This window comes from Georgenia ruanii, from assembly GCF_009193175.1.
In the GTDB taxonomy this organism is placed as follows: domain Bacteria; phylum Actinomycetota; class Actinomycetes; order Actinomycetales; family Actinomycetaceae; genus Georgenia; species Georgenia ruanii.
Genome location: NZ_VUKE01000023.1, coordinates 1 through 56,884 on the forward strand (window position 1 = coordinate 1; position 56,884 = coordinate 56,884).

The 56,884-nt window shown below is 74.1% G+C and carries 47 protein-coding genes (1 of these 47 cut by a window edge); 13 read left to right on the forward strand and 34 right to left on the reverse strand.

The annotated features are described in order from the left end of the window. The first annotated feature begins 158 nt into the window (after window positions 1-158). Complete coding sequence (locus GD880_RS17840; RefSeq protein ID WP_152232963.1) at window positions 159-1,325, forward strand: MalY/PatB family protein; 1,167 nt, start codon at window positions 159-161, stop codon at window positions 1,323-1,325. A 104-nt stretch (window positions 1,326-1,429) separates the two neighbouring features. On the opposite strand, the gene GD880_RS17845 is transcribed toward GD880_RS17840, so the two are convergent. Next, window positions 1,430-2,203 (reverse strand): fumarylacetoacetate hydrolase family protein, encoded by a 774-nt coding sequence (locus tag GD880_RS17845; RefSeq protein ID WP_152232964.1) that lies wholly within the window; start codon window positions 2,201-2,203, stop codon window positions 1,430-1,432. Between the two features lie 38 nt (window positions 2,204-2,241). Further along, window positions 2,242-3,045, reverse strand: coding sequence for a methyltransferase domain-containing protein (locus GD880_RS17850; protein WP_152232965.1), 804 nt, complete (start codon window positions 3,043-3,045; stop codon window positions 2,242-2,244). 39 nt (window positions 3,046-3,084) lie between these two features. Between GD880_RS17850 and GD880_RS17855 the strand changes: the two genes are divergently transcribed. Beyond that, complete coding sequence (locus tag GD880_RS17855; protein ID WP_152232966.1) at window positions 3,085-3,981, forward strand: 3-methyladenine DNA glycosylase; 897 nt, start codon at window positions 3,085-3,087, stop codon at window positions 3,979-3,981. 350 nt (window positions 3,982-4,331) lie between these two features. Then, the gene (locus GD880_RS17860) at window positions 4,332-6,839 is read left to right on the forward strand and encodes a PKD domain-containing protein (protein ID WP_152232967.1); all 2,508 of its coding nucleotides are present in this window, start codon (window positions 4,332-4,334) and stop codon (window positions 6,837-6,839) included. A gap of 10 nt (window positions 6,840-6,849) precedes the next feature. Here GD880_RS17860 and GD880_RS17865 read toward each other — a convergent pair whose 3' ends face one another. The 4 genes from GD880_RS17865 to GD880_RS17880 form a co-directional block, all read right to left on the reverse strand. Then, complete coding sequence (locus tag GD880_RS17865; protein ID WP_152232968.1) at window positions 6,850-8,979, reverse strand: acyltransferase family protein; 2,130 nt, start codon at window positions 8,977-8,979, stop codon at window positions 6,850-6,852. A gap of 13 nt (window positions 8,980-8,992) precedes the next feature. Then, complete coding sequence (locus GD880_RS17870; RefSeq protein ID WP_152233007.1) at window positions 8,993-10,441, reverse strand: UDP-glucose dehydrogenase family protein; 1,449 nt, start codon at window positions 10,439-10,441, stop codon at window positions 8,993-8,995. Between the two features lie 74 nt (window positions 10,442-10,515). After that, window positions 10,516-12,714 carry a glycosyl hydrolase gene (locus tag GD880_RS17875; RefSeq protein ID WP_152232969.1) on the reverse strand — a complete coding sequence of 733 codons (2,199 nt, stop codon included), beginning with the start codon at window positions 12,712-12,714 and terminating at the stop codon, window positions 10,516-10,518. Then, window positions 12,707-14,266, reverse strand: coding sequence for a glycosyltransferase (locus GD880_RS17880; RefSeq protein WP_152232970.1), 1,560 nt, complete (start codon window positions 14,264-14,266; stop codon window positions 12,707-12,709). Before GD880_RS17880 ends, GD880_RS17875 begins: the two co-directional genes overlap by 8 nt. 1,168 nt (window positions 14,267-15,434) lie before the next feature. Between GD880_RS17880 and GD880_RS17885 the strand changes: the two genes are divergently transcribed. Beyond that, a complete protein-coding gene (locus GD880_RS17885) occupies window positions 15,435-16,706 on the forward strand; it encodes an APC family permease (RefSeq protein ID WP_152232971.1) in 1,272 nt (423 codons plus the stop codon). Beyond that, the gene (locus GD880_RS17890) at window positions 16,703-17,929 is read left to right on the forward strand and encodes a heparan-alpha-glucosaminide N-acetyltransferase domain-containing protein (RefSeq protein WP_152232972.1); all 1,227 of its coding nucleotides are present in this window, start codon (window positions 16,703-16,705) and stop codon (window positions 17,927-17,929) included. The genes GD880_RS17885 and GD880_RS17890 overlap by 4 nt, the downstream gene beginning before the upstream one ends. Window positions 17,930-17,970: 41 nt before the next feature. On the opposite strand, the gene GD880_RS17895 is transcribed toward GD880_RS17890, so the two are convergent. Next, a complete protein-coding gene (locus tag GD880_RS17895; RefSeq protein ID WP_152232973.1) occupies window positions 17,971-19,428 on the reverse strand; it encodes an alanine/glycine:cation symporter family protein in 1,458 nt (485 codons plus the stop codon). Window positions 19,429-19,537: 109 nt separating this feature from the next. Further along, window positions 19,538-20,938, reverse strand: coding sequence for an APC family permease (locus GD880_RS17900; protein WP_152232974.1), 1,401 nt, complete (start codon window positions 20,936-20,938; stop codon window positions 19,538-19,540). A gap of 248 nt (window positions 20,939-21,186) precedes the next feature. Here GD880_RS17900 and GD880_RS17905 point away from each other — a divergent pair, with 248 nt between their 5' ends. After that, entirely contained in the window at window positions 21,187-23,850 is a 2,664-nt protein-coding gene (locus GD880_RS17905; protein ID WP_152232975.1) for a DEAD/DEAH box helicase, read from the forward strand. Window positions 23,851-24,145: 295 nt separating this feature from the next. Then, window positions 24,146-24,640: a Cys-tRNA(Pro) deacylase gene (ybaK, locus tag GD880_RS17910; RefSeq protein WP_152232976.1), complete on the forward strand. Its 495-nt coding sequence runs from the start codon at window positions 24,146-24,148 to the stop codon at window positions 24,638-24,640. Window positions 24,641-24,724: 84 nt separating this feature from the next. Here the strand turns inward: ybaK and GD880_RS21200 are convergent, their stop codons facing one another. Then, window positions 24,725-24,961 carry an acetyl-coenzyme A synthetase N-terminal domain-containing protein gene (locus tag GD880_RS21200; RefSeq protein WP_152232977.1) on the reverse strand — a complete coding sequence of 79 codons (237 nt, stop codon included), beginning with the start codon at window positions 24,959-24,961 and terminating at the stop codon, window positions 24,725-24,727. A 162-nt stretch (window positions 24,962-25,123) separates the two neighbouring features. Between GD880_RS21200 and GD880_RS17920 the strand changes: the two genes are divergently transcribed. Continuing rightward, a complete protein-coding gene (locus GD880_RS17920; protein ID WP_152233008.1) occupies window positions 25,124-25,720 on the forward strand; it encodes an acetate uptake transporter in 597 nt (198 codons plus the stop codon). A gap of 154 nt (window positions 25,721-25,874) precedes the next feature. On the opposite strand, the gene GD880_RS17925 is transcribed toward GD880_RS17920, so the two are convergent. Next, window positions 25,875-26,456, reverse strand: a complete 582-nt coding sequence (locus GD880_RS17925; protein WP_152232978.1) for an HhH-GPD-type base excision DNA repair protein — start codon at window positions 26,454-26,456, stop codon at window positions 25,875-25,877. A 26-nt stretch (window positions 26,457-26,482) separates the two neighbouring features. Further along, entirely contained in the window at window positions 26,483-27,121 is a 639-nt protein-coding gene (locus GD880_RS17930; protein ID WP_193314595.1) for a nucleotidyltransferase family protein, read from the reverse strand. Between the two features lie 88 nt (window positions 27,122-27,209). On the opposite strand from GD880_RS17930, the gene GD880_RS17935 reads away from it, so the two are divergent. Both GD880_RS17935 and GD880_RS17940 read left to right on the forward strand, forming a co-directional pair. Further along, complete coding sequence (locus GD880_RS17935) at window positions 27,210-27,983, forward strand: endonuclease/exonuclease/phosphatase family protein (protein WP_152232979.1); 774 nt, start codon at window positions 27,210-27,212, stop codon at window positions 27,981-27,983. Between the two features lie 63 nt (window positions 27,984-28,046). Beyond that, the gene (locus tag GD880_RS17940; RefSeq protein ID WP_152232980.1) at window positions 28,047-29,672 is read left to right on the forward strand and encodes an MFS transporter; all 1,626 of its coding nucleotides are present in this window, start codon (window positions 28,047-28,049) and stop codon (window positions 29,670-29,672) included. A gap of 14 nt (window positions 29,673-29,686) precedes the next feature. On the opposite strand, the gene GD880_RS17945 is transcribed toward GD880_RS17940, so the two are convergent. Beyond that, entirely contained in the window at window positions 29,687-30,637 is a 951-nt protein-coding gene (locus tag GD880_RS17945) for a pseudouridine-5'-phosphate glycosidase (RefSeq protein ID WP_152232981.1), read from the reverse strand. Between the two features lie 120 nt (window positions 30,638-30,757). Here GD880_RS17945 and GD880_RS17950 point away from each other — a divergent pair, with 120 nt between their 5' ends. Next, window positions 30,758-31,486, forward strand: a complete 729-nt coding sequence (locus GD880_RS17950; protein WP_319593276.1) for a YggS family pyridoxal phosphate-dependent enzyme — start codon at window positions 30,758-30,760, stop codon at window positions 31,484-31,486. Between the two features lie 63 nt (window positions 31,487-31,549). Here the strand turns inward: GD880_RS17950 and GD880_RS17955 are convergent, their stop codons facing one another. From GD880_RS17955 to GD880_RS18005, 11 genes are all read right to left on the reverse strand, one after another. After that, the gene (locus tag GD880_RS17955) at window positions 31,550-32,599 is read right to left on the reverse strand and encodes a lipoate--protein ligase family protein (protein ID WP_152232983.1); all 1,050 of its coding nucleotides are present in this window, start codon (window positions 32,597-32,599) and stop codon (window positions 31,550-31,552) included. Between the two features lie 92 nt (window positions 32,600-32,691). Next, complete coding sequence (dmpG, locus tag GD880_RS17960; protein ID WP_152232984.1) at window positions 32,692-33,717, reverse strand: 4-hydroxy-2-oxovalerate aldolase; 1,026 nt, start codon at window positions 33,715-33,717, stop codon at window positions 32,692-32,694. Beyond that, the gene (locus GD880_RS17965) at window positions 33,714-34,652 is read right to left on the reverse strand and encodes an acetaldehyde dehydrogenase (acetylating) (RefSeq protein ID WP_152232985.1); all 939 of its coding nucleotides are present in this window, start codon (window positions 34,650-34,652) and stop codon (window positions 33,714-33,716) included. The genes dmpG and GD880_RS17965 overlap by 4 nt, the downstream gene beginning before the upstream one ends. Before the next feature lie 14 nt (window positions 34,653-34,666). After that, window positions 34,667-36,070, reverse strand: coding sequence for an aldehyde dehydrogenase (locus GD880_RS17970; protein ID WP_452176754.1), 1,404 nt, complete (start codon window positions 36,068-36,070; stop codon window positions 34,667-34,669). Between the two features lie 94 nt (window positions 36,071-36,164). Beyond that, window positions 36,165-36,428 carry a tautomerase family protein gene (locus GD880_RS17975; RefSeq protein ID WP_152232987.1) on the reverse strand — a complete coding sequence of 88 codons (264 nt, stop codon included), beginning with the start codon at window positions 36,426-36,428 and terminating at the stop codon, window positions 36,165-36,167. 3 nt (window positions 36,429-36,431) lie between these two features. Then, a complete protein-coding gene (locus GD880_RS17980) occupies window positions 36,432-37,244 on the reverse strand; it encodes a 2-keto-4-pentenoate hydratase (protein ID WP_152232988.1) in 813 nt (270 codons plus the stop codon). Further along, window positions 37,241-38,032: a 2-keto-4-pentenoate hydratase gene (locus GD880_RS17985; protein WP_152232989.1), complete on the reverse strand. Its 792-nt coding sequence runs from the start codon at window positions 38,030-38,032 to the stop codon at window positions 37,241-37,243. Before GD880_RS17985 ends, GD880_RS17980 begins: the two co-directional genes overlap by 4 nt. A gap of 9 nt (window positions 38,033-38,041) precedes the next feature. Then, window positions 38,042-39,049 (reverse strand): ABC transporter substrate-binding protein, encoded by a 1,008-nt coding sequence (locus tag GD880_RS17990; RefSeq protein WP_152232990.1) that lies wholly within the window; start codon window positions 39,047-39,049, stop codon window positions 38,042-38,044. 126 nt (window positions 39,050-39,175) lie between these two features. Continuing rightward, a complete protein-coding gene (locus GD880_RS17995) occupies window positions 39,176-39,673 on the reverse strand; it encodes a DinB family protein (protein ID WP_152232991.1) in 498 nt (165 codons plus the stop codon). A 107-nt stretch (window positions 39,674-39,780) separates the two neighbouring features. Then, window positions 39,781-40,515, reverse strand: a complete 735-nt coding sequence (locus GD880_RS18000) for a FadR/GntR family transcriptional regulator (RefSeq protein WP_152232992.1) — start codon at window positions 40,513-40,515, stop codon at window positions 39,781-39,783. Window positions 40,516-40,600: 85 nt separating this feature from the next. After that, entirely contained in the window at window positions 40,601-41,251 is a 651-nt protein-coding gene (locus GD880_RS18005; RefSeq protein ID WP_226909794.1) for a helix-turn-helix transcriptional regulator, read from the reverse strand. Window positions 41,252-41,354: 103 nt separating this feature from the next. On the opposite strand from GD880_RS18005, the gene GD880_RS18010 reads away from it, so the two are divergent. Together GD880_RS18010 and GD880_RS18015 are read left to right on the forward strand one after the other, a co-directional pair. Then, on the forward strand, window positions 41,355-42,113 hold the full coding sequence (locus GD880_RS18010) for a class II aldolase/adducin family protein (RefSeq protein ID WP_226909795.1): 759 nt from the start codon (window positions 41,355-41,357) through the stop codon (window positions 42,111-42,113). Beyond that, on the forward strand, window positions 42,110-43,081 hold the full coding sequence (locus tag GD880_RS18015; protein WP_152232993.1) for a VOC family protein: 972 nt from the start codon (window positions 42,110-42,112) through the stop codon (window positions 43,079-43,081). The genes GD880_RS18010 and GD880_RS18015 overlap by 4 nt, the downstream gene beginning before the upstream one ends. Before the next feature lie 18 nt (window positions 43,082-43,099). On the opposite strand, the gene cimA is transcribed toward GD880_RS18015, so the two are convergent. The 11 genes from cimA to ilvD all read right to left on the reverse strand — a co-directional run. Continuing rightward, complete coding sequence (gene cimA, locus GD880_RS18020; RefSeq protein WP_405002763.1) at window positions 43,100-44,629, reverse strand: citramalate synthase; 1,530 nt, start codon at window positions 44,627-44,629, stop codon at window positions 43,100-43,102. A gap of 564 nt (window positions 44,630-45,193) precedes the next feature. Further along, on the reverse strand, window positions 45,194-46,348 hold the full coding sequence (locus GD880_RS18025; protein ID WP_152232995.1) for a branched-chain amino acid aminotransferase: 1,155 nt from the start codon (window positions 46,346-46,348) through the stop codon (window positions 45,194-45,196). 117 nt (window positions 46,349-46,465) lie between these two features. Next, entirely contained in the window at window positions 46,466-47,521 is a 1,056-nt protein-coding gene (locus GD880_RS18030; protein ID WP_152232996.1) for a 3-isopropylmalate dehydrogenase, read from the reverse strand. A 142-nt stretch (window positions 47,522-47,663) separates the two neighbouring features. Further along, entirely contained in the window at window positions 47,664-48,692 is a 1,029-nt protein-coding gene (gene ilvC, locus GD880_RS18035; RefSeq protein WP_152232997.1) for a ketol-acid reductoisomerase, read from the reverse strand. A 95-nt stretch (window positions 48,693-48,787) separates the two neighbouring features. Then, complete coding sequence (gene ilvN, locus GD880_RS18040; protein WP_152232998.1) at window positions 48,788-49,321, reverse strand: acetolactate synthase small subunit; 534 nt, start codon at window positions 49,319-49,321, stop codon at window positions 48,788-48,790. 13 nt (window positions 49,322-49,334) lie between these two features. Further along, window positions 49,335-51,200 (reverse strand): acetolactate synthase large subunit, encoded by a 1,866-nt coding sequence (locus GD880_RS18045; protein WP_152232999.1) that lies wholly within the window; start codon window positions 51,198-51,200, stop codon window positions 49,335-49,337. Between the two features lie 222 nt (window positions 51,201-51,422). After that, entirely contained in the window at window positions 51,423-52,187 is a 765-nt protein-coding gene (locus GD880_RS18050) for a 4a-hydroxytetrahydrobiopterin dehydratase (protein ID WP_152233000.1), read from the reverse strand. Between the two features lie 108 nt (window positions 52,188-52,295). Further along, a complete protein-coding gene (locus GD880_RS18055; RefSeq protein ID WP_152233001.1) occupies window positions 52,296-52,499 on the reverse strand; it encodes a DUF4177 domain-containing protein in 204 nt (67 codons plus the stop codon). A 16-nt stretch (window positions 52,500-52,515) separates the two neighbouring features. Continuing rightward, complete coding sequence (locus GD880_RS18060) at window positions 52,516-52,731, reverse strand: YbdD/YjiX family protein (protein ID WP_152233002.1); 216 nt, start codon at window positions 52,729-52,731, stop codon at window positions 52,516-52,518. Next, complete coding sequence (locus GD880_RS18065) at window positions 52,728-55,034, reverse strand: carbon starvation CstA family protein (protein ID WP_152233003.1); 2,307 nt, start codon at window positions 55,032-55,034, stop codon at window positions 52,728-52,730. The genes GD880_RS18060 and GD880_RS18065 overlap by 4 nt, the downstream gene beginning before the upstream one ends. Window positions 55,035-55,240: 206 nt before the next feature. Beyond that, a protein-coding gene (gene ilvD / locus GD880_RS18070) for a dihydroxy-acid dehydratase (RefSeq protein ID WP_152233004.1) crosses the window boundary here: on the reverse strand, window positions 55,241-56,884 show its 3' portion. 66 nt of this gene lie beyond the right edge of the window; 1,644 of the gene's 1,710 nt are visible here — the last part of the coding sequence; the start codon falls outside the window, past its right edge; it ends in the stop codon at window positions 55,241-55,243.

A 56,884-nucleotide genomic window follows, 5' to 3' on the forward strand; every position in this document is an offset into this window, starting at 1 on the left:
CCGGGTGCGGGCCGGGCCGCCGCCGGGCGCGAGCCGGGCCGCCGGCGCGCACGGGCCCGGCCCGCCCCGGGCCGCCGGTCTCGGTGCCGGGCGGTAGCGTCGCGGTGCCGGCGCGGCACCGCGTCGCGCATCACCGGCGACGGCGAGCGAGGGCGGGTATGCGGGCGGACTTCGACCACATCACCATCGAGCAGCTGCGGGCGGCCGGCGGGGTCAAGTGGACCACCTACCCGGGGACCATCGGCATGTTCGTCGCGGAGATGGACTTCGGGGTGCCCCCACAGGTCACGGCGGTGCTTGAGCGCGCCGCGGCCGACGGCGCCCTGGGCTACCTGACCGATCGCGACGTGCGGGCGCTGCGCGAGGCGACGGCCGGCTGGCTGGCCCGGACCACCGGCTGGGCGGTCCCGGCCGAGCGGGTGCACCCGCTGCCCGACGTGCTCACCGCCCTGCGGCAGACGATCCGGCACTTCACCCCCGAGGGCTCCGCGGTCATCGTCCCCACCCCGGCGTACATGCCGTTCCTCACGGTGCCGGTGGCGGCCGGGCGGGAGGTGATCCAGGTGCCGAGCCGGGTGGACGCCGGTCGCTACAGCCTCGACCTGGAGGGGATCGACGCGGCCTTCGCGGCCGGCGCACGCCTGCTGGTGCTGTGCAACCCGTGGAACCCGGTGGGCCGGGTGCTCGGCCGCGAGGAGCTGCTCGAGGTCGCCGAGGTGGTCGAGCGGCACGGCGGGCGGGTCTTCGCCGACGAGATCCACGCCCCGCTCGTCCTGGACGAGCGGCCCCACCTGCCCTACGCCGCGCTCGACGACCGCACCGCGGCGCACACCGTCACCGCCGTCGCCGCCTCGAAGGGCTGGAACATCCCGGGGCTGAAGTGTGGGCAGATGGTGCTGTCCAACGACGCCGACGCCGCCCGGTTCGCGCCCTACGCCGAGGACGCCGGCAACCCGCTCGGGCTGCTCGGCGCGCGCGCCGCCACGGCGGTCTACACCGACGACGGCGGCTGGCTGGCCGGCGTCGTCGACTACCTGCGCGCCGGCCGCGGGCTGCTCGAGGAGCTGGTGGCCGAGCACCTGCCCGGGGCGGTGCTCAGCCACCTCGAGGGCACCTACATCGCCTGGCTCGACTGCGCCGGGCTGGGCCTCGACGAGCCGGCGGCTGCGTTCTTCCGGCGCGAGGCCGGGGTCGCCCTCACCGACGGCGTCGCGTGCGGGGACGCCGGTGAGGGCTGTGTCCGCCTGGTCATGGCCACGCCCCGGCCGATCCTGCGCCGCGCGCTGGAGCAGATGGGGGCCGCGCTGGCGCGCCGGGGCGCCTGACCGGGCCGGAGCACCTGACCGCGCCGGGGCGCCCGCCTCGCCCTGGCCTGGCCTGGCCTGGCCCTGGCCTGGCCTGGCCTGGCCTGGCCTGGCCTGGCCTGGGGTCAGTCTCGGCGGACCACCGGGTTCGCCAGCGTGCCGATCCCCTCGACCTCGACCTCGACGCGCTGGCCGGCGTCGATCGGCCCCACGCCGGCCGGGGTGCCGGTGAGGATGACGTCGCCGGGCAGGAGCGTGAAGATCGACGAGACGTACGCGACGAGCTCGGGCACCGAGCGCACGAGCTGGCCGGTGCGCCCGTCCTGGCGCAGCTCGCCGTCGACCCGGGCGCGCACGGCGACGTCGGAGACGTCGACGTCCACGGCGAGGTACGGGCCCAGCGGGCAGGACGTGTCGAAGGCCTTGGCCCGGGTCCACTGCACGTCCGAGCGCTGCTTGTCCCGGGCGGTGACGTCGTTGGCGGCGGTGTAGCCGAAGATGACGTCGTCGGCCTTCTCCACCGGCACGTACTTGCACATCCGGGAGATGACGACGGCGAGCTCGGCCTCGTGGTGCACCTCGCGGGAGTACGGCGGCAGCACGATGGGGTCGCCCGGGCCGATGACGGAGGTGTTGGGCTTGAGGAAGACCACCGGCTCGTCGGGGACCTCGTTGCCCATCTCCGCCGCGTGGGCGGCGTAGTTGCGGCCGATCCCGATGATCTTCGAGCGCGGGATGACGGGCGAGAGCAGGCGGACCTCGTCCACCTTCACCCGCTCGCCGGTGGTGGACAGGTCGCCGTAGATGGGGTCGTCCTTGAGCACGACGAGCTCGTCGGACTCCTCGTCGAGGACGCCGTAACGCGGGTTCTCCCCCGCCGTGAACCGTGCGATGAGCATGCGCCCACCCTAGTTCGCGGCGCCGGACCGCCCGTGCGCTACCCGCGCCGCGCGAGCACCTGGCCGTGGAGGACGACGAACCAGCCGTCCTCGGCGGCGGCCCACCGCAACCACGCTTCGGCCAGCCGCTCGAGGTCCGCCGGCTCGGCGAGGCCCTGGGCCACGGCCTGTTCCCCCAGCGCCGACTGGCGCACCCGCTCGGCCCACTGCCCCGCCCACCAGGCGCGCTCGTGCACGGTGGTGAAGCACCAGGTGCCGGCCGAGGCGGCGACGTCGGTGAACCCGGCCGCCCGCACCCACGCGTGCAGGCGCCGCCCGGCGTCCGGCTCGCCGCCGTTGTGGCGGGCGACGCGGTGGTAGAGGTCGTTCCACCCGGTCAGGTCGGCGTCCTCGGGGTACCACGTCATGGCGGCGTAGTCGGCGTCGCGCACCGCGAGCAGCCCGCCGGGGCGGAGCACCCGGTGCAGCTCGCGCAGCGCGGCCACCGGGTCGCCGAGATGCTGGAGCACCTGGTGGGCGTGCACGACGTCCACGCTCGCCGTCGCGACCGGCAGGGCGTACACGTCGCCGACGGCGTAGCGGAGGTTGGCCCGCGCGGCGCCGCTCCGGGTCCGGCGCAGCACGCCCGCGTCGCGGTCCAGGCCGACGACCGGGCCGGGGGCCACCCGGTCGGCCAGGCCCACGGTGATGGTGCCCGGCCCGCACCCGACGTCGAGCACGCTCATGCCCGGGCGCAGGTGCTCGAGGAGGTAGGCCGCGGAGTTCTCGGCGGTGCGGACCGCGTGCGCGGCCACGACGCTGTCGTGGTGGCCGTGGGTGTAGGTCTCCTCGCGCCGGGGCATGAGCGCACGCTAACCCCGCCGCCGCCTACCCTGGACGCCATGACCACGCCCGCTCTCGACGTCGCGGTGCTGCCCGCGACCGAGTGGCGGGCCCGGGCCGAGGCCCACGCCGCCCGCGCCGACGCGCTCACGGCGGCGCACCGCGAGCGCCGCTCGCGCCGCCTCACGCACCCGATCGAGGACTTCCTCTACGAGTACTACGGCGTCCGGCCCGCCCGGCTGCGCCGCTGGCACCCCGGCGTCGGCGTCGCCCTGGCCGGCACCGCGGACCAGCTCGGTGAGCGCGCGACCTGGCGCTGGACGCACGCGACCGTGGGCGGCGCCGTCGTCCTCGACGTCCCGGCGTACCTGGCGGACCGGGGCGACGGCGTGCGCTGGCTGCACGGGCTCCTCGCGCGCACCGCAGGCCGCCCCGCCCACCTGGGGTGCCTGGGGCTGCACGAGTGGGCGATGGTCTACCGCCAGGGGGCGCACCGCCACCCCCTGGCGCTGCGGCTGGGCCAGGCGGGCACCGACGCCGTCGTGGAGTCCCATCCGGTGCGGTGCACCCACTACGACGCCTTCCGGTTCTTCACCGCGCCGGCCCGCCCGCTCAACCGGATCCAGCCGGAGCGGGCCACCCAGCTCGACCTCGAGCAGCCCGGGTGCCTGCACGCCAACATGGACCTGCTCAAGACGGCCCTGAAGCTCGGGCCGGCCTGCCCGGGCGAGCTGCTCCTCGACTGCTTCGAGCTCGCCCGCGACATCCGGGTGCTCGACATGCGCGCCTCGCCCTACGACGTGACAAGCCTCGGGCACACCCCGGTGGCGATCGAGACCGCCGCGGGCCGGGCGGAGTACGTGGCGCAGCAGCGGGCCTTCGCCGGCCGCGCCGAGCCGCTGCGCGCCCGCCTGCTCGCGGTGACGACGGCGCTGCTCGGCGACGCCGCGGCCTGACTCCTTCCGCAGAAACTGCCGCCAAGGCCACACCCGGTCCGCATGGCGGCGACATCGTCCGAGCCCTAGCCTGATATCGGCCGAAGCGGGAACGTAAACGCGTCCCGGGAGCGCGCAGTCGCTCGACCACCTGCCCGTCTCGCTGCCGGTTCTCACCGCTCGCCGGCGCCTCCCGCGCGCCCGGTGTCACACCTTCCGCTCCTCATCGCCTGCCTGCATCGGCCGATAGGGGTTTCCGCACCCGACCGTTCGGCCGTGCCTCTCCCTGCCCTGCCTGCCGCGCTCCCCTGCCGTGCCTCTCCCTGCTCTGTCTCTCCCTGCCGCGCCTCTCCCTGCCTGGAGCCCTGGTCATGTTCCCCTCGCGCACGCCTTCGCACCGCTCCGCCCGTCCCCAACTCACGCCCCTCCTGGCCGCCATCGCCGCGCTCGCCGCGGTGCTCGCCGCCACCGCCGTGCCGTCCGCCCCGGCGCGGGCCGCCGCCACCGAGCAGGCCACCGAGGCGCCCGGTCCGGCGGAGGCCTCCGCCGCCTCGCTGATCCCCGCCGCCGGACGCCTGTTCGGCGCCTACGTCGCGCCCAGCGGCTCCCCCGCCATGCCGAACGCCGGGGACAGCCAGGACGCCGCGGCGGCATTCGAGAACGCGATCGGGCGCAAGATCGACCTGCACCGGCTGTTCCTGCGCTGGGACGATGACCTCGCCCAGGCCACCGTCCGCGCCGACGTCGCCCGGGGCCGCACGCCGATCCTCTCCGTCCGGCCCGAGCGGCGCGACGGTACGAAGATCTCCTGGGCCCAGGTCGCCTCCGGGACGGTCGACGCCGACATCGCCGCCCAGGCCCGGGCGGTGGCGTCCCTCGGCGCACCGGTCTTCCTCACCTTCCACCACGAGCCGGACATCGAGACGGCGTTCGGCACGCCGGCGGAGTACGTCGCCGCCTGGCGCCACTACGTCGCCGTCTTCCGCGTCGAAGGCGTCACCAACGCCGCCTTCACGTGGATCATGACGCCCTCCAGCTTCGGGTCGGCCTACGTGGGCGCCGGGGCCGCGGCGTACTACCCCGGCGACGACGCCGTCGACTGGCTGGGCCTGGACGCCTACAACTGGTACGGCTGCTCCCCCGGCAAGCCGGCCGCGTGGCGGCCGCTGGCCACCGTCGTCTCCCCCTTCCGCACCTTCGGCAAGGCCCACGGCAAGCCGCTCATGCTCGCCGAGTACGGCTCCGCCGAGGACCCGGCCGAGCCGCAGCGCAAGGCCCAGTGGCTGCGCGAGGCGGCCGCCGCCCTGGACGGCATGCCCGAGATCAAGGCCGTGTCCTACTTCCACACCCACGGCAACTGCCCCTGGTGGCTCGACTCGAGCCCGGCGTCTCTCCAGGCCTTCACCGACGTCGCCGCGCTCCCCGCCGCGCACGGGCGCACCACCGCGTCCCTGCTCACCGACGTCGTCCACGGTCCCGGGCCGCTGACGGTGACCTTCGACGGCGCCGCCTCCGCCGCCGCGGGTCACGCCTCCGGCGCCGGGATCGCCGAGTGGCGGCTGGACTTCGGCGACGGCACGCCGGCCGCGACCGGGACCAGCACCCCGCCGGCCGTGCTGCGGCACACCTACGACTCCGGCCAGCACGACGCCCGCCTCACCGTCACCGCGTCCGACGGCTCCACCGCCACCGACACCCGCACCATCGCCGCCGCGCCGGCTCCCACGCTCAGCGCCGACGGCACCACCGACGGCGACACCGGCGTGACGCTGAAGGCGTGGGTCAACACCCGCGGCCTGCCCGGCTCGCTCACCTTCTCCTGGGGCACCGCCAGCGCCGACGAGCACAGCACCACGATCGACGTCCCCGCCAAGGACTGGACCCAGGAGGTCCGCGCGCCGCTCACCGGGCTGAGCCCCGCCACCCGGTACTCCTTCCGGGTCACCGCGACCACCGCCGCAGGCACCACCGAGGTCACCAACCGGTACGTCGACACCACCGGCGCTCCCGCCGTGCTCCTCGACGCCCCGACGGCGGTGACGGCCACCTCGGCCACCCTCAACGCCCGCGTCCACCCGCAGTCCCTGGACACCACGCTCGGCCTCGAGCTGGTGCCCACCGGCGGCGGCAAGCCGGTCCGGCTCGCCCCGGTCGCCGTCCCCGCCCACACCGGCTACCGGTGGCTCAGCGTGCCGGCCACCGGCCTGAGCCCGGGCACCACCTACGACGTCCGCGCCCGTGCGACCAACGACGCCGGCGCCGGCACCGCCACCCGGCCGCTGACCACCGCTGCCGGCGCGAAACCGACGCTCAGCGCCGACGGCACCGCCGACGGCGACACCGGGGCGACGCTGAAGGCATGGGTCAACACCCAGGGCCTGCCCGGCACGGTGACCTTCTCCTGGGGCGTCAGCGCCCCGGACGAGCAGCAGCGCACGCTCGAGGTCCCCGCGAAGGACGGGACGCAGGAGGTCCGCGCAACGCTGACGGGCCTGGCCCCCGGCACCCGGTACTCCTTCCAGGTGACCGCCACCACGGCGGCCGGCACCGGGGAGGTGGCCAACCGGTACGTCGACACCACCGGGGCGCCGACGGTGCTGCTGGACGCCCCCGGCAGCGTCACCCCGACCGCGGCGACGGTCAACGCCCGGGTGCACCCGCACTCCCGCGACACCACCCTGGCGGTCGAGCTCGTCCCCGCCGGCGGCGGCGCCCCGGTCCGGCTGGCGCCGGTGCCCGTCGCCGCCCACACCGGGTACCGCTGGCTCAGCGTGCCCGCCACCGGCCTCACCCCGGGGACGAGCTACGAGATCCGGGCGACGGCGACCAACGCCTCCGGCGCCACCACCGCCACCCGGCAGCTGACGACCGCGGGCTGAGGCGGCGCGCTCACGCCGCCGTCAGCCCCACCTCCTCCGCCAGCCACGGGGTGAGGAACCGCACGTAGCTCGCGGTCGCGTGGGTGGCGTCGCGGTGGACCAGGTAGTTCCCGATCACCTCGGGGCAGACGTCCTCGGTGCAGAACCAGTCGAGCGTGCGCACCACCTCCCCGCCGGCCCCGGTCACCGCCTCCCGCACGGCCTCGGCGACCTCGCCGTGCGGGGTGGCCGCGCCGCGGTCCACCGCGCACGTCGCGACGTCGTCGAGGTTCGCCGCCACGCAGTCCGCGCCCGAGCTCGACCGCACCGGGATGTCATCGAGGAGGACCACCCGGCCGGCCGCCTGGGCCAGGCGCGCCGTCGTGCTGGACATGGCGGCCCCCCACCGGGCGGCGTCGTCCCCGCCGAGGCCGTACGAGGCGCCCATGACGACCAGGTCGGGACGGAGCTGGCCGATCTCGGCGAGGACGTCGTCGCGCCAAGTGTCGCACTCGGTGTACTCCCGGCCCAGGTCGGCCGAGTCGATGGTCATCAGCGCCGGCGTGCACGCCGACTTCGTCCGGTGCACCACCTTCCAGCCCGCCGCCTTGGCCGCCTCGTCCAGGGCCGGCTGCCACTGGTCGGCGTGCGAGTCGCCGAACAGCACCAGCGTCCGCGGCCCGGCCGGGTCGCCGTACAGGCACGGCTCGGCGGGGGCGTCCTCGAGGAGGTCGGCGTGACAGCCGTCCGCGCGCGAGGCGGGCAGGTCCGCCTTGGCCGACTCGATCGTGGGCGTGAGGTTCGCCGGGGCGGCGCCGGCGTCGACCGACTCCCGGAGCACCGGCTGCAGGCTGGCGCCGGGCTCCTGGGCGAGGGCGGCGATGTCGACCCGCTCCCCGCGCGGCGCCCCGCCGGGGACGACCAGGGCCACGACCGCGGTCAGGGCGAGGACGGAGGACACCGCGAACCCCAGCGACAGGCCGTCCCCCGGGGACGACAGCGACGGCGCGAACCGGATCGGGTTCTCCACGAGCCGCAGCGAGATCGCGGCCAGGACCAGCGCGGCCGCCGCGGCCAGGAGCAGGACCGGACCGGACGCCGTCAGGCCGAACGCGGCGGGCAGCAGCGTCAGGGCCGGCCAGTGCCACAGGTACCACCCGTAGGACAGTCCACCGACCGCGGTCAGCGGGCGCACGCCGAGGACCCGGCCCACGCCGCGGCCCGGCGCGGCCGCCCCGGCGGCGATGATCGCCGCGGCCCCGCACACCGGCAGGGCGGCGGCGTGCCCGGGGAACGCCGTCGAGCCGTCGTAGGAGACGCCGGCGTAGAGCAGCGCCGCCAGCCCCGCCCAGCCGAGCAGCACGGCGGCCGGGGTCCAGAGCCGGCGCACCGCCGACAGACCGACGGCGAGCAGCGCCCCGACCGCGAGCTCCCACGCCCGGGCGTGCAGCCCGAAGTACGCCCACGGCTGGGCCACGCCGGTCTGCCACACGCTCAGCGCCAGCGACCCGGCCACGACCAGCACGAGCACCGACGCGACGCGGCCGGTGCGCACCTTCGGATGGCCGTCGGCCGCGGCCCGCGCCGCGGCAGAGCCGCGCGCCACGAACGTGCCGGCCACGGCCAGGAGCAGCACCGGCCACGCCAGGTAGAACTGCTCCTCCACGGCCAGCGACCAGAAGTGCTGCAGCAGCGACGGCGCCTCCTGGGCGTTGAGGTAGTCGGTGCCCTCCGCCGCGAGCTTGACGTTCAGGGCGTAGAAGACCGTCCAGAGCCCGTCGACGGCGGTCTCCTTCCCCGCCATGGGCGAGAGGAAGAACCAGGCGCCGGCGATGGTGGCCACCACGACCAGCGCCGCGGCGGGCAGCAGGCGCCGGGCCCGCCGGGCGTAGAAGCGCGGCAGGTCCACCCGCCCGTCCCGGGCGATCTCGCGCAGGAGCAGCGAGGTGATGAGGAACCCGGAGATGACGAAGAAGACGTCCACCCCGACGTACCCGCCGGGCAGGAAGCCCACCCCCGCGTGCCCGAGGACGACGAGGCCGCACGCGACGGCGCGCAGTCCCTCGATGTCCGGCCGGAAGCCGGCGCGGTGCGGCTCGGCCCGGTCCCGCCGCGCCCGGGGCGCGGCGGGCGTCGGCGCCGCCGGCGCGGTCACTGCCATCGGGTGCTCCCGGTCACGCGAGGGTGGGGGCCGGCGCCACCCGGTCGTAGGCCGTCGCGGTGACGGCGGGCAGCTGCGGCACGGCGCCGGACGGCGTGGCCGCGATGAGGCGCTCGACCGAGGCGGGGATCGTGGCGGTCGGCGCGGGGCGGCCCATCCCCCGGTACGCCCACCCGGCGTCGGCCCACCGCTGCGGGTCCAGCGCGTTGCGGGCGTCGACGATGCGCCGGTACTCCACCTGCTGGCCCAGCTCGACGGGGTCCATCGAGGTGAACTGCTCCCACTCGGTGGCCAGCACGACGACGTCGGCGCCGGCGACGGCCTCCGCCGCCGTGGCCGCGTAGCTCAGGGTGGGGAACTTCGCCGCGGCGTTGGCGTTCGCCTCCGGGTCGTGCACCACCACCTGGGAGCCGGCGAGGTGGAGCGTGGCGGCGACGTTGAGCGCTGGCGAGTCGCGCACGTCGTCGGTGCTGGGCTTGAACGCCGCCCCGAGGACGGCGACCTTGGCGCCCAGCACCGACCCGCCCAGCAGCTCCCGCACCAGGTCGACCACGCGCGACCGGCGGCGCATGTTGACCTCGTCGACCTCCCGCAGGAAGTTCAACGCCTCGTGCGCGCCGAGCTCGGCGGCGCGGGTGGTGAACGCGCGGATGTCCTTGGGCAAGCAGCCGCCGCCGAAGCCGAGGCCGGCGCGCAGGAACTTCCCGCCGATCCGCTCGTCGTAGGAGAGCGCCTGGGACAGCTCCACGACGTCGGCGCCGGCCGCCTCGCACACCTCGGCCATGGCGTTGATGAAGGAGATCTTCGTGGCCAGGAAGGAGTTCGCGGCCACCTTGACCAGCTCGGCGGTGGGCATGTCGGTCACCACCAGCGGGGTGCCGGCCTGCAGCACCTTGGCGTAGACCCGCTCGAGCACGGCGGCGTCGGTGCGGCTCGTCACGCCGAGCACGAGGCGGTCGGGCCGCAGCGTGTCCTCGACGGCGAACCCCTCGCGGAGGAACTCCGGGTTCCAGGCGAGGTGGACCTCCTCCATGGCGGGCGCCTTCGCCGCCAGGCGCGCGGCGAGGCGCTCGGCCGTGCCGACCGGGACGGTCGACTTCCCGGCGATCAGCGCGGGCCGCTGCAGGTGCGGGGCGAGGGCGTCGATCGCGGCGTCGACGTACCGCAGGTCCGCGCCCCGGCTCCCCGGCTGCTGCGGGGTGCCGACGCACAGGAAGTGGACGTCGCCGAACTCCCCCGCCTCGGCGAAGGAGGTGGTGAACCGCAGCCGCCCGGACCCGACGTGCTTGGCGAGCAGGGGCTCGAGGCCGGGCTCGAAGAACGGGGCCCGGCCGGCGTTGAGGGTGTCGACCTTGCGCTCGTCGACGTCGACGCCGATCACGTCGTGGCCGAGCTCGGCCATGCCGGCGGCGTGGACGGCGCCCAGATATCCGGTACCGATGACGGTGATGCGCAGTGCCATGTCAGCTCCTTCGGGGTTCTCGCCGGTCTCGGCGCAGGTGGTGTCGTGGTGGTCGGTCGGGTGGCCGCCGGTCGTCATGGCGTGCTCCCCGCGGTGGCGAGCTGCCGGCGGGACGACGCCGACGCCTGCTCGGCGGCCGGCTCCCCGTCGCCCGCCGGCTGCTGCGTGGCCGACGCCGTCGGCTCGGGGGTGGGCGCCGGGGTCGGTCCACCGGCCGGGTCGTCGGTCGGCGTGTCCGCGGGGGGCTCGGTCGGCGCCGCCGTCGGCTCCTCGGTGGGATCCGCCGTCGGCTGATCCGTGGGCGCCGGCGATTCCTCCGCGGGCTCCTCGGTGGGGTCCGGCGTGGGCGCCGGCGTCGGCTCCCCGGCCGGCAGCGGCGCGAGCTCGGTCTTGGGCTGCTTGGGCGAGCCTTCGCTGAAGTTGCCGTTGCGCAGCCCGTGCTGGGCCACCAGCGTCACCTCCGGCGAGGAGGTCAGGCGCCAGTCGTTGGTGACGGGCTCGGACTCGCCGATCGGGATGGCCGTGACCTCGCGCTGGAACCAGGTGAAGCCGATGATGTCCGGGTTCTGCCCCAGGGCCTCGAAGAAGCTCGTCACCCAGTCGACCTTGTTGCCGCCGGTCTCGGTGGCGCCCACCTCGGTCAGCCAGATGGGCTTGCCGGGCGCGACCGCCCGCAGCCCCGCGACGGACTTGCCGTAGGTGTTCTGGAAGGACGCCTCCTTGCCCTCGATCGGCTTCCGGTAGTAGCCGGAGAGACCGACCATGTCCACGTACGCGTCGCCGGGGTAGAGCTGCTCGAGCGGCTGGGCCTGGGGAAACTCGATGGTGTTCGGCGCCCAGATCCACAGCACGTTCTCGGCGCCGGCGGCGGTGAAGATGTCGTGGACGTGGCGCCAGGCGGCGATGTACTCGCCCGGCTTGTTCCCGTTGGTCTGCTCGGACCAGGGGTACCAGTGGCCGTTCATCTCGTGCATGAGCCGGATCCCGACCGGCAGGCCGAACTCGACGACGTCGGCGGCGTACTGGCGCAGGTACTCGTCGTGCGCGCCGGCGACGATGTCGGCCAGCTGGTAGTCCGGGTCCACGGCGTTGTTGGTGTCCGGGCCCATGTCGGTGACGTTGGGGCGCGCCTCCCAGGAGATGATCGGCAGCATGCCGCGGGTCCACGCGTCCGTGGCCGCGTCCGGGCGGAAGTCCTGGTCCCAGCCGGCGAAGTAGGTCACCGAGCTGGGCATGTGCTGCAGCGTCGCGGCGACCTCGTCGACCTCGCCGAAGTGGTAGGGCGACTCCTCGGTGAAGATCCCGAAGTACTGCTGGGCCGGGTTGAGGAGCTCGTCCGCCGGCGGGGCGCTGGGGACGAACTGCCAGTAGGGCTTGCTCGGGGCGCGGTTGGGGTCGTCGGGCAGGTCGCGGCAGGCGATGCCGTCGTCGTCCCGCGGCCCGGGGTTGCCGTCCAGGCCGTGCGGGTCGGACGGGTCGGCGACGTAGACGGCCTGGGCGTCCTGCTGCCAGGTGAACTCCCAGCACTTCGTCGGTGCCTTCGGGCTGCTGGGGGCGGCCGGCCGGTTCGTGGGGGCCGGCGCATGCTCGGTGCTGTCGGCCCCGGCGGGACCGACCGCGCCGGACGCTCCCGGGCCTCCGGAGCCCGCGCCACCCGCGCCGCCGGTGGTGCCGGCCGAGCCGGCGCCACCGCCCGCCGAGCCGGCGCCACCGCCCGCCGAGCCGCCGCCCGCGGCCGCCGAGCCCCCGGCGGCGCCGTCGCCGGCGCGTGCGTAGCCGGACTCGGCGAGCAGCTCCTCGAAGGAGCGGGCCGAGCCCGAGCCGGCGATCCGCCAGAGCAGCTCCTCGGTGAGGTTGATGTCCGCGAGCATCTCGCCGAGCATCGGGTCCGTCCGGGAGGTGTCGAGCACCTTGCGGGCCAGCTCCGCGGCGGTCTCCCGGTCGGCGGCCTGCAGCGCCTCGGCCAGGGCGGTCAGGGTGGCCCGGGTCTCCGCGCGCCGGGCGAGCAGCTCCGCCTCGGCGGGGTCGCCCGCCTGCGCGGCCGCGGCGGGCGGCGCGCCCCCCAGGGCGCTGACCGCGCGGGTGACGGGGTCGCCGACGGTCGCCCGCAGGGACGGGGTGCCCCACACGACGAGCGACGTCGCGACGAGCGCGGCCACGAGGCCGACGGCGATGAGCCGGGTGCGCAGGCTGGTCGCCCCGGCGGCCGCCACGGCGGCGCCGAAGACGTTGGCCGGTCCGGCCCAGGTGCTTCTCAGGGTCTGGTCAGACAAGGGTCGCCTCGAAGATCGTGAGCAGGGACAGGAAGGCCAGCCCGATGACGTACGGGATGGCCGCGGCGGGGTTGACGCGGCGCCGCTTCCGCGGTGCCGGCGCCGCGGGAGCGGCCTCGACCGCGCGGCGGGTGCGGGTGGCCACGGCGGTCCGGGTCGCGGTCGAGGTGTCGGGACCGGGACCGGCGGCGGTGCCCGGGTGGAGTGCCTCCTCCGGACGGTCGACCACGTCCACCGGCCCGGGTTCGCCGGTCGCCTCGAGCTCGGCGATGAGGTCACCGCCGACCGCCTCGTCGGTGCTCGTGCCGGCGTAGGCGTTCGCGCGGGTCCCCCAGCCGGCCACGTGGGCCATCCGGAAGAAGCCGAGCAGCCGGATGGGCATGAGGAAGAGTGAGGAGAACACCACGTAGAGCGGCATCCGCCACCAGTCGCCGGGGACCTCGACGAGGTGGCGCAGGTGGCGCACCCCCATCGAGAGCCCGGTGGCGAGGAGGGTGAGGACGACGACCGCGGTCACGCCGATCGTCGAGCCGTGCTCGGCGATGAGGGCGCCGTAGTAGTTGATGCCGGTGCCCGTGCCGATGCGGTACACCGCGCCGATGACGGCCCCGGCGAGCAGGAAGGGCAGGATGATGTCGGTAAGGAAGAAGATCGCCAGCACGGGGGCGTGGCCGATCATCCACGGCAGCATCCGCAGGGTGTTGTACTGCGAGCCCCGGGACCAGCGCAGCTGCTGCTTGGCGAGCTTGCGCAGCCGGGTGGGCGCGTCCGTCCACACCATCGAGGTGGCCTGGTAGACGGTCTTGTAGCCCTGCTTGAGGGTGAGGTTCGTCAGCGTGCGGTCGTCGCTGACCTCGAGGAACACGCCGAGGAAGCGGGCATGCATGAAGTCGTCCATGGCGTCGACGACCACCTGGCGACGGAAGGCGATGGTACGTCCCGGCAGGCACCCGACCTGCCCGAGCACGGACTGGGCCGGCATGGAGTACTTCACCCGGCTGTTCTCCAGCCAGTCCGCCCAGCGAGTGAGGAAGGACCGGCCCGGGTCAAGGATCCGCTGGGCGGTGGTGACCCCGCCGACGCGCGCGTCGGCGAAGGGCTTGACCAGCTCGGACAGGGTGTCGCGCGCCCAGACGGTGTCGGAGTCGACGAGGACGAGGATCTCGCCGGAGGCCATCTCGGTGCCCACCTTGACCGCGTTGCGCTTGCCCGGGACCGGCGTCCACGTCCACTGCACGCCGTCGTCCGCGAACTCCGCGCACACCTGCTCGAGCTCGACGTTGCGGGGCCCGTTGATCACGACGATCGTCTCGGTCGGCGACTGCGCACAGATGCGCGTGAGAACGTCCCGGAACAGGTCCAGCGGCTCGTCGACGACCGGGATGACGACGCTGGTGGTCGTCTCGTGCGGCGCCGTCCACGGCCGGTACCGGCGCGAGAGGAAGATCTTGAGCAGCCACAGCCCCCACACGATGGCGGAGAAGACGGCGAACAGATACAGGTGCCCGTCCTCCACGAAGGCATGGCGAAGCATGAGTAGGAATACGAACATCGGAAAATCTCCTGACGGGCGCACGGCGCGCCCACGTCAGCGGTCAACGGACACCGACCACCGCAGCCGAGGTGTTCTTGCACGGCCGGACACGGCACACCCGAGGCGCGCGCCGCCTTGTTGTGGGCATGCGCGGGCCAGCATTGTGGGCGTGCACCGGATATGTTCCCGGTTATTCCTCGCCCGGTTTGTTGGCATGCGCCGGCCCTGTTTCCGAACCGGGTTCGGACCCGCACGCGGGCAGGCCGCTAGCCGTCCGAGGGCATGCCGCAGCGATGCCCTCGGGCGTGGTTCTCATGCTGTTCTCGGGCAGGCATCAGCTGCGGCCGGATCAACCCAGCCAGCGGCTAGCGCGTGCGGAACGGTGGTGGAACGGCGCTCCCGGACGGCGTCGCGCTCATGTCCGGAGCGACGAGAGAATGCTCAGCCCAGCGCGATGCCCCGCACGGGCACCAGGCGCCGGCAACAACACGGCCATCGATCACGCATCTGGTCCTTCACGGCCCCCCCAAACGATTTTCTTGCCGTGATCGAAACGTAACATACGGCGACACGAATCCGAAAGGCCCTCCGACGGATCCGACGTAAACAGTCGGTTAATGTCGAAACGTGTCGACGAATTTCGTCGCCCAATTATCATTGGCGGGAAACGGCCGCAAATCGAGAGGCGGGTCACGCCCGCACCCGACACCGCAGGAGCGGCCGCGCCGACGGTCGGCGGTCGGAGGGTCGGCGGTAGGCGGTCGACGGGGCAGAGCGTCCAGGGGCACTCCGCCAGACGCGCGGTCAGCGGCTCCGCGGCGCGACGTGACCGTTTCGCCGCCGTCCCCGGGGTGCACCCGTGCCACCTCCGGCGCGTACGCTCGCGAGCGAGGGGCCCCGTGCCCCGCGCCGTCACGCCCCCGCGTCTGCCGGGTCCCTCGAGGGCCCGTCACAGCACAGGCACCCGCCCGGCGGCGCCCGCCGGGCGGCCCGGCGGGAAGGATCTCGATGCCGCGACTGCTCCGGGTGTGGCTCACCCCGGTCCTCGAGCGCGCACCCGTCGCGCCGGCGGCGACGCCGCCCGTGCCACGCGCTCCTGCGGCATCACGTCGGGCTCCGCGCCCGAGCGCGCCGGGGCCCCGGCGCGGACACCCTCCGGACACCCACCCGGGCTAGCGTGCCCGCCGTGACTCCCCCACCCGGCCGCCTGGTGCGGCGCCTCGGCCTGCCCGACGCGATCGTCATCGGCCTCGCGTCGATGATCGGGGCCGGCGTCTTCGCCGTCTTCGCCCCCGCCGCCCAGGCCGCCGGGTCGTGGCTGCTCGCCGGGCTCGCCCTGGCCCTCGTCGTCGCCACGTGCAACGCCACGTCGACGGCGCAGCTCGCCGCCACCTACCCCACCTCCGGCGGCACGTACGTCTACGGCCGCACGCAGCTCGGGCCGTGGTGGGGCTTCGCGGCCGGCTGGTCCTTCGTCATCGGCAAGACCGCCTCGTGCGCGGCGATGGCCACGACGTTCGCGGCCTACACGGTGCCCGGGCCCTGGCAGCGGCCGGTCGCGGCGGTGGCCGTGCTGGCGCTGACGGCGGTGAGCTGGCGGGGCATCACCCGCACGGCCGGGCTCGCCCGGGTCCTGGTCGCCGTCGTCCTGGTGGCCCTGGCCGTGGCGGTCCTCGGCGCGCTGCTCGGCGGCGCGGAGCCGCCGGCCGGCGCCGGGGGCGGCGCGGCGCCCGGGCCGCAGGGGGTGCTCCAGGCCGCCGGGCTGATCTTCTTCGCCTTCGCCGGGTACGCGCGCGTGGCCACGCTCGGCGAGGAGGTCCGGGAGCCCGCGCGGACCATCCCGCGCGCCATCGTGACCACGCTGGCGCTGGTCGCCGTGCTGTACGCCGTCGTCGCGCTGACGCTCCTGCACGTGCTCGGCCCGGCCGGGCTGGCCGCCTCCCACGCCCCGCTCGCCGACGCCGTCGCCGGGGGCTCGGCGTCGTGGGCGGTGCCGGTCGTGCGGGTGGGTGCCGCGGCCGCGAGCCTGGGCGCGCTGCTCGCCCTGCTCGCCGGCGTCGCCCGGACCGGCCTGGCGATGGCCCGGGAGGGCGACCTGCCCCGTGGCCTGGCCGCGGTCCACCCACGCTTCCACGTCCCGCACCGGGCGGAGGCCGCGGTCGGGGCGTGCGTGGCCGTCGCCGTGCTCCTGGTGGACCTGCGCGAGCTCATCGGGTTCAGCTCCACCGGGGTGCTGCTCTACTACGCCGTCGCCAACCTCGCCGCCCTCACCCAGGGGCCCGGGCAGCGGCGCTACCCGCGGGCGCTGCAGGTGCTCGGCGTCGTGGGCTGCGTGGTGCTCGTCCTCACGCTGCCCCCGGCGTCCCTGCTCGCCGGTCTCGCGGTGCTCGCCGCCGGGCTGCTGGCGCGGGCGCTGGTGCGCCGCCGGCGGCCCCCGGCGCCTACCCTCGGCCCATGACCGCGCCCGTCCCCGACCCCGCCGCTCCCCCGGCCGCCGCCAGTCGGCCCGCCGAGGGCGCCCCACCGCGGCCCGCGTCGGCAGCGGCGCGACAGCCGCGGACGCCTGGCGCCCCGCCCGCCGACCGTCCGGCCGCGCCGGCGCGCCGCCTGGTCGGCATCGACCTGGCGCGCGGCCTGGCCATCGTGGGGATGTTCGTGGCGCACCTGGGGGCGGACGGCCCGGACGGGGCGCACGACCCGGCGTGGTTCGTGCTCGCCGACGGCCGCTCCGCCGCGCTGTTCGCGCTCCTCGCCGGGCTCTCCCTGGCCCTGAGCAGCGGCCGCGAGCGCCTGCCGACCGGACTGGCCCTCCTCCACGCCCGGATGACCACCCTGGTGCGCGCCGGGCTGCTCCTGCTGCTCGGGTGGGTCCTCGTGGCCCTGGGCACCCCGGTCGCGGTGATCCTGCCCGCCTACGCGGTCCTGTTCCTCCTCGCCCTGCCCGTCCTCGGCGTGCGGCGGCGGTGGCTGCTGCTCGCGGCCGGCGTCGCGGCGGTCGTCTCGCCCACCCTCGTCGCGCTCGTCGCCGTGCCCGACGGCGGCCCGAGCCTGGCCGCCCGCCTCAGCGGGATGGCCGACCCGGTGCACCTGCCGGGCGACGAGCTCGTCACCGGGTACTACCCGGCAATGGTCTACCTCGTCTACCTGCTGCTCGGGCTCGCCCTCGGGCGCAGCGACCTCACCCGGGCGCGCACCCAGGCCCGGCTCGTCGTCGTCGGCGTGGGGCTGGCCGCGCTGGGCTGGGGGCTCTCCCGGCTGGCCCTGGACGCCGTTGGGCCGGACGCCTCCCCGCTGACCCTCCACCTGCTCAGCGGCGCCGCGCACGAGGACACCACGCTGGAGGTCGTGGGCAACTGCGGCACGGCCCTCGCCGTCATCGGGGTCTTCCTGCTCCTGACGCGGCCCACGCCCGCGGGCCGGGCCGCCGGCGCGGTGCTCAGCCCCCTGGCCGCGGCGGGGTCGATGAGCCTGACGCTCTACACCGCGCAGATCGTGGCGATCTTCGTCCTGGGCGACCAGGTCGTGTGGGCGCCGACGTCCAACGCGGTGCTGGTCTGGTTCCTGGTGCTGGCGCTGGCCGGGGCCTGGCTGTGGCGGCGCCAGGTCGGCCAGGGGCCGCTCGAGCGCGGCCTGGCCGCGGCCGCGCGCGCCGTCGCCGGGCCCCGCCCGGCCACGCCATAGCGCCGCTCGGGGGGCCGCCTCGCACCGCCGGGCCGCACCCCTCAGCGCGCGGCGGGCACCGGCTCACCGGACCAGACGTCCCCGGGCAGCGGGGCCGGCAGGTCCGCGGGCGCGGCGACGAACCGGGGCTCGGCCGCCCGCCGCCGCTCGGGGGCGACGGCGGCGCGCTGGCGCTCGTAGTCGCGCAGCACCGCCGCCACCCACGGCGCCAGGCGCACGAGCGCGACGAGGTTGACCACGGTGATGACCGCCATGGCGGTGTCCATCAGCGTCCAGACGGTCTGCAGCGCGAGCAGGGCGCCGACGCCGGTGGTGAGGACGACGACGCCGCGCAGCACCCGCCGGGCGGGGGCGCCGGCGCGCAGGAAGTCCATGTTGACCTCGGCGTAGGCGAAGGCGCCCAGGATCGAGGAGAAGCCGAAGAAGAAGATCATCACCGTCATCGGCCAGGCCGTCCACGCCCCGAGCTGGCTGGTCACCGCCGTGGTGGTCAGCTCCGCGCCGGCCTCGACGGGGGTGGCGCCCGGGACGAACACGCTGGCACCGGTGGCCAGGATGATGAACGCCGTCGAGGTGCACACGAACATCGTGTCCACGAAGACGCCGAGGGACTGGATGAGGCCCTGCTGCACCGGGTGGGCGACGGTGGCGGTGGCCGCGGCGTTGGGGTTGGTGCCCATGCCGGCCTCGTTGGAGAACAGCCCGCGGCGCACCCCGTTGAGCACGGCGGCGACGACGCCGCCGCCCACTCCGGCCAGGCCGGCCCGCAGCCCGAAGGCGCCGGCGAAGATGTCGGCGAAGAACTGGGGCACCGCGTCGAGGTTGAGGACGATGACGGCGGCCGCGGTGGCGACGTAGGCCAACGCCATCGCCGGGGTCATCACCTCCGCGACCCGGGCGACCAGCTTGACCCCGCCGAAGACGACGAGCGCGGTGAGCACGACGAGGACCAGCCCGCTGACCCAGGTAGGCACGCCGTGGGAGTGCTGCACGGTCATGGAGATGGTGTTGGCCTGCACCATCGGCATGGCCACCGCCATGGACAGCACCAGCAGGACGGCGAAGACCGTGCCCCAGCGGCGCGAGCCCAGGCCGCGGGCGATGTAGTAGGCCGGCCCGCCGCGGAACGTGCCGTCGGTGGCCCGGACCTTGAACACCTGCGCCAGGGTGGCCTCGGCGAACGACGTCGCCATGCCGACCAGGGAGACGAGCCACATCCAGAAGATCGCGCCCGGCCCGCCGAGGATCAGCGCGAGCGCCACCCCGGTGATGTTGCCGATGCCGATGCGGGTGGCCATGCCGATGGCGAAGGCCTGGAAGGAGGAGATGCCGCCGTCGGCGCCGCGGCGCGAGCGCGTGACGTAGGCGAGCATCTGCGGGAAGAGCCGGACCTGCACCGCGCGCGTGCGCCACGTCATGACGATGCCCACCAGCACCAGCAGGCCGATGAGCACGTATGTGTAGACGGCGTCGTTGACGGCGGTGAGCAGGTCGGTCATGCAGGTTCCGTTCGCCGGGCGCCCGGCCCGTCCGGCCGGACACGATCGCCGTCGATCGTAGGAGTAACGGAAGGCCCGCGTCGTGTGAGATCCGCCCCACCCGCCCCGCTCAGTCCCCCGGCGCCGCCGTCCCGCCCGGCCCCATCGCCCGCGCCGCGCCCGGCCGGGCCACCATGACGACGAGCCCGACGACGAACCACACCGCGGCGATGGCCAGGGCCAGCCGGCTCGCCTCCACCAGCACGGCGAGGATGATCAGGGCGCCGACGAGCGGGACGACGACGTCGCGGGCCCCGAGCGTCGTCCGCCGCGCGTAGCCCACCACCGAGGCGTGGAGGAAGAGGAAGGCCACCAGCGCGCCGACGGTGACCATGGAGGAGAGCACGTCCAGCCCGTTCGCCCGGGTGGCGGCCAGGGTGGCGATGACCAGCGTGACGACGGCGGAGAGCAGGATCGCGTTGCGCGGGGTGTGCCCGGTGGCGCCCAGGCGCGCCAGCCCCGGCGGCAGCGCCCGCTCGCGGCCCATCGCGAACAGCAGGCGCGCGACGGCCGCCTGGGCCACCAGCGCGGAGAACACCGGCCCGACGGCCCGCACCACCGTGACCACCGAGCCGAACCAGGTCCCGATCGAGGCGTCGAGCATCGTGTAGAACGCGGTGCCCTGCGCCGCCGGGTCCGCCTGGAGCTGCGCGGGGCTCACCGGGCTGAGCAGCGCCCCGAGGTAGGTCTGGACGATGAAGAGCACGCCGGCGAGCACCAGGCAGAACTGCAGCGCCCGGCCGACGTCGCGGGTCGAGCCCGTGGTCTCCTCCGCGAAGGTCGCGATGGCGTCGAAGCCGAGGAAGGCCAGCACCGCCACGGAGGCGGCCCCGATCACCCCGGCGGCGTCGAACCCGCCCACCCCGGTCAGCGGGGTGAGCCAGCCGCGGCTGGGCCCGTGCTGGACGAGGAAGACGACGGCGAGGACCACGAACGCGGCGAGCACGGCGAGCTCGACCGCGAGCATGACCAGGCCCACGTGCGCCGCGAGCCGGACCCCGCACAGGTTGAGCCCGGTGATGAGCACGACCGCGGCGACGGTGAACACCCACACCGGCACCGCCGGGACGAGCGCGTGGCAGGCCAGCCCGGCGAACAGCGAGGCCAGGGCCGGGATGAAGAGGTAGTCGAGGGTGATCATCCAGCCGGCGACGAAGCCCGAGCGCGGGCCCAGCCCGGCCGATGCGTAGGCGTAGACCGACCCCGCCCGGGGCACCGCGTGGGACATCCGGGCGTAGGACCAGGCCGTGAAGGACATGGCGATCGTGGCGACGACGAAGACGACGGCGATGGCGCCGCCGCTGCGCGCGTCGAGCACCCCGAAGGTGCCCATCGGCGCCGTGACACCGATGAACAGCAGCCCGTAGACGACGAGGTCACGCCAGGAGAGCACCCGCAGCAGGCCGCCGGGCGTGCTCGTCTCCGCCGGCCCGCCGGGCCGTCCCGCTCCCGCCGCAGACGTCGCACCCACATCCACGAGGTTAGGGACGCCGTCGGCCACGGGCGCGCCGGGGGCGGGCGGACGGCGGGTGGCGCCCTCGCCTGGGCGGCGCGGCGGGTGGCGCCCTCGCCTGCGCGGCGCGGCAGGTGGCGCCCTCGCCTGCGCGGCGCGGCAGGCGGCCCCGCGGAACGGGCCACCCAGGGACAGGCTGATGGAGCAGACGCATCGTCTGGCGCCAGGTGACGATCGGCCGGGCGGCCCAGTGAGAGGATCGGGGGATGCCGCTGCCCAGCCTCAACCTCGTGCTCGACGACCTCCTCCCGGAGGACACCGCGGCGCGCCCGGACGCCGACGCGATCTACGAGGCGTTCGAGTCCTGGGCCACGAGCTCGGGCCTGACGCTCTACCCGCACCAGGAGGAGGCGGTGATGGAGCTGGTCTCCGGCTCCCACGTCATCCTCGCCACCCCCACCGGCTCGGGGAAGTCGCTGGTGGCCATGGGGGCCCTGTTCACCGCCCTGGCCACCGGCCGCACCGGGTACTACACCGCCCCGCTCAAGGCGCTGGTGTCGGAGAAGTTCTTCGACCTCGTCGACCTGTTCGGCTCGGCCAACGTCGGGATGGTCACCGGCGACTCCGCCATCAACCCCGACGCGCCGATCATCTGCTGCACCGCAGAGATCCTCGCCAACCAGGCCCTGCGCGACGGCGCGGCCACCGACGCCGGCGTCGTCGTCATGGACGAGTTCCACTTCTACGCCGACCCGCAGCGCGGCTGGGCCTGGCAGGTGCCGCTGCTCGAACTGCCCGGCACCCAGTTCCTCCTCATGAGCGCCACCCTCGGGGACGTCTCGTTCTTCGTGCGCGACCTGCAGCGGCGCACCGGCAAGGACGTCGCCGTCGTCGACCAGGCCGAGCGGCCGGTGCCGCTGACCTACTCCTACTCCGTCGAGCCCATCCAGGACCTGCTCCTCGAGCTCGTCCAGACCCACCGCGCCCCGGTGTACGTGGTCCACTTCGCGCAGAAGGACGCCGTCGAGCGCGCCCAGTCCCTCACCTCGGTGCAGGTGGCCACCCGCGAGCAGCGCGACCGGGTCGCCGCCGCCATCGGAGACTTCCGCTTCGGGCCCGGCTTCGGCGCGATCCTGTCCCGGCTGCTGCGCCACGGGGTGGGCGTGCACCACGCGGGGATGCTGCCGCGCTACCGCCGCCTCGTCGAGCGGCTCACCCAGGCGGGCCTGCTCGGGGTCATCTGCGGCACCGACACCCTCGGGGTGGGCATCAACGTCCCCATCCGCACCGTGGTGCTCACCTCGCTGACGAAGTTCGACGGCGAGAAGTCCCGCCACCTCAGCGCGCGGGAGTTCCACCAGATCGCCGGGCGGGCCGGCCGGGCGGGGTTCGACACCACCGGGGAGGTTCTCGTCCAGGCCCCCGAGCACGTCATCGAGAACGCCAAGGCCCTGGCCAAGGCGGGCGACGACGAGCGCAAGCGGCGCAAGATCGTGCGCAAGAAGGCCCCCGCCGGGGTGGTGAACTGGACGGACAAGACCTTCGAGCGGCTGCGCGACGCCCCGCCCGAGCCGCTGACCAGCCAGTTCCGGGTCACCCACACCATGGTGCTGTCGGTGCTGGCCCGCCCGGGCGACCCGGTGGCGGCGATGTACCGGCTGGTCACCGACAACCACGAGCCGCCGACCGAGCGCAACCCGCACCTGCGGCGGGCCATCGAGATCTACCGGTCGCTGCGCGCCGCGGGCGTCGTCGAGCACGCCGACGCCGCCTGGCGCCGGGCCCACCCCGGCGAGTCCTACGTGCGGCTGACGGTGGACCTGCCCCGGGACTTCGCGCTCAACGCCCCGCTGTCCCCCTTCGCGCTGGCGGCGCTGGAGCTGCTGGACCGGGAGTCGCCCGACTTCGCCCTCGATGTCGTCTCCGTCATCGAGGCCACCCTGGAGGACCCGCGGCCGCTGCTGTACGCCCAGCAGCGCGAGGCCAAGGGCGAGGCCGTGGGGGCGATGAAGGCCGAGGGCATCGAGTACGAGGAGCGCATGGCGCTGCTCGAGGACGTCACCTGGCCCCGGCCGCTGGCGGGCATGCTCGAGGCGGCGTTGGCCACCTACCGGCAGACCAACCCGTGGGTGTCCGACTTCGAGCTGCAGCCGAAGTCGGTGGTGCGCGAGATGGTCGAGCAGGCGATGACCTTCTCCGAGCTGGTCTCGCGCTACCAGCTCGCCCGTTCCGAGGGCGTGGTGCTGCGCTACCTCACCGACGCCTACCGGGCGCTGCGCCAGGTGGTGCCCGACTGGGCGCGCACCGAGGAGGTCGTGGCGATCATCGACTGGCTCGGCGACCTGGTGCGCTCGGTGGACTCCTCGCTGCTGGACGAGTGGGAGGCGCTCTCCGCCGGCGCCGCGGCCGCCGAGGGCGTGCTCGTGGTGCCCGAGGAGGCCGACGTCGAGGTCACCGAGCGGCGCTTCGGCGAGGGGCCCGACGGCGAGATCGCGTTCACCCGCAACCGGCACGCGTTCCGGGTGGCGGTGCGCAACGCGCTCTTCCGCCGGGTGGACGCGCTGGGCCGCGAGGCCTACGTCGCCCTGGGGCACCTGGACGGCGACTCCGGGTGGGACGCCGAGCGCTGGGAGCAGGCGATGGCGCCGTACTGGGCCGAGTACGACTGGCTGGGCACCGGGCCGGAGGCCCGGGCCGCCGCGCTGGTCGCGATCGACGAGCAGCCCACCGACGCCGACCTGCCCCGCGCCCTGGCGGACGGCCACCTCGGCGACCTGGCCGCCGGCGCCGAGCGGGTGTGGCTGGCCCGGCAGACGTTCGACGACCCCGCCGGCGACCACGACTGGGGCCTGACGGCGCTGGTGGACCTGGACGCCTCGGACGCCGCGGGCGCGCCGGTGATCCGCATCCTCGACCTGGGCCCCCGCTGATCCCGTCGTAGCCACGAGACGTCGCCAACCTCGTCACGACACGTCACGTCCGTCACGACACGTCACATCCGTCACGACACGTCACATCCGTCACGACACGTCACATCCGTCAGGACACGTCGCGCGACGTGCGCCTCCACGGCGTCGGTCCACCCGGCTGGGACGAGCGGAACGATGAGCCACCACGAGAACCGGGCCCCTCGCGGCAACCATGACGTCTCATGGCGGACCTGACGTCTCGTGACACGAGTGACGTCTCACCGCGGGGGTGGGTGGGACCTGAGAGCATCACCGCGTGGCGAAGAAGAAGCAGCAGGCAGGCACACCGGCGCTGCGCGCGCTGGACGCGGCCGGCGTGCCGCACCAGGTCCGCGAGTACCAGCACGACCCGCGCAGCCCGCTCGGCTTCGGCGAGGAGGCGGCGGCCCTCCTCGGCGTCGAGCCGGGCCGGGTGTTCAAGACCTTGGTCGCCAGCGTCGACGGCACGCTGACGGTCGCCGTCGTCCCGGTCACCGGCCAGCTGGACCTCAAGGCCCTGGCGACGGCGGCCGGCGGCAAGCGGGCGGTCATGGCCGAGGCCGCCGCGGCCGAGCGGGCCACCGGCTACGTCGTCGGCGGCATCTCGCCGCTCGGCCAGCGCACGGCGCTGCCCACGGTCGTCGACGCCAGCGCCCTGAGCTTCGCCACGGTGCTGGTCAGCGCGGGGCGGCGGGGCCTCGACGTCGAGCTCGCCCCGGGCGACCTCGTCGCGCTGACCGGGGCCACGGTCGCCGCGGTGGCTCGCACGTGACGGCGCCGGGCCCCCGGGTGCCGGAGCCCGACGTCGCCCGCCACCTCACCGCCGTCGCCCCCGTCGCGCTCCACGCGGCCACGGTCACCGCGGCCGGCCTCGAGGTGCCGGTCGGCGCAGTTGGAGCAGGCGTTGGGCCGCGACGAACCATCTCGCGAAGGGGCGTGTCAGGCCAGTCGAGGATCTGGTCGAAATCCTTGTCCACGTGAGGATCTCGTGGGCCTGGCGGCCCCAGAACGCCTCACGGTCGGCGGCCGCCTCGTCGTAGAGCGGGGGCTTCGCGACCGCCCGGGCCGGCGAGAAGACCCTCCCGGAACTCATCCTTGCGCCGGGTTTGCCCGCGACTTACCGTCAGAAGTGTTCCTGCCTGCTGGCGCGAAAGGAGCGATCATGGCCACCGCCGAACGCAACCTTGGACCAGAGGGCCCCGGCACCGTCCGTGGACCGGAACTCGGCAGGACCGGCAGCGCGGGCGGCCCCGGGATGGAGGCTCCCGAGCGCGTCATCCCGCCTGGGTCACACCTGGCCGACCCCGCCCCGCTCGGACTCGCCGGGTTCGCAATGACGACCTTCTTCCTCAGCGTCGTCAACGCGGGTCTCCTCCCGGCCACCGTGACGGCCGGCGTCTTCGGCCTCGCCATCTTCTACGGCGGCATCGCCCAGTTCGCCGCAGGACTCTGGGAGTTCGCGAAGGGGAACACGTTCGGGGCGGTCGCCTTCTGCTCCTTTGGTGCCTTCTGGCTGTCCTTCTGGTTCCTCGCCGGCCGGACCGACCTCGCTGCCGCGGGTTCCTCGGCGGGCAAGGCCATCGCCTTCTACCTGCTGGGTTGGACGATCTTCACGGGCTACATGATGCTGGCCTCGTTCCGGGTCTCCGGGGCGGTTGCGGCCGTGTTCGTCACCCTTTTCGTCACCTTTGCCCTGCTGACGATCGGGGCGTTCACGGACGTCCCCGTCTGGAACAAGGCCGGTGGGATCGTCGGCATCATCACCGCGGTCGTCGCGTGGTACGCCTCGTTCGCGGCGGTGTTCAACTTCACCGCGAAGCGTCCGACCGTCCCCGTCTGGCCGCGCGCCTGAACCACAGGCGACTGAGCCGGCCCTGACGGCGATCTCGCGGCCGACTCGGTCGGCCTGAGTCCCGGGCAGTGTCGCGTAGCCGACGACGAGCCCGGGCATCGTGTGGTCGATGGCGTGTGCCGTCGGCGGCGTATCGAGCCGGCGCGGCGCGCCATCAACCCTTCCGCGCCTTCGCCGCCGCCTTCGCGGCCCGCTTGGTCTCGCGCACCCGGGCGAGGGACTCGGCGTCGACGATGTCGGCCACCGACCGGTGGCACCCCTCCTCCCCGTAGGCGCCGGCGGCCTCGCGCCAGCCCGCGGCGCGCAGCCCGACCTGCTTGCCGAGCAGGGCGAGGAAGATGCGGGCCTTCTGGTCGCCGAAGCCGGGCAGGGCCTTGAGCCGGCGCAGCACCTCGGCGCCGTCGGGGTCGCCGTCGGTCCAGATGGCCGCCGTGTCGCCGTGGTAGTGCTCGAGCAGGTACGCGCACAGCGTCTGGGTGCGCCCGGCCATCGACCCCGGGTAGCGGTGGACGGCCGGCGGGGTGCGGAAGACCTCGGTCAGCCGTTCGGGGTCCATACCCGCCAGCGTCGCCGCGTCGAGCTCGCCCACCCGCTCCTGGATCTTCTTCGGGCCGCTGAACGCCGTCTCCATGGCCACCTGCTGGTCGAGCAGCATCCCGATGAGCAGGGCAAGGGGGCTGGTGGAGAGCAGCGCGTCGGCGGCGTCGTCGCCGGTGATGTGCAGGTCGTGGTCCATGCCCCGATCCTGCCAGGGACCGGGCGTTACTCCGCCTCGATGACCGGGATGCCGCCCCGGCGCGGGTCGGGGGGCTCGGCCTCGTGGGAGCCGAGGCTGGGCACCGCCGGGTCGGCGCCGACGATGCCCAGCCGGCCGAGCAGGAACAGGAAGGCCTGGGCGTAGGGGTTCTCGGCGGTGCGGGCGGCCACCTGGGGCCAGTCCACCTGCTCGCGCAGGGCGCGCACCACGGGCAGCAGGTTGGAGAAGTCGCAGCGGTGCTCGGTGAGCACGAGCAGCTTGGAGGCGACGACGTCGGTCGAGCCGAGCACGGGCATGCTCACGCCCAGCACGTCGACCCGCTCGGCCCGGGCGAGCAGCTCGGGCGTCACCGCCTCGCCCGCCACCCGGAAGATGACGTCCACCAGGGCCTCGGCGTTGTAGGCCTTGAACAGCCAGTTCTCCACCGGCTGCTCGACGTCCAGGGTCGTCGCGGCGAGGGCCTCCTTGGCGCGGTCGACGTCCTGCTCGAGGATGGCGAAGTCGACGTCGTGGTCCGACTCCGGCGCCCCGTGCACCCAGGCGGCGTAGCCGCCGGCGAGGGCGAACGGCACGTCGGCCTGGTCGAGGGCGGCCCCGGCGATGCGGAGGGCCTCGCGTAGCTGGCGGCGTTCGTCCTTGTTCATGGTGCGGGTGTACACGATCGACGGCGGCCCCGCACGAGCAGCATCGTCCCTGGTGCGGGGCCCGCGAGGCCCGGGCACAATCCGAACGGTGCGGATCGCGACGTTCAACATCCTCCACGGCCGCTCCCTGGCGGACGGCGAGGTCGACCTGGACCGCTTCGCCGGAGCGGTGCGCCGGCTCGACGCCGACGTCCTCGCCATGCAGGAGGTCGACCGGGACCAGCCACGCTCGCACGGCGCCGACCTCACCGCGATGGCGGCCGCCGCGATGGGGGCGCCCGAGCACCGGTTCGTGGCCACGATGCAGGGCACCCCGGAGCTGTGGACCGCCGCCACCGGCGACGAGCAGCCGACGGCGTCGACCTACGGCATCGCGCTGCTCAGCCGCTACCCGGTGGAACATTGGCGGGTGCTCACCCTGCCCGGCCCGCAGCAGCGCGTGCCGGTGCTCTTCCCGCAGCGGCGCCGGCCCACCCTCGTCCAGGACGAGCAGCGCACCGCCGTCGCGGCCGTCATCAGCACCCGCGAGGGCCGGATGAGCGTCGTGGCCACTCACCTGACATTCATCCCGGGCTGGAACGTCGCCCAGCTGCGCCACCTCGTGCGCGCGATGAAGGACCTGCCCCGGCCGATGGTGCTGCTCGGCGATCTCAACCTCGCCGGCGGCCGCCCGGCGCGCTTCAGCGGCCTGCGCCCGCTGGTGGAGGCCCCGACCTTCCCGCTGGACCGGCCCGACCGGCAGCTCGACCACATCCTGGCCGACGGGCCGCTCACCGTCGTCGGCCCCGGCGGCGCGGTGGACCTGGGCATGTCCGACCACCGCGCGCTGCACGTGGAGGTCTCCCTCGACGGCGTCGCCTGAGCCCCCGGGTCCCCCTCGGCGGCGTGCCGGGCGCGGCGCGCCAGGCCCTGGGAGGATCGGGAGATGGACGACGATGGCGTCCCTCCCAGCGCTCCTGATGCGGGTGGCGCCCGCGAGCCGACGGCTCCGCAACGCACCGGCCTCCTGGCGATCCTCCTCGCGATGGCGATGTTCGTGCTGGTGGTCGACACGACGATCATGAACGTCTCCATCTCCGCGGTCAGCCAGAGCCTCGGCACCACGGTGAGCAGCGTGCAGTCGGCGATCGCCCTGGAGGCGCTGGTCTCGGCGGCGTTCATCCTGATCAACAGCAAGGTCGGCGACCTGATCGGACGCAAGCGGGCGTACGTCCTCGGGCTGCTCGCCTACGCCATCGGTGCGCTGGCGATGACCCTGGCCCAGAACGTCATCGCCGTCGTCATCTTCTGGGCGGTCATCGGCGGCCTCGGGGCCTCCCTGCTGCTCCCGGCGATGCAGTCGCTCATCCACGGGAACTTCGAGGGCAAGGCGAGGTCCAAGGTCTACGCGATGGTCGGCGCGTCGACGGCCATCGCGGCGGCGGTCGGCCCCCTGATCGGCGGTGTCATCACCACGTCGTGGAACTGGCGGGTCAACTTCGCCCTCGAGGTCGTCATCATCGCGGTGGTCCTCTCCGGCGCCCGGCTGGTCAAGGACGTGACCTATACCGGTGACCGTAGCGTCGACGTCGTCGGCGCGGCGCTCTCGGTGGTGGGCATGGGCGGCGTCGTGCTCGGCATCCTGGTGTGGCAGGAGGGCGGCGAACGCGTCCTCGCCCTGGTCGCGGTGGGTGCGGTCGGACTCGTCGCCCTTGCCCGCTGGCTGGCGCGGCGCAAGCGCCAGAACCACCCGATCCTGCTCGACCCGAGCCTCTTCGACTCGCCGCACTTCCGGATCGGGGTGACCCAGCAGATGCTGCAGCAGATCGCCCTGGGTGGCGCCATGATCGTGATCCCGATCTTCCTGCAGATCGCCCTGGAGTACGACGCGCTCGAGGCCGGCCTCTCGATCGCTCCGCTGTCGCTGAGCATGTTCTTCGTCGCGCTGCTGGCCGGCCGGCGCGCCGGCAGACGCCGGCCCGCCGTCATCGTGCGCGCGGGCTTCACGCTCGCGGCGGCCGGCATGCTCCTGGTCATCGCCGTCGTCCCGCGCGCCGCCAGCGGCTGGGCGCTCGTCGTCCCCCTGGTGGTCGCGGGCTGCGGGCTCGGGATGCTGGTCTCGCAGCTGAACAACTACACCCTCGCCCCCGTCCCGGAGGAGCGGGCGAGCGAGGCCGCGGGAGTCAACTCCGCGAGCGGGAACTTTGGCCTCTCCTTCGGTCTGGCCGTGGCCGGCGGCCTCATGCTGGCCGCGCTCTCGATCAGCTTCACCGCGCTGACCGATGCCAGCGACGTGATCCCCTCGGCACAGAAAGCGACCATCGCCGCCGTCCTGGAGGAGGACGCGGAGGTCGTGAGCGACACCGCGCTGCAGGCCGTGCTGGCCGACGAGCCCCCTGCCGTCCAGGCCGAGATCCTCTCGATCAACGACCGAGCCAGGTCGCGGTCGCTGCAGATCGCGATGCTGGTGCCGGTCCTCGCCTGTCTCGCCGGCCTGGCCAACGCCTTCCGCATGGTCAGGCTGCCCGATGTCGAGCCGACCGCCCCGCACGAGGGCCTGGATCTCGGCTGACCCGCACCACGGGTTCAGTCCCGGTCGCCTGCGCCCGCCGGGGCGTCGGGGGCGCCACGGCGGGCCCACTCACGCGCGATCTGCCCACCGAGCACGATGTTGTTGGCGGCGAGCTCGACGTTGACCTCCAGGCTCGCGCCCCCGGTGTGCTCCCGGAAGTACGCCAGCAGGAAGGGCGTGGTGTCCTTCCCCGTGACCCCCTCGGCCTCGGCCCGCCCGAGCGCGTCCGCGAGCACCCGGTCGTGCAGCGCCGGGTCGAGCTGCTTCTCGCCCGGCAGCGGGTTGGCGACGAGGATCGCCCGGCGGAGGTCCAGCGCGTCCTGCGCCACCATCACCTCGACGACCTCCGCGGGTGTCTCGACGCGCCAGTCCATGCCGAGGCCGGAGTCGGCCAGGTAGAAACCGGGATAGCGGCTGGTGCGGTAGCCGAGGACGGTGATGCTGAGCGTCTCCATACGCTCGAGGGTGGCCGGGACGTCGAGGATGGATTTCGTCCCTGCCGAGACCACGGTGATGGGCAGTCCGGCGAGGGCCACGAGGTCGGCGGACTCGTCGAAGGACTGCGCGGCGCCGCGGTGGACCCCGCCCAGACCCCCCGTCGAGAAGACCCGGATCCCGGCACGATGGGCGAGCAGCGCGGTCGCGGCGACCGTGGTGGCGCCGCTGGCCCGTTGCGTCATGGCGGGCGCGAGGTCGCGAACGGAGACCTTGGTGACCCCGGGGTCCTCGGCGATGCGGGCGAGCTGCGCGTCGTTCAGGCCCACCCGCGCCACGCCGTCGATGACGGCGATCGTCGCCGGCGTGACGCCCGAGCCGAGCAGGAGGCTCTCGAAGTGGCGGGCGGCCGCGAGGTTGCGCGGGCGCGGCAGGCCGTGGGAGATGATCGTCGACTCGAGCGCGACGACGGGGCGTCCTTCGGCCAGGGCGGCGGCGACCGCGTCGGACAGGGCGATGCGTGACATCATCCGGGATCTCCTTGGTCGTCTCCTGGGATGAGCGCGCGTTGGGCCGCGGGCACGAGGCTCCCAGCATCACCTCGGGAGCGCGCGCACCGAGCGCGACGCCCGGCCGGATATCGTCGGGGCGTGGATGTGGACGTGGCCGCGGGCATCGCCTCCCGCCTGGGCGAGGTACGACGGCGGATCGAGGCGGCGGCCGACGGCGCGGGGCGCGACGCCCGCGAGGTGCGCCTGCTGCTGGCGGTGAAGACCCAGCCGGTGGAGGCGATCCGGGCGGCGCTGGACGCCGGGGCGGACCTGCTCGGGCACAACCGGGCGCAGGAGCTCGTGGCCACCGGGCCGGGCCTGGCCGAGCCGGGCGTGCCCGCCCACGCGATGCACTTCATCGGGCACCTGCAGTCGAACAAGGTCAACCAGGTGCTCCGGTGGGCCACGTGCGTGGAGAGCGTCGACTCGCCGCGCCTGGCCGAGCGCCTGGACCAGGCCGTGGCGCGGGCGGAGGGCGGGCCGCTCGACGTCCTCGTCCAGGTCAACACCTCCGGCGAGGCGACCAAGGCCGGCGTCGAGCCCGAGCACGCGGCCGACCTCGCCCTCGCCGTGGGCCGCCTCCCCCACCTGCGCCTGCGCGGGTTCATGACCATCGGGGCCAATACCCGCGACGCCGCCGTGGTCCGCGCCTCGTACGACCGGCTCGCCGCGGTGCGCGCCGACGTGCTGGGGTCCGGCGCCGCGGGCACGGCGGAGGCCACCGAGCTGAGCATGGGGATGAGCGGGGACCTGGAGATCGCCGTCACCGCCGGCGCGACGATCGTGCGGGTGGGAACCGCCGTCTTCGGGGCGCGGCCGGCGCCCTGACCCCGCGTCAAGCGCACGCGGCCCGGTGCGCCGCCCACTGGGGACACCGGGGGCCGGCGCGGCTCAGGGCACCCGGTAGGTCCAGGAGTCGGCGAGGAACTTCGTCTCCATGAGCTCCTCGGCCCGGGCGATCTCCTCGGGGCGGTAGTCCGACGGCACGGTGTCGTACCGGCCCCGGAAGTGGTCGATGAACGCGGCGATGATGTCCTCGCGGGCCATGCCGGTCTGCGAGCGCATGGGGTCGACGCGCTTGTTGGCGCTCTTGACGCCCTTGTCGGACAGCTTTTCCCGGCCGATGCGCAGCACGTCGAGCATCTTGTTCGCGTCGATGTCGTAACTCATCGTCACGTGGTGGAGCACCGCGCCGGAGGCGAAGCGCTTCTGGGCGGCGCCGCCGATCTTGCCCTGGTCGGAGGCGATGTCGTTGAGCGGGACGTAGCGGGCGTTGACCCCGACGTCCGCGAGCGCGCCGAGCACCCAGTCGTCGAGGAAGGCGTAGGAGCGCTCGAAGCTCAGCCCCTCCACCAGCGAGTCGGGCACCACCAGGGAGTAGGTGATGCAGTTGCCGGGCTCCATGAACATCGCGCCGCCGCCGGAGATCCGGCGCACGACGCTCATGCCGTGCCGCTCGAGGGCGTCGGTGTCGACCTCGTTGCGCACCGACTGGAAGGAGCCGATGACCACCAGGGGGCTGTTCCACTCCCAGATGCGCATGGTGGGGCCGCGCCGGCCGGCGGCCACCTCCTCGGGGATGACCTGGTCGAGGGCGACGTTGAGCGCCGGGTGCACGGGCCCGCCGTGGATGACCTCGAAGGTGTGGTCCTGCCAGCTGGTCGCCCGGCCGAGCGCGCGGCGCACGGCGATGCCGACGGACTCGGGGGTGAAGCCGACCATGCTCACGCCGTGGTCGACGGCGCCGGTGATCGCCTGGGCGAGCTGGTCGGCGGAGGCGGACTCGGGCATGCCGTCCAGGGCGGCGTTGATGTCCTCGAGCGCGGTGTCCGGCTCGAGGAAGAAGTCGCCCGAGACGCGCGCGCGGGTCAGCCGGCCGTCCACGACGTCGACGTCGACCGCGACCAGCTTGCCGCCGGGGACCTTGTACTCACCGTGCATGGGTCGAGTTTATGTCCGGGCGCGACGTCAACGCAGTGCCCGTGCTCACACCCGTCCGGCCCCGACCGCGGCAGTGGGCGGACGGCGCGCGCTCAGCGACCCGCCAGCTCGAGCGCGACGTCGATGATCATGTCCTCCTGCCCGCCGACGTAGCCGCGCTGCCCCACCTCCCGCAGGATCTCGTGCGCCGGGACGCCGTACCGCTCGGCGGCCCGCTCGGCGTGCAGGAGGAAGGAGTTGTAGACCCCGAAGCGGCCCTGCACGATCGAGGCGCGGTCCGCCACGGGCAGGCGGGTGACCATCGGGCGCAGCACGTCCTCGGCGGCGGCCAGGACGGCGTCGACGTCCACCCCGGTCGGCACGCCGAGCTTCTCGAAGGCGGCGGCGAGGATCTCCGTCGGGGAGTTGCCCGGCCCGGCGCCCAGGGCGCACAGGGTGCCGTCGATCTGCCGGGCGCCGGCCTCGTACGCGGCCAGGGAGTTGGCCACGCCGAGGGAGAGGTTCTGGTGGCCGTGGAAGCCGACCTGGGCGTCGTCGCCGAGCTCGGCGACCAGGGCGGCCACCCGCTCGGCGGCGGCGGCGGGCATCAGCGCGCCGGCGGAGTCGACGACGTAGACGCACTGGCAGCCGGCGTCGGCCATGATCCGCGCCTGCGCGGCCAGGCCCTCGGGGTTGTTGCGGTGCGAGAGCATGAGGAACCCGACCGTCTCCATCCCCAGGTCCCGGGCGGCGCCGAAGTGCTGGGCGGCGATGTCGGCCTCGGTGCAGTGCGTCGCGACCCGGGCCACGGCCGCGCCGGCGTCGTGCGCCTCGCGGAGGTGCTCGACGGTGCCCAGCCCGGGCAGCAGCAGGACGGCGACCCGCGCGCGGGTGACGGCGTCGGCGGCCGCCGCGACGAGCTCGGCGTCGGTGCGCGCCCCGAAGCCGTAGTTGAACGAGGAGCCGGCCAGCCCGTCGCCGTGGGTGACCTCGATAACCGGCACGCCCGCGACGTCGAGCACCCCGGCGACGGCGCGCACGTCGTCCTCCGTGAAGCGGTGCCGGACGGCGTGGCTGCCGTCGCGCAGGGTGGTGTCCGTGAGGCGGACCGCCGGGGCCGGGTTGGTGGTGGTGCTCATCGCTGCAGCGCTCCCTTCTGGGCGACGAGCTCGCCGACGCGCACCGCGGCGGCCGTCATGATGTCGAGGTTGCCCGCCCACTCCGGCAGGTAGTCGCCGTTGCCGCGCACCTCGAGCAGGACGGTGACGCGGGCCAGGCCGTCCCACAGCTCGGTCGGGTCGTCGAACTGCGGCTCGCTGCGCAGGGTGTAGCCGGGCACGTACTCCTGGACCTCGGCGACCCGGCGGTGGATGGCGGCGCCGACGGCGTCGCGGTCGGCGGCGGGCGAGATGGCGCAGAAGACCGTGTCGCGCATGATCATCGGCGGGTCCACCGGGTTGAGGATGATGATGGCCTTGCCGCGGGCGGCGCCGCCGACGGCCTCGATGGCGCGGGATGTGGTCTGGGTGAACTCGTCGATGTTCGCCCGGGTGCCCGGCCCGGCGGAGCGGGACGCGATGGAGGCGACGATCTCGGCGTAGGGCACCGCCGTCACGCTCGCCACGGCGTCGACGATGGGGATGGTGGCCTGTCCGCCGCAGGTGATCATGTTGAGGTTCGGCTCGCCCACGTGGGCGCCGAAGTTCACCGCCGGGCACAGGAACGGGCCGACCGCGGCGGGGGTGAGGTCGACGGCGGTGATGCCCGCCTCCCGGTAGCGCGGCGCGTGGGCCAGGTGCGCGCCGGCCGAGGTGGCCTCGAAGACGAGGTCCGGCGGGGTGTCGTGGGCGAGCAGCCAGTCCACGCCCTCGTGGCTGGCCTCGACGCCGAGCGTGCGGGCCCGGGCGAGCCCGTCGGACACGGGGTCGACCCCGACCATGGAGTGCACGTCGAGCCACGGCGAGCGCAGCAGCTTGACGAGCAGGTCGGTGCCGATGTTGCCGGGCCCGACGATGGCGGCCCTGGGGCGGCGCCCGGCCGGGGCCGGCGCGGCGTCCGGTGCGGTGGCGGTCATGGGGGTCCTCCTGGTCAGTCGCGCGCGGCGTCGATCTGCATGACGACGGCCTTGGGCTCGGTGAAGAACTCGCGGCTGAAGGTGCCGCCCTCGCGACCCACGCCGGAGTCACCGACGCCGCCGAACGGGGCCCGCAGGTCGCGGATGAAGAAGCAGTTCACCCAGACGGTGCCGACGGTGAGGCGGCCGGCGACCCGGTGGGCCCGGGAGAGGTTCTCGGAGAAGAGCATCGCGTTGAGCCCGAACGGCGAGGCGTTGACGAGGCCGATGACCTCCTCCTCGGTGTCGAACGGGGTGACCGTGACGAGCGGGCCGAAGATCTCCTCGCGCTGGTGCGGGGCGTCCTCCCCCAGCCCGGTGACCACCATCGGCTCCACGAAGAGGCCCTCCCCGAGCCCGCCGGTGAGCACGGCACCGCCGGCGGCGGCGACGGTGTCGACGTAGCCGCGGACCTTGGCGTGGTGGCCGGCCGAGGACAGCGGCCCCACCTGCGTGCCGGGGTCCTTGGGGTCGCCCGAGACCATGGCGCGGGCCGCCGCGACGAACCGCTCGAGGAAGGCCTCCTGCACCCCGCGGTGCACGTAGATCCGCGATCCCGCCAGGCACACCTGCCCGGCGTTGGTGAAGATCGCCCGGATCGACCAGTCCACGGCGGTGTCGAGGTCGGCGTCGGCGAAGACGACGTTGGCGCCCTTGCCGCCGAGCTCGAGGCTGACCGGGGTGAGGTTGGCCGCGGCCGCGGCGGCGATGACCCGGCCGGTGGCGGACTCGCCGGTGAAGGTGATCCGGTCGACGCCCGCGTGGGCGGTGAGGGCCGCGCCGACGGAGTCCGGGCCGTAGCCGTGGACGACGTTGAACACCCCCGGCGGGATCCCGGCCTCCAGGGCCAGGCGGGCGAGGATGGTCGCCGACGCCGGGGAGTCCTCGGCGGGCTTGAGGATCACGGTGTTCCCCCAGGCCAGCGCGGGGGCCACCTTCCAGCTCTCCAGCATCATGGGGAAGTTCCACGGCGCGATGGCGACGACGACGCCGGCCGGCTCGTACCGGGTGTAGGCGTGGTGGCCGGAGTCCATCGGCAGCGCCTCGGCGGTGGCGAGCAGGGCGTGGTCGGCGAAGAACCGGAAGTTGTCGGCGGTGCGGGGCACGTCGTTGCCGCGGCTCTGGGTGATCGGCTTGCCCATGTCGCGGGTGTCGGCCAGGGCGAGCTCGTCGCCGTGGGCGAGGATGAGCTCGGCGAAGCGGGTGAGGATCTCGCGGCGCGCGCGCCGGCCCATCCGGGGCCAGGGGCCCTCGTCGAAGGCCCGGCGGGCGGCGGCGACGGCGAGGTCGGCCTCGGCGGCGCCGCCGAGGGGGAAGCGGGCCCAGGCCTCGCCGGTGTAGGGGTCGACGCTGTCGAACGTGGCGCCGTCGGCGGACATCACCTCCCGGCCGTCGATGACGTGGCCGAAGACCGCGACCTCCGCGGCGGGCGCGGCACCGGCGCCGCCGGGGCGCGTGAGCGGGTGGGTCATGTCAGCGGCCCTCCTGCTCGTCGGCCGCCGCGGCGCGGCGGGGGTCCGCGGTCGCCCCGGCGGGACCGCCGTCGCCGGCGTCGCGCTCGGCGAGCGTCTGCCCGCCGGCGCACCACAGCGTCCGCGGCACCTCGCGGACGATGACGCGGATGCTCTCGGGGTTGGCGCCGAGGCTGGTGTGCACGCCGTCGTGCAGGCGGCGCATGAGCTCGCGCAGCTGCTCGGGCGAGCGGCCCTGGGTCAGGGTGACTTCGACGAGGGGCATGGGTCAGGCTCCTGTGACGGTGACGGTGACGGTGACGGTGCCGAGGTGGCTGAAGTGGACGGAGACGGTCGTGCCCGGGTGGAGGAAGACGGCGTCGGTGATGCCTCCGGTGAGGACGACCCAGCCGGCCTCGAGGCGGTGGCCGCGCGCGGCCAGGGAGTTGGCGGCCAGCGCCAGCGCCTCGGCCGGGTGACCCTGGACGGCGGCGGCGGTGGCGGTGGCGACGACCTCGCCGTCGACCTCGACGAGGCAGGCCTCGAGGGAGAGGTCGACGTCACCCGGGCTCAGCGCGACCGGCCCGCTGCCCCACCGGGCGGCGGAGGCGTTGTCGGCGACGACATCGGGCAGGGCGAAGCGGAAGTCGCGGTAGCGCGAGTCGATGATCTCGAAGCCCCCGTGGACCGTGGCCACGGACTTCATGGCGCGGGCGGCGGTGATCCCCGGCCCGGCGAGGTCCTCGCCGAGGACGAAGACGATCTCCGGCTCGACCCGGGGGTGGATGAGCTCGCCGAGCGGCGCGGGCGCCCCGGCGGGCAGGGTCATGGCGTCGGTGAGCCAGCCGGTCAGCGGCGCGTCGATGCCCATGCGCCGCTGCTTGGCCCGGGAGGTCAGCCCGAGCTTGACGCCCGTGACGGTCTGCCCGGCGGCGACCTTGCGCCGGATCAGCTCGTCCTGGGCCTCGTAGGCCAGGGCCAGGTCGAGCCCGGGGAACTCCTCGGTGATCGGCGTGCGGTCGTAGCGGCCCGCCTCGGCCGCCGCCAGCTCGTCGACCACCCGGGCGAGGTCCCAGTCGGTGCGCGCGTCGGTCCCGGTCATGCCACGGCCTCCATCCGGGTGGTCACGGTGCCCAGCCCGCCGCCGAAGGCGGCGCTGACCACCCCGCCGGGGCGGATCGGCTGGGCCGCGGTCAGGGAGCCGGGGATGACCACCTGGCCCGCCTCGAGGGTCACCCCGCGCGGCCCGACCGTGTTGGCCAGCCACACCAGGGCGTTGATCGGCGAGCCGAGCACCGCCCCGCCGGCGCCGGTGGCCGCGATCTCGCCGTCGACCGTGAGGACGCACCCGGTCAGGCGCAGGTCGAGGTCGGCCAGCCGGACGGGCCGGGCGCCGAGCACGACCGCGCCGGAGGAGGCGTTGTCGGCGATGGTGTCGGCCAGGCCGATGCGCCAGTCGGCGATGCGCGAGTCGATGATCTCCAGCGCGGGCAGCACGTGGTCGACGGCGCGGACGGCGTCGACGACCGTCACCCCCGGGCCCCGCAGGTCCCGGCCCAGGACGAACGCGATCTCCGGCTCGGCCTTGGGCTGGAGGAACGCGCGCGGGTCCAGGGCCGCGCCGTCGCCGAGGATCATGGTGTCCAGCAGCTGGCCGTAGTCGGGCTGGTCGACGCCGAGCTGGCGCTGCATGACCCGCGCCGTCAGGCCCACCTTGTGGCCCCTGACCACCCGGCCGGCCGCCCGCCAGTGCTCGAGCTGGAGGTGCTGGACGGCGTAGGCGTCCTCGACGCCCATGCCGGGGTACGTCTCGGTCAGCGGCGGGACCGGCGTGCCGGCGTAGGCGTCGAGCAGCGCCTGCGCGGCGGCGGCCCGGGTGCGGTCGTCCATGGTGGGTCCCTACTTCTCGACGAGCTGGGTGATGTCGACCGGCTTGGTCAGGGCGCCGGTGGAGATCATCAGGTCGTTCCAGCGGTTGATCTCGTTCGCGTCGACGCCGCCGCCGCGCCACTGGGGCAGCTCGAGCTTGGCGGCCACCTCGGGCTTGGTCTGCGAGTACGTGGTGACGATCTCGCGGGCGGCGTCGGGGTTGTCGGCGATGAAGGCGTTGGCCTTGTCGATCGCGCGGGCGAACGCCGCGGCGGTGTTGGGGTTCTCCTTGACGAACTCGTCGGTCATGGCCAGCCCGGAGACCGGGATGCCCTCGGCGACCCCGCTGTAGGAGGCCAGCGCCATCCGGCCGCCCGCGGCCACGACGCCGGTGCGGAAGGGCTCGACGAGCCAGGCGGCGTCGACGTCGCCGCGCTCGAGCGCGGGGGCCATGTCCGGGAAGGCGAGCTCGACGAACTTCACGCTGGCGGGGTCGACGCCCTGCTCGTCCAGGACCGCCTTGATGGTCACGGCGCCGGTGTTGTTGAGGGTGTTCACCGCGATGGTGGCGCCGGCGAGGCCCTTGGCGTCCTGGATGTCGGAGTCGCCGGGGACGAACACCCCACCGGTCTTCTCGGTGGCCCGGATGCCCTCGGCCACGATCGTCACGCCCAGCCCCTTGCTCTCCGCGAGGAAGAAGGAGGGGTAGGTGGCGAAGGCGGCCTGCAGATCGCCGGAGACCATGGCCGGCAGCGCGGCGGCGCCGCCCTGCATGACCTGCGGCGTGACCGTCAGGCCCTCCTCCTCGAAGAAGCCCTCCTGGTTGGCGATGTAGACGGCGGCGTGGTCGATGACGGGCACGACGCCGACGGTGAGGTCGGTGACCTCCGGCGCCCCGCCGTCCGCCGACGCGGAGGGGGCGGCCGAGGACGACGGCGCCGCGGCCGCCTTGCCGTCGTCGGAGCCGCCGCTGCAGGCGGCGAGCACGGCGGCGAGGGCGAGCACGGCCGGCAGGCCGAGGGAGCGGGTGGTTCGCATCGTTCCTCCTTGAACAATGAGCGGGTCCGCACATATTGATAGTAATGAATAGTGGTTGTCAAGGAACCGGGCGGCGACGGTCGCGGTCACCGGGACCGCCCGGCGGCGGCGAGGAGGACGGCGGTGTCAGTCCCGACCGCGCGCGGCCAGGACCTGTTCGCGGAGGATGTCCGCGTGACCGCAGTGCTGGGCGAGCTCGCGGATCATGTGGAGGTACACCCACCGCAACGGCAACGGGCCGCGGCGGTTGCCGCGCACGAGGTCGTCGAGCCCGAGTCCGCCGACCGCCCTACGGGACGCCGCGACGGCGTCGAGGAAGGCGGACCGCACCGACGCGATCGTGTCGTTTTCGCCCAGGTCGAAGGACTCGTCCGGCCCGCGCGGGATCCCGATCTCGACCCGCGACCGCCCGGTCACCGCCTCGTCGAACCACACCCTCTCGACGAACGCGGCGTGCTTGACCAGCCCGAGCAGCGTCGTCTTGGACGACACCAGCCGCTGGCGCACCTCGGATTCGCTGAGCCCGTCCAGCGACTCCACCAGCATCGCGCGGTGCTCGTCGAGGAACCACGCCAGCTGGACGTCGAGCGACGCGTGGAGGACTGCCTGCTCATCCGTAGCCATCGGCGGACGGTAGCGCACCGACCACCATGGCGGGCGCCGGCGCAGACGCCGAAGGTGGCCGTCCAGCGCGGTTCAGCTGGGGCCGAGTCAAGCTCCCCCGCCCGCGCTCAGCCGTCCGTGCGGGCGCTCATCGCCTCGGACAGCGGGGTGTGCGCCTCGACGGCCAGGCGCACCCGCGCCTCGTCCCCCGAGGCGATGGCGTCGACCAGCTCGCGGTGCAGCTGGAGGTTCCGCGGGAAGGAGTCCCGGAAGCCGGGGTCGGGGGCGATGTCCCGGACCGCCTCGCGCGCCGTCTCCAGCAGCGAGAGGTAGATGGTCCGCAGCAGCGGGTTGAGCGAGATGCGGGCGATCTCCTCGTGCAGGTCCCAGTTGCGCAGGAGGTACTCCCCCGGCTCGTCGCGCAGGCGGCTCATCTCCACGACGATCTGGTCGAGCCGCGCGAGCTGCTCGCGCCCGGCGTGGCGGGCGGCCTGGAGGGCGACGGGCAGCTCCAGGGCGTTGCGGATCTCGAGACTGTCCGAGACGGACATGGCGTCCGCGCCCAGGCCCAGGATGAGGTGGCTGAGACGGATGTGGGCGGAGGGGCGGGCGACGAAGATGCCGCCGCGCGGGCCGGGGCGGGCCTCGACCAGGCCGCGGGTCTCGAGCAGGCGGATCGCCTCGTTGAGGGTCCCGGCGGCGACGCCGAACTGGCGCTGGAGGTCCAGCTTGGTGCCCAGGCGGTCCCCCGGGCGCACCTGCTCGGTGACGATGAGGTCGCTGAGCCGCTCGGCCACGGCCTGAGCGCGGGAGGTCCGCTCGTTCACGGCGAGGCTCAGGTGCGGGGCGTCGGTGTCCGGCATGGGCTAACAGTAGTAATGATTACGGGCGGTTGGCCAGAGCTGCTCGCCGGGCGCTCCCGCGCCGCCCGCACCGCCGCCCGCGGCGTCACGCCAACCGTTCCGGCGGTGCCGTCGACGCCACCGCCGCCCCCGCGTCTCCCGGGGCGCCGGCGGGCGCGGGCTCGAGGCCCTCCAGCAGCGCGATCATCCGGTGGGCCCAGGAGATCTGCGCCCGGGCGAGGTCGATCTCGCGCTCGAACACCATGGCCTTGACCTCGGCGATGCGCCGGTGCGCGGCGGGCGGCTGCCCCTTGAGGCGCTCGCGCAGCAGCGGGGTGTCGCGGCGCAGCAGCGCGGCGCGGTGCTCGGTCCACTCGGCGAGCCGGGCCTCCTGCTCGGCGATGTGCGCCCGCAGGACGGCGACGGCCCGCCCGGTCGGGACGGTGTCGAACCCGAGCGCCTGCAGCGCCACGGCGTCGCGGACGGGCGGCTCGGGGTGCGCCGTCGAGAGCCAGGCCAGCAGGTCCGCCTCCCCCGCCGGGGTCAGCGCGTAGTCGGCGGTGCTCAGGCCGTTCTCGCCGGGGCGCGGGGTGCCGGCGACCAGCCCGGCCTCCCGTAGCTTCCCCAGGGCGCCGTAGACCTGGCTCTGGGGGGCCGACCAGACCCAGCTCTGCGCGCCCGCGAAGAACCGGGCCAGCCGGTAGCCGTTCATCGGGCTGGCCTGGAGCACCTGGAGCAGGGCGTAGCGCAACGACACCCCCTCAGGATAAGCGAACCCTCCAGAAGTGGAGTATTCCTATGTTGGTATATCCGTGGTAGAACCTACCCGACACGCCCCAGCTCGACGACGAGGAGGCCCGGTGGACGACGTCCCGGTGGTGCCGGCGACGGCCGGACGGCCCCTGCCCGCGCCTGGGCGTGCCCCGGCGGCCCCGGGCCCGCCGGGGCACGCCATGCCCCCGGTCGCCGAAGCGGCCGGGCGCCTCCTGGCCCAGGCCGGGCACGCGCTGGCGCGCCACGGCCTGGTCACCGCTTTCGGCCACGTCTCCACCCGCATGGACGGCACCACCTGGGCCATCACCGCGCCGCTGCCGCTGGGCCGGCTCACGCCCGAGGCGGTGCAGGTGCTCGACCTCGCCGCGCCCGACCTCGGCGACGGCGTCCCGCGAGAGGCGTGGATCCACCGGGCCATCGCCCACGTCCGGCCCGACGTCGGCGCGGTGTGCCGGGCGCAGCCGCCCACCGCCACCGCGCTGGCCGCCGCGGGCGTGCCGGTCCGCCCCCTGCACGGCCAGGGCGCGTTCCTGGGCCCCGTGGTCCCGGTGCACGACGACCCCCGGCTCGTGCGCGAGCCGGACGCCGCCGTCCGGCTCGCCGAGACCCTGGGCGCCGCGCCCGCCGTCGTCATGCGCGGCAACGGCGCCGTGACCGTCGGGGGCGACGTCGCTGAGGCGGTCGCCCTCATGTGGGTCCTCGAGCAGTCCGCCCGCCTCACCGCCACCGCCGCCGCCAGCGGCACCCCGCGCCCGCTCGACGACGACGAGCAGGCGGCCTGGCGCACCGTCGCCCCCGAGCTTCTCCACCGGATCTGGAACTACCTCAACGAGGAGGAATCATGATCGAGCTGACCGACATCGCCTACGTCCGTTCCGGCGCCGCCGACCTGCGCACGGCCGTGAGCTTCGCGACCGACATCGTCGGCATGGAGCTGGTCAAGGAGGAGGACGGCGTCGCCTACCTCCGCGCCGACCAGCGGCATCACTGCCTGGCATTCATCGAGGGCCGGTCCGGGGTGCTCAGCTCCGGCTTCGCCGTGCGCGACCTCGACGCCCTCGCCGCCGCCGAGACCGAGCTCGAGCAGATCGGGCTGCGGGTGCGGCGCGGCACGCCCGAGGGGGCGGCCTCGCGCCACGTGCGCGACTACCTCACCTTCGAGGACCCCTTCGGCAACCGGGTCGACCTCGTCGTCGGGCAGGTCACCCTGCCCACCCCGGTGAAGTTCAACCGGACGGCCGGGATCACCGAGTTCGGCCACATCTGCTTCGACGCCCCGGACGTGGAGGAGGCGGGCCGGTTCTGGACCACGCACTTCAACGCCCGGGTGTCCGACTGGGTCACCGGCGGGGCCTGCCTCCTGCGCATCGACCCGGTGCACCACAAGCTCGCCGTCTTCCGGGGCGACCGGCCCGGCCTGTGCCACATCAACTTCCAGGTCGAGTCCATCGACGACGTCATGCGCTCGTGGCACTTCCTCGAGGAGCACGGCGTCGAGATCGAGCAGGGGCCCGGGCGCCACCCGCAGTCCACCGCCGTCTTCCTGTACTTCAAGGGCCCGGAGGGGCTGACCTACGAGTACTCCTACGGCGTGCGGCGCATCGAGGACGACGCCGCGTGGACGCCGCGGTGGTTCGACCCCGAGGAGCCCGGCGCGATCGACATGTGGCTCGGCCCCAAGGCGCGGGTGAGCACGCAGTACCAGGCGCCGGCCGAGGACTGGGACGAGCCGGCCGCGCCGGCGGCCGCCGCGCAGGAGCCGGCCGCACCGGCTGCCGCCGCGCAGGAGCCGGCGGCCGTCCCGACCGCCTGACCTCTCCCGGCGTCGGCCTCAGCGCGGCTCGACGCCGTTGTGCAACAGGCCCCACACCATCGCGTCGGTGAGCGCCTCCCAGCTCGCCTCGATGATGTTCGGCCCCACGCCCACGGTGGACCAGCTGCGCACGGTGTCGGAGGTCTCGATGAGCACGCGGATGATGGCGTCGGTGCCCTGCTGGGAGTCGAGGATCCGGACCTTGTAGTCGGTGAGGGCGAACTCCTCGATCTCGGGGTAGGTGCCCACGAGGGCGCGGCGCAGCGCGTCGTCGAGGGCGTTGACCGGGCCGTTGCCCTCGCCGGTGGCGATGACCCGGCCGCGGCCGGTGCGCAGCTTCACGCTCGCCTCGGCGTCGGTGGGGTTGGCCCCGCCGGGGCGGTGCTCGACGAACGTGCGCCAGCTCTCCACCTCGAAGAACCGCGGGCCCCGCCCGTCGATCTCGGCGCGCAGGAGCAGCTCGAAGGAGGCGTCGGCGGCGTCGTAGGTGTACCCGGCGGCCTCGGCGTCCTTGACGCGCTGGGTGACCCGGCCGAGCAGCTCGCCCTGGCCGGTCAGGTCGAAGCCGAGCTCGCGGCCCTTGAGCTCGACGGAGGCGCGGCCGGCCATCTCCGAGACGAGCATGCGCATGTCGTTGCCGACCGCGACGGGGTCGATGTGCTGGTACAGGTCCGGGTCCACCCGGATGGCGCTGGCGTGCAGGCCGGCCTTGTGGGCGAAGGCGGAGGCGCCCACGTAGGGCTGGCGCCCGTACGGGCTGATGTTGGTGATCTCGGAGATGGCGTGGGAGATGCGGCTCGCCTCCTGCAGCCCGGCGTCGCCGAGCACCTCCCGGTCGAGCTTGAGCTCGAGGTTGGCCACGCAGGTGACGAGGTCGGCGTTGCCGGTGCGCTCGCCGTAGCCGTTGACGGTGCCCTGGACGTGGCGCACCCCGGCGCCCACGGCGGCGAGGGTGTTGGCGACGGCGCAGCCGGAGTCGTTGTGGGCGTGCATGCCCAGCCGGCCGGTGGTCGCCGCACGCACCTCGCCGACGACGGCGGCGACCCAGTCGGGCAGCATGCCGCCGTTGGTGTCGCACAGGACCACTGTCGCCGCGCCGGCGTCGAAGGCGGCCCGCACGCACCGCAGGGCGTAGTCGGGGTCGAAGCGGTACCCGTCGAAGAAGTGCTCGACGTCGACGATGACCTCCCGCCCCAGCCCCACGAGATGACGGACGGTGTCGCCGATCATGCGGAGGTTCTCCTCCGCCGTCGTGCGCAGCGCGCGCTCGACGTGCCGGATGTCGCTCTTGGCCACCAGGGTGACCACGGGCGCCTCCGAGTCGACCAGGGCGCACACCTGGGCGTCCTCGGCGGGGTCGGCGCCGGGCTTGCAGGTGGAACCGAACGCGGCGAGCCGGGCGTGGCGCAGGTCCAGCTCCTTGGCGGCGCGCGCGAAGAACTCGGTGTCCTTGGGGATTGCGCCGGGCCAGCCGCCCTCGATGTAGCCCACGCCCAGCTCGTCCAGCAGGGCAGCGATGGCGAGCTTGTCCGCCACGGACAGGTTCATCCCCTCCTGCTGGGCGCCGTCGCGCAGGGTCGTGTCGTAGACCTGGACGACGTCGGCGGCGGGCTCCTGCCCAGCGTGAGGCGCGGGGTGGGCGAGGCCGGAGGGGGCGACGGTGCTCGACATGCGGGTGCTCCTTGCGAGAGGCCATGGACGGACGGCCGGCGGTGATCCTGCGACGGCGCCCAGCGTCCGGCGGGGGTGGTGCCGGTATCGGTCGCCGCCGGGGCCGTCCCGGCGGCTGCGTCGCCGGGAGTGGTGGCCCCAGCAACAAAAAGACCCCCCGAGGTACGGGAGGTCTGCGCGCCGGGCGGGTGGGCCCGACGCGCTAGCCGATAATCAGCTGGGGCTGCGTCACGCGGTCAGTGTGCCACATGCCACGCGGGATGGGGACCACCGCGGTCAGCATGTGGGCAGGCGCCCCCTTGTGTGGCGCCCGATGCACTCCGGCGCGGCCGTGCTCGGCCCCCGTTCCGCCCGCTCGCGCATGACGTCCGGCACGAGCGGCCGCTCCTGCCCGGTGGTCCCGGAGCGGCCGCCCGGCCGCAACCCGTGCGCCGCACGAGCTCAGACCAGGCGGTACATCCAGTCGTGCGGGTCCTCACGGCGCCCGTAGTGGATGTCGGTCAGCGCGGTGTACAGCTCGGTGGTCGTCGCCCCCGGCCGGCCGTCGGCGACGGTGACGTCGAACCCCTCCCCCGCCAGGCGGCCGATCGGGGTGATGACCGCGGCGGTGCCGCAGGCGAACACCTCGGCGACCTTGCCCGAGCGGAGCTGCTCGAGCAGGCCGGCCAGGTCGATGTCCTCCTCGCGGACCGCCCGGCCCTGGTCGCGCAGCAGCTGGAGGATCGCGGCACGGGTGCCGCCCTCGAGGATGGTGCCCGACAGCGCCGGGGTGCGAACGGTCCCGTCGGCGTCCACGACGAACACGTTCATGCCGCCGAGCTCCTCGAGGTGGGTGCCGGTGACCGCGTCGAGGAAGCAGACCTGCTCGAAGCCCTTGTCGTAGGCCTCGTGCTGGGGCAGCAGCGAGGCGGCGTAGTTGCCGCCGGTCTTGGCCGCGCCCATGCCGCCGGGGCCGACGCGGTGGTAGTCCTGCGCCACCCAGATCGCCACCGGCTCGAAGCCGTTGACGAAGTACGGGCCCACCGGCGAGGCGATGACGAGGTACTCGAACTCGTGCGCCGAGCGCACGCCGAGGAACGCCTCGCTGGCGAACATGAAGGGCCGCAGGTACAGGCTCGAGCCCTCCACGCCGGGCACCCACCGGTCGTCGGCGGCGACGAGGGCGGCGAGGGAGGCGACGAAGTCCTCCTCGGGCAGCTCGGGCATGGCCAGGCGCCGGCCGGAGGCGTTGAACCGGGCGGCGTTGAAGCCGGGCCGGAAGGTCCACACGGAGCCGTCGGCGTGGCGGTAGGCCTTGAGCCCCTCGAAGATCTCCTGGCCGTAGTGCAGGACGGCGGCGGCCGGGGACAGCGTGAGCGTCCCGTACGCCTCGGTGCGCCGGTCGTGCCAGCCGCCCTCCGGGGTCCAGCGCGCACGCGCCATGTGGTCGGTGTGGGCGACGCCGAAGGCCAGGTGGCCCATGACGGCATCGAGGTCGGCGGCCGAGGCGGGCGCCGGGTTGGGGGTGAGCGGGAAGCGGGGGGCGAGCTCGGGGGCGCCGGGCAGCTCGGCGGCGGTGAGCCCGGTCAGCGTGGTGACAGGCGACGGGGTGCTCATGAAGACCTTCTCGAGGGGTGCGGGTGCTGGGACGACGGTATCGCCAACGCCCGCCGGCGTCAGGGCCGGCGGGCGTGGTCGGTGGCCGTCAGGGACGGGGACGGAGGGACGGGCCGGTCAGGCCGGTACTCGGTCCGCCACGCCCGCGGCCAGGGCGTCGCCGACGGCGCTGGTCGAGCGCGCGGTGCCGTCCCGCTCCGCGATGTCGGCGGCCACGGCGTCGCTGATGCGGCGCGCCTCGTCCGTCAGCCCGAGGTGCTCGAGCATGAGGGCGACCGAGAGCACGGTCGCGGTCGGGTCGGCCTTGCCCTGCCCGGCGATGTCGGGGGCGGAGCCGTGCACCGGCTCGAACATCGAGGGCGTGGTGCGGTCGGGGTTGATGTTGCCCGAGGCGGCCAGGCCGATGCCGCCGCTGATCGCCGCGGCGAGGTCGGTGAGGATGTCGCCGAAGAGATTGTCGGTGACGATGACGTCGAACCGGGCGGGGTTCGTGACGAGGAAGATCGTGGCGGCGTCGACGTGCAGGTAGTCGACGGCGACGTCGGGGAACTCCGCGCCGACGGCCTCGACGGTGCGCCGCCACAGGTGCCCGGCGTGGACGAGCACGTTGTGCTTGTGCACGAGGGTGAGCTTCTTGCGCGGGCGGGCCTGGGCGCGGGCGAAGGCGTCGCGCACCACGCGCTCGACGCCGAAGGCGGTGTTCACGGAGACCTCGTTGGCCACCTCGTGCGGGGTGCCCACCCGGATAGCGCCGCCGTTGCCGACGTAGGGGCCCTCCGTGCCCTCGCGCACGACGACGAAGTCGACGTCCCCGGGGTCGGCCAGCGGCGTGGGGACGCCGGGGTAGAGCGTCGAGGGGCGCAGGTTCACGTAGTGGTCCAGGGCGAAGCGCAGCTTGAGGAGCAGCCCGCGCTCGAGGACGCCGGAGGGGACGGTCGGGTCGCCGATGGCGCCGAGCAGGATGGCGTCGTGCTCGCGGATCGCGGCGAGGTCCTCGTCGGTGAGCGTCTCGCCGGTGCGGTGCCAGCGGGCGGCGCCGAGGTCGAAGGGGGTGCGCTCCACGCGCACGTCGGAGCCGGCCAGGGCGACGTCGAGAACCTTCAGCCCCTCGGCCACCACCTCGGGACCGATGCCGTCGCCGGCCACCACTGCGAGCTTGATCGTGCGCGTCATGGCTCATCACCCTACCTCTCCGGTCCACGTTTCGGGACCGCTATCTCATCATGTGACCCGGCAGCGGTGCCGGTGCCGGTACGGCAAGGCGGTGCCGCCGCGGCGCGCGGCCGCGGCGGCACCGCCCGGGAAGCGGGGTGGCTCAGCGGCCGGCGCTGCCCTCGACGTAGTCGGCGTCGCGGGTGTCGGTCCAGGCGAAGAGCTTGCGCAGCTCGCGGCCGACGGGCTCGATCGGGTGCTGCTCGCCCTTGGCGCGCAGCTCCTTGAACTCGGGGGCCCCGGCGTCCTGGTCCTTGATGAAGCGGTCGGCGAAGGCGCCGGACTGGACGTCGGCGAGGACGGCCTTCATGTTCTCCTTCACGTGCGGGTCGATCACCCGCGGGCCGGAGACGTAGTCGCCGTACTCGGCGGTGTCGGAGATCGACCAGCGCTGCTTGGAGATGCCGCCCTCCCACATGAGGTCGACGATGAGCTTCAGCTCGTGCAGCACCTCGAAGTAGGCGACCTCGGGCTGGTAGCCCGCCTCGGTGAGGGTCTCGAAGCCGTACTGGATGAGCTGGGAGACGCCGCCGCAGAGCACGGCCTGCTCGCCGAACAGGTCGGTCTCGGTCTCCTCGGTGAAGGTGGTCTTGATGCCGGCGGCGCGCAGCCCGCCGATCGCCTTGGCGTAGCTCAGCGCGAGGTCCCAGGCCTGCCCGGAGGCGTCCTGCTCGACCGCGACGATCACGGGCACGCCGCGGCCGGCCTCGTACTCGCGGCGCACCGTGTGGCCCGGGCCCTTGGGCGCGACCATGGCGATGTCGTGCCCGGCGCCCGGCTTGATGTAGCCGAAGCGGATGTTGAAGCCGTGCGCGAAGAACAGCGCGGCGTCGGCCTTGAGGTTGGGCTCGATGTCGTCGGCGTACAGCTTCCGCTGCGCCTGGTCGGGGGCGAGGATCATGACGACGTCGGCCTGCTTGACCGCGTCGGCCACGGTGGCGACCGCCAGGCCCTGCTCCTCCGCCTTGGCGCGGGAGGCGGACCCCTCGCGCAGGCCGACGACGACCTCGACGCCGGAGTCACGCAGGTTCAGCGCGTGCGCGTGCCCCTGGCTGCCGTAGCCGATGATGGCGACCTTCTTGGACTGGATGAGCGACAGGTCGGCGTCGTCGTCGTAGAACAGCTCTGCCACGGTGGTACTCCTTCGAACTTGGGTGGGTGGGTCAAGCGTGCCAGGTCCGGCACGGTGCACGGCGTGCCCGTCCGGCCCCTGGCGGTGGGAGGGTGTCAGGCCGGGCGCACGACGCGCTCGGCCGCCCGGTCGGTCATCGAGCGGGAGCCGCGGGCGATGGCCACGGCGCCGGACTGGACGATCTCCCGGATGCCGTGCGGCTCCAGCGCGGCGAGCAGGGCCTTGACCTTGCCCTCCGAGCCGGTGGCCTCGATCGTCACCGCGTCCGGGGCGACGTCGACGACGTGCGCCCGGAAGAGCTCGACGACCTGCAGCACGGCGGTGCGGGAGGCGTCGTCGGCGCGGACCTTGACGAGCAGCAGCTCGCGCTGGACCGAGCTGTCCGGCTCGAGCTCGACGATCTTGAGCACGTTGACCAGCTTGTTGAGCTGCTTGGTCACCTGCTCGAGGGGCAGGTCCGCGGCGTCGACGACCACGGTGATCCGGGAGATCTCCGGGTGCTCGGTCGGCCCCACCGCGAGGGAGTGGATGTTGAAGGCGCGGCGGGCGAAGAGGGCCGCGACGCGCGTGAGCACGCCCGGCTTGTTCTCCACCAGCACCGACAGGGTGTGCCTGTCGCTGAAGCTCATCTGCTGCTCCTGCTCACTCGTCGCGGTCCCACGCGGGCGTGATGCCGCGGGCGTACTGGATGTCGTCGTTGCTCACGCCGGCGGCGACCATGGGCCAGACCATGGCGTCGCGGCTGACCACGAAGTCGACGACGACGGGCTGGTCGTCGATCTCCATGGCGCGCTTGATGGTCGCGTCCACGTCCGCCGTGGAGGTGCAGCGGATCCCGACGCAGCCGTAGGCCTCGGCGAGCTTGACGAAGTCGGGGATGTGGCGGGTCTCGTGCCCGGTGTGCAGGTCGGTGTGGGAGTACCGGCCCTCGTAGAACAGGGTCTGCCACTGGCGGACCATGCCGAGCGAGGAGTTGTTGATCAGCGCGACCTTGATCGGGATGCCCTCCAGGGCGCAGGTGGCCAGCTCCTGGTTGGTCATCTGGAAGCAGCCGTCGCCGTCGATGGCCCACACGGTGGCTTCGGGGCGGCCGACCTTCGCGCCCATGGCGGCCGGGACGGCGTAGCCCATCGTGCCCAGGCCGCCGGAGTTCAGCCACGTGCGCGGGTGCTCGTAGCGGATGAACTGCGCGGCCCACATCTGGTGCTGGCCGACGCCGGAGACGTACACCGCCTCGGGCCCGGCGATCTCCCCCAGCCGGGAGATGACGTGCTGGGGGGCCATGAGCCCGTCCTCCGTCGGCGCCCAGCCGAGCGGGTAGGTGGTCCGCAGGTCGTCGAGCTGCTTCCACCAGGCCTCGAGGTCCGGCCGGCCATGATGGGCGTGGGCGGCCTTGACCTCGACGACGAGGTCGGCGACGACCTCCTTGAGGTCGCCGACGATCGGCACGTCGGCGTAGCGGTTCTTGGAGATCTCGGCCGGGTCGATGTCGGCGTGCACGATGGTCGCCCTGGGGGCGAAGCTGTCGAGCTTGCCGGTGACGCGGTCGTCGAAGCGGGCGCCCAGGGCGACGATGAGGTCGGCCTGCTGCAGGGCGGCGACGGCGGCGACGGTGCCGTGCATGCCCGGCATCCCCAGGTTCTGCGGGTGGGAGTCGGGCACGGCGCCGCGGGCCATCAGGGTGGTGACGACGGCCGCCCCGGAGAGGTCGACCAGCTGCCGGAGCTCGGGACCGGCGTTGGCGCGGATCGAGCCGCCGCCGACGTAGAGCACCGGGCGCCGGGCGGTGGCCAGCAGCCGGGCGGCCTCGCGGACCTGGCGCGCGTGCGGCTTGGTCACCGGGTGGTAGCCGGGCAGGTCCATCTGCGGCGGCCAGGTGAAGGTGGCGCCGGCCTGCTGGGCCGACTTGGCGATGTCGACCAGCACCGGGCCCGGCCGGCCGGTGGAGGCGATGTAGAACGCCTCGGCGATGCGGGCCGGGATCTCCTCGGCGTCGGTGACCAGGAAGGAGTGCTTGGTCACCGGCATGGTGGCGCCGACGATGTCGGCCTCCTGGAAGGCGTCGGTGCCGATCATCGAGGCCCCGACCTGCCCGGTGATGGCGACGACGGGCACGGAGTCCATGTGGGCGTCGGCCAGGGCGGTGATGAGGTTGGTCGCCCCGGGCCCGGAGGTCGCCATGCAGACCCCGACCTTGCCGGTGGCGGCCGCGTACCCGGTGGCGGCGTGCCCGGCGCCCTGCTCGTGGCGCACGAGGATGTGGCGCACCTTGGTCGAGTCGTACAGCGGGTCGTAGGTGGGCAGGATCGCCCCGCCCGGCATGCCGAAGATCGTGTCGACGCCCACCTCCTCGAGGGCGCGCACGATGTTCCGGGCGCCGGTGGACGGCTCGGAGACCTGGGCCACCGACGGGGCGGCCGTCGGCGCGGCCGTCGGCGCCATGCGGACGGGAGCGGCCGGTGCCTGACCGGCGGGGCGCGGCGGCGCCGGATGCGGTGCCTTGGCCATGGTGTGCCTCCTACGTGGTGCGGACTGGTCGACGTGCTGGCATGAAAAAACCCCTCGGTCCGCCGGGGCGGGGTGCTCGAGGGGTGCGCGACAGGCTCGGCTCACCGAGCGGCTGCGCGCCGCCGAAGTACGTCTACCCGGAACTGCATGACGCCCACGATAGCGATCCGGGCGCCCGACGTCACGCTCCACACAGTCCGTCTCACATCGTGGATCACGGGTTCATCTCGTGGACGGCGGCGGTTGCCACGTGCACAGGCGCACCCGGGTGCCGTCCGGGTCCTCGACCACCCACCGGGCGGGGGCGTCCGCGTCGTCGACGAGCCGCCCGCCGGCCTCCAGCGCGGCGCGCAGGCGGGTCGGGGCGAGGTCGTGGGGCACGTGGACGTCGAGGAGCACCCCGCCGACGGCGACCTCGGCGTCATCGTCCCTGCCCGTGGCGCCGGCGTCGTCGACGCCGGCGCGGCCGCCTCCGGCCGCCGCGGCCGGCCGGCCCACCTGGTGCAGCCGGAGGGTGGGGCCCCGTCCGGCCGGGTCGGCGAGCACGACCGCCGTCGGGGCGTCGGCGCCGGCGCCGGCGCCGGGCACCGTCGGCGGCCGGTAGCCGAGCACGGCGGCCCAGAACCGCCGCGCGGCCGGGGGCTCCCCGACGCCCACGGTCACCTCGACCTGCTGGGTCCGGCCGGGCTCCGCCGTCAGCCCGAGCTCGGCGGCGACGGCGGAGACGCGCCGGGCCAGGCGCACGTCCCGCTCGGTCAGCCCGCCGGCGTCGTGGGTGACGCTGCGCACGTGCACCCGGAAGTAGCGCACGTCGAGGTCGGGGTGGTGGTCCAGCTCGTCGGCGATCTCGCCGACCCGGCGGACCAGCTCGATGCCGCGGGCGAGGGTGCCGGTGCGGAAGGTGGCGTGGAGCCGGCCCGCGACGACGCGCCAGTCCCCCAGGCCCTCGCGGCCCTGCACCTCCGCCGCCGTCAGCACCGTCGCCATCGTCCCAGGGTGGCACCGGAGCGCGACCGGGTCGAGGAGCAATGTGCACGGAGACCGAGCCGCGGGCGGCGGGCGCCGGGCGGCGAGCGGCGTGCGGCGAGAGCGGTCTCAGCCGGTCGCGCGCTCGAGGGTCACGAGCAGGCCCTCGACGCCGCCGGGGCCCACCCGGCCCTTGACGTCCACGGAGGTGATGGCCTTGAGCTGCCAGCCCTTGCGCGCGTGCTCGTTGAGCAGCTTCTGGAGCTTGTCGCCGGAGATCTTCGCGCCGATGAGCCCCTCGCGGAGCTGGACCACCTTGTACTCGTAGGCCATCGGGCCCCTCCTCGTCTCAGCAGCAGCGCGCGCCGGGGTGGGCGTCCTGCTCGGCCCACCGCTGGCGCCAGAACTCCTTCTCGGTGGGCACCGGGGCACCGGGGTGCGTCCGGCGCAGGTGGGCGACGTAGCGCTCGTAGTCCCGGTCGCCCATCAACGTGGTGACGTACCAGCGCACGCCGCGCACGGCGCGGGCCAGCGCCGCGCCCGGGACGGGAGCCTGCGCGGTCATCGTGGCCGCTCCGCCGCGTTCGCCTGGGCCCGGTTCTGCGCGTGGCCCTCGGCGCCGTGGAAGACACCCTCGGGATCGACCTCGAGCCACTCCCGCTCGATGTCCTTCTCCATCTTCGTGGCCACCAGGCCGCTCGGGGCGAACCGGTGCGAGGGCTCGTCGCCCTCCTCGGTGGTGGGCAGCCCGCCCGCCCGCACGGAGCGGACGACCATGACCATCCCGGCGAAGAAGACGATGAGCACGAGCACGGCGAACAGCGCCTGCAGCGTGGTCTGGATGTAGGTGTTGCGGATGACCGCGTCCATGGCGGCGGGATCGGCCGCGGTCCCCAGACTGGTCTGCCCGGCCGCCCTGGCCTCGACGAACCGGCGGTTCTGCGCCCAGTACCCGATCGCCGGGTCGGGGCTGAAGACCTTCTCGTACGAGGCCGTCATGGTCACGATGAGGTCCCACGCCAGCGGCACGCCGGGGATCCACGCCCACCGGTAGAGCTTCTTCTTCATCACGACGACGAACACGACCGTCAGCGCGATGGCCGCCAGCAGCTGGTTGGAGATGCCGAACAGCGGGAAGAGGGTGTTGATGCCGCCCAGCGGGTCGGTCACGCCCATGAGGAGGATCGCGCCCCACAGGGCCACGACGACGGCGGAGGCGCCCCAGGCCCCCACCCGCCACGACGGGTCACGGAACTTCCGGAACGACCCGCCCAGGTTCCCCAGGGTGTCGGTGAGCATGAAGCGCGCCACCCGGGTGCCGGCGTCGACCGTGGTGAGGATGAACAGGGCCTCGAACATGATGGCGAAGTGGTACCAGAATGCCTTGAGGGCGTCCCCGCCGAGGGCGCTGGCGAACACCTGCGACATGCCGAAGGCCAGGGTCGGCGCCCCGCCCGTGCGCGAGATGATGGAGTGCTCCCCCACGCTCTGGGCGGCGCCGGCGATCGCCGCCGGGGTCGTGTCCGGGGCGCCGAGGCCGAGGCCGTTGACGTACGCGGCGGCCGTCGCCGGCGTCCCGCCGGTCACCGTGGCCGGCGCGTTCATGGCGAAGTAGAGGTGCTGGTCGATGACGACCGCGGTCACCAGCGCCATGACGGCGACGAAGGACTCGGTGAGCATGCCGCCGTAGCCGATGATCTTCGCCTGGCTCTCCTTCTCCAGCATTTTCGGCGTCGTGCCGGAGGCGATGAGCGAGTGGAACCCGGAGAGCGCGCCGCAGGCGATGGTGATGAAGAGGAACGGGAAGAGCTTGCCCGCGAACGCCGGCCCCGTCCCCGCCAGGGCGAAGTGGCTCACGGCCGGCGCCTCCACCTGCGGGCCGACCCACAGGATGCCGATGGCGAGCAGCGCGATGGTGCCGACCTTCATGTAGGTCGAGAGGTAGTCGCGCGGGGCCAGCAGCAGCCACACCGGCAGCACGGAGGCAGCGAAACCGTAGATGATCAGGCACCACGCCAGGGCGACCTTGCTCAGGGTCAGGTACTCCTGGCCCCAGGCAGTGTTGTTGACCCAACCGCCGGCGACGATGGCGAGCAGCAGCAGCGCGACGCCGATGGCGGAGACCTCGGCCACCCGGCCCGGCCGGAGGTAGCGGAGGTAGACGCCCATGAACAGCGCGATCGGGATGGTCATCGCGAGGGAGAAGACGCCCCAGGGGCTCTCGGCGAGGGCGTTGACGACGACGAGGCCGAGCACCGCGATGATGATGATCATGATGGCGAACACGCCGATCAGGCCCGCGGCCCCGCCGATGGTGCCGGTCTCGTCGCGCACCATCTGGCCCAGGGACCGGCCGCGGCGGCGCGTGGACAGGGTCAGGACGAGGTAGTCCTGCACCGCCCCCGCCAGCACCGCGCCGATGACGATCCAGATGAGGCTGGGCAGGTACCCCATCTGCGCGGCCAGGACGGGCCCGACGAGCGGACCGGCACCGGCGATGGCGGCGAAGTGGTGGCCGAAGAGCACCCGCCGGTCGGTCGGGTCGTAGTCCTTGCCGTTGTGGTAGACCTCGGCAGGGGTGGCGCGGTCGTCCCGCGGCCGGACCACCTTGTACTCGACGAGCCGGGCGTAGAACCGGTAGGCGACGATGTAGGTGCCCACCGCCGCGATGACGAACCACCGAGCGTTGACGGCCTCGCCGCGCACGAGGGCGAGCAACGCCCAGGCGACCGCGGCAACCAGGGCGATCGCGGCGAAGAGGAGCTTCTTCCGGGGCGTCATCGGGCTGCGGTCGACGACGGCGACGGGCGGCCGGTTCGGGTCGGTCCGGATCACGGTGACGTGCTCAGAGACCTTGGTGTCCAACATCTTCGTCGTTCCTCTCCCCCTGGCTCCGCGGCGGTGCCGCGGTCGGCGGGCGGGCGCGAGCGCCCGCCCGCCGGGTGCCGACGCCTACCCTTATACACCCGCCGTGTCCGCGGTCACATCCGGGGGCGAACGGGGCGTGCCACGGCGAGGACGCAAACGGCGGCCCGCACCGTCCGGTGCGGGCCGCCGTGGCGTCAGGGGCGGGCCTACTCGAGGATCGCGCCGCGTGAGGCCGACTTGACCAGCTTGGTGTACTTGCCCAGCACGCCGCGGGTGAACTTCGGGGCCACGGGCTCCCAGCCCTTGCGCCGCTCGGCGAGCTCGGCCTCGTCCACCAGCAGGTCGAGCGTGCCGTCGGCGACGTCGAGGCGGATGCGGTCGCCGTCGCGGACGAAGGCGATGGGGCCGCCGTCGACCGCCTCGGGGGCGATGTGGCCGACGCACAGGCCGGTGGTGCCGCCGGAGAAGCGACCGTCGGTCATCAGGAGGACGTCCTTGCCGAGCCCGGCGCCCTTGATCGCGCCGGTGATCGCGAGCATCTCGCGCATGCCCGGGCCGCCCTTGGGCCCCTCGTAGCGGATGACGACGACGTCGCCGTGGGTGATCGTGCCGTCCTCGAGCGCGTCCATGGCCGCCCGCTCGCGGTCGAAGACCCGGGCGGTGCCCTCGAAGACACTGCTCTCGAAGCCGGCCGACTTCACGACGGCACCCTCGGGCGCCAGCGAGCCGTGGAGGACGGTGATCCCGCCCGTGGGGGCGATGGGGTCGCTCGCCGGGCGCAGCACCTTGCCGTCCGGGGTCTCGGGCCGCAGCTTCTCGAGGTTCTCGGCGATGGTCTTGCCGGTGACGGTCATGCAGTCCCCGTCCAGCAGGCCCTCGTCCAGCAGCGTCTTCATGACGACCTGGATGCCGCCGACCCGGTCGACGTCGTTCATCACGTACTGGCCGTAGGGCTTGAGGTTGGCCAGGTGCGGGACCTTCGCGCCGATGCGGGCGAAGTCCTCGAGCGTGAGGTCGACGTCGGCCTCGTGCGCGATGGCGAGCAGGTGGAGCACGGCGTTGGTGGAGCCGCCGAAGGCCTGGACCACCGCGATGGCGTTCTCGAAGGCCGCCTTGGTCATGATGTCGTGACTGGTGATGCCCTGCCGCAGCAGCTCGACGACGGCCTCGCCGGCGCGGTGCGCGGCGGCGTCGCGGCGCCGGTCCGCCGAGGGCGGGGTGGCCGAGCCGGGGATGGACATGCCCATCGCCTCGGCCACGGTGGCCATGGTGTTGGCGGTGTAGTACCCGCCGCAGGCGCCCTCGCCCGGGCAGATGGCCCGCTCGATGCGGCCGAGGTCCTCGTGGCTCATCAGGCCGCGCGAGCACGCGCCGACCGCCTCGAAGGCGTCGATGATCGTGACGTCCTTCTCGGTGCCGTCGCTGAGCTTGACGTGGCCGGGCATGATCGAGCCGGCGTAGATGAAGACGCTGGCCAGGTCGAGCCGGGCGGCCGCCATGAGCATCCCGGGCAGGGACTTGTCGCAGCCGGCGAGCAGCACCGAGCCGTCCAGCCGCTCTGCCTGCATGACGGTCTCGACCGAGTCGGCGATGATGTCGCGCGAGACGAGGGAGAAGTGCATGCCCTCGTGGCCCATCGAGATGCCGTCCGAGACCGAGATGGTGCCGAACTGCAGCGGGTAGCCGCCCCCGGTGAACACGCCCTCCTTGGCCGCCTGCGCGAGGCGGTTGAGGGAGAGGTTGCAAGGGGTGATCTCGTTCCAGGAGCTGGCGATCCCGATCTGGGGCTTGGCGAAGTCCTCGTCCCCCATGCCCACGGCGCGCAGCATCCCGCGGGAGGCCGTGGCTTC

Coding starts and splice junctions, on each gene's coding strand:
- GD880_RS17840 (WP_152232963.1), top strand. CDS start 159: ATGCGGGCGGACTTCGACCACATCACCATCGAGCAGCTGCGGGCGGCC.
- GD880_RS17845 (WP_152232964.1), bottom strand. CDS start 2,203: ATGCTCATCGCACGGTTCACGGCGGGGGAGAACCCGCGTTACGGCGTC.
- GD880_RS17850 (WP_152232965.1), bottom strand. CDS start 3,045: ATGCCCCGGCGCGAGGAGACCTACACCCACGGCCACCACGACAGCGTC.
- GD880_RS17855 (WP_152232966.1), top strand. CDS start 3,085: ATGACCACGCCCGCTCTCGACGTCGCGGTGCTGCCCGCGACCGAGTGG.
- GD880_RS17860 (WP_152232967.1), top strand. CDS start 4,332: ATGTTCCCCTCGCGCACGCCTTCGCACCGCTCCGCCCGTCCCCAACTC.
- GD880_RS17865 (WP_152232968.1), bottom strand. CDS start 8,979: ATGGCAGTGACCGCGCCGGCGGCGCCGACGCCCGCCGCGCCCCGGGCG.
- GD880_RS17870 (WP_152233007.1), bottom strand. CDS start 10,441: ATGGCACTGCGCATCACCGTCATCGGTACCGGATATCTGGGCGCCGTC.
- GD880_RS17880 (WP_152232970.1), bottom strand. CDS start 14,266: ATGTTCGTATTCCTACTCATGCTTCGCCATGCCTTCGTGGAGGACGGG.
- GD880_RS17890 (WP_152232972.1), top strand. CDS start 16,703: ATGACCGCGCCCGTCCCCGACCCCGCCGCTCCCCCGGCCGCCGCCAGT.
- GD880_RS17895 (WP_152232973.1), bottom strand. CDS start 19,428: ATGACCGACCTGCTCACCGCCGTCAACGACGCCGTCTACACATACGTG.
- GD880_RS17905 (WP_152232975.1), top strand. CDS start 21,187: ATGCCGCTGCCCAGCCTCAACCTCGTGCTCGACGACCTCCTCCCGGAG.
- GD880_RS21200 (WP_152232977.1), bottom strand. CDS start 24,961: ATGAGTTCCGGGAGGGTCTTCTCGCCGGCCCGGGCGGTCGCGAAGCCC.
- GD880_RS17920 (WP_152233008.1), top strand. CDS start 25,124: ATGGAGGCTCCCGAGCGCGTCATCCCGCCTGGGTCACACCTGGCCGAC.
- GD880_RS17925 (WP_152232978.1), bottom strand. CDS start 26,456: ATGGACCACGACCTGCACATCACCGGCGACGACGCCGCCGACGCGCTG.
- GD880_RS17930 (WP_193314595.1), bottom strand. CDS start 27,121: ATGAACAAGGACGAACGCCGCCAGCTACGCGAGGCCCTCCGCATCGCC.
- GD880_RS17940 (WP_152232980.1), top strand. CDS start 28,047: ATGGACGACGATGGCGTCCCTCCCAGCGCTCCTGATGCGGGTGGCGCC.
- GD880_RS17945 (WP_152232981.1), bottom strand. CDS start 30,637: ATGATGTCACGCATCGCCCTGTCCGACGCGGTCGCCGCCGCCCTGGCC.
- GD880_RS17955 (WP_152232983.1), bottom strand. CDS start 32,599: ATGCACGGTGAGTACAAGGTCCCCGGCGGCAAGCTGGTCGCGGTCGAC.
- dmpG (WP_152232984.1), bottom strand. CDS start 33,717: ATGAGCACCACCACCAACCCGGCCCCGGCGGTCCGCCTCACGGACACC.
- GD880_RS17965 (WP_152232985.1), bottom strand. CDS start 34,652: ATGACCGCCACCGCACCGGACGCCGCGCCGGCCCCGGCCGGGCGCCGC.
- GD880_RS17970 (WP_452176754.1), bottom strand. CDS start 36,070: ATGTCCGCCGACGGCGCCACGTTCGACAGCGTCGACCCCTACACCGGC.
- GD880_RS17975 (WP_152232987.1), bottom strand. CDS start 36,428: ATGCCCCTCGTCGAAGTCACCCTGACCCAGGGCCGCTCGCCCGAGCAG.
- GD880_RS17980 (WP_152232988.1), bottom strand. CDS start 37,244: ATGACCGGGACCGACGCGCGCACCGACTGGGACCTCGCCCGGGTGGTC.
- GD880_RS17985 (WP_152232989.1), bottom strand. CDS start 38,032: ATGGACGACCGCACCCGGGCCGCCGCCGCGCAGGCGCTGCTCGACGCC.
- GD880_RS17990 (WP_152232990.1), bottom strand. CDS start 39,049: ATGCGAACCACCCGCTCCCTCGGCCTGCCGGCCGTGCTCGCCCTCGCC.
- GD880_RS17995 (WP_152232991.1), bottom strand. CDS start 39,673: ATGGCTACGGATGAGCAGGCAGTCCTCCACGCGTCGCTCGACGTCCAG.
- GD880_RS18000 (WP_152232992.1), bottom strand. CDS start 40,515: ATGCCGGACACCGACGCCCCGCACCTGAGCCTCGCCGTGAACGAGCGG.
- GD880_RS18015 (WP_152232993.1), top strand. CDS start 42,110: ATGATCGAGCTGACCGACATCGCCTACGTCCGTTCCGGCGCCGCCGAC.
- cimA (WP_405002763.1), bottom strand. CDS start 44,629: ATGAACCTGTCCGTGGCGGACAAGCTCGCCATCGCTGCCCTGCTGGAC.
- GD880_RS18025 (WP_152232995.1), bottom strand. CDS start 46,348: ATGAGCACCCCGTCGCCTGTCACCACGCTGACCGGGCTCACCGCCGCC.
- GD880_RS18030 (WP_152232996.1), bottom strand. CDS start 47,521: ATGACGCGCACGATCAAGCTCGCAGTGGTGGCCGGCGACGGCATCGGT.
- ilvN (WP_152232998.1), bottom strand. CDS start 49,321: ATGAGCTTCAGCGACAGGCACACCCTGTCGGTGCTGGTGGAGAACAAG.
- GD880_RS18045 (WP_152232999.1), bottom strand. CDS start 51,200: ATGGCCAAGGCACCGCATCCGGCGCCGCCGCGCCCCGCCGGTCAGGCA.
- GD880_RS18050 (WP_152233000.1), bottom strand. CDS start 52,187: ATGGCGACGGTGCTGACGGCGGCGGAGGTGCAGGGCCGCGAGGGCCTG.
- GD880_RS18055 (WP_152233001.1), bottom strand. CDS start 52,499: ATGGCCTACGAGTACAAGGTGGTCCAGCTCCGCGAGGGGCTCATCGGC.
- GD880_RS18060 (WP_152233002.1), bottom strand. CDS start 52,731: ATGACCGCGCAGGCTCCCGTCCCGGGCGCGGCGCTGGCCCGCGCCGTG.
- GD880_RS18065 (WP_152233003.1), bottom strand. CDS start 55,034: ATGTTGGACACCAAGGTCTCTGAGCACGTCACCGTGATCCGGACCGAC.